The organism is Magnetospirillum aberrantis SpK, from assembly GCF_011022235.1.
Taxonomy (GTDB): domain Bacteria; phylum Pseudomonadota; class Alphaproteobacteria; order Rhodospirillales; family Magnetospirillaceae; genus Magnetospirillum; species Magnetospirillum aberrantis.
On the sequence record NZ_JAAIYP010000040.1, the window covers coordinates 1 to 55542 of the forward strand.

55 protein-coding genes and 3 tRNA genes (1 of these 58 only partly in view) are annotated in these 55542 nt (G+C 64.2%); 26 read left to right on the forward strand and 32 right to left on the reverse strand.

Annotated elements, in window-relative coordinates:
- On the forward strand, positions 1-218 hold a 218-nt coding region (locus G4223_RS19775), incomplete at its 5' end, for a hypothetical protein (RefSeq protein WP_205762534.1).
- Positions 219-231: 13 nt separating this feature from the next.
- On the opposite strand, the gene G4223_RS14930 is transcribed toward G4223_RS19775, so the two are convergent.
- A tRNA-Arg gene (locus tag G4223_RS14930) sits at positions 232-308 on the reverse strand.
- Positions 309-457: 149 nt separating this feature from the next.
- On the reverse strand, positions 458-1342 hold the full coding sequence (locus G4223_RS14935) for an Abi-alpha family protein (RefSeq protein WP_163681442.1): 885 nt from the start codon (positions 1340-1342) through the stop codon (positions 458-460).
- A gap of 604 nt (positions 1343-1946) precedes the next feature.
- Here G4223_RS14935 and G4223_RS14940 point away from each other — a divergent pair.
- From G4223_RS14940 to G4223_RS14950, 3 genes are all read left to right on the forward strand, one after another.
- Positions 1947-2414: a hypothetical protein gene (locus G4223_RS14940; RefSeq protein ID WP_163681444.1), complete on the forward strand. Its 468-nt coding sequence runs from the start codon at positions 1947-1949 to the stop codon at positions 2412-2414.
- A gap of 38 nt (positions 2415-2452) precedes the next feature.
- Entirely contained in the window at positions 2453-2953 is a 501-nt protein-coding gene (locus G4223_RS14945; RefSeq protein ID WP_163681445.1) for a hypothetical protein, read from the forward strand.
- Positions 2954-3208: 255 nt separating this feature from the next.
- Complete coding sequence (locus G4223_RS14950) at positions 3209-3967, forward strand: hypothetical protein (RefSeq protein WP_163681448.1); 759 nt, start codon at positions 3209-3211, stop codon at positions 3965-3967.
- 483 nt (positions 3968-4450) lie between these two features.
- Here G4223_RS14950 and G4223_RS14955 read toward each other — a convergent pair whose 3' ends face one another.
- Positions 4451-4765: a hypothetical protein gene (locus tag G4223_RS14955; RefSeq protein WP_163681449.1), complete on the reverse strand. Its 315-nt coding sequence runs from the start codon at positions 4763-4765 to the stop codon at positions 4451-4453.
- A 204-nt stretch (positions 4766-4969) separates the two neighbouring features.
- Between G4223_RS14955 and G4223_RS14960 the strand changes: the two genes are divergently transcribed.
- Positions 4970-5215, forward strand: coding sequence for a helix-turn-helix domain-containing protein (locus G4223_RS14960; RefSeq protein ID WP_163681451.1), 246 nt, complete (start codon positions 4970-4972; stop codon positions 5213-5215).
- Between the two features lie 14 nt (positions 5216-5229).
- On the opposite strand, the gene G4223_RS14965 is transcribed toward G4223_RS14960, so the two are convergent.
- The 4 genes from G4223_RS14965 to tcmP all read right to left on the reverse strand — a co-directional run bounded on the left by G4223_RS14965 (position 5230) and on the right by tcmP (position 9339).
- A complete protein-coding gene (locus G4223_RS14965; protein ID WP_163681453.1) occupies positions 5230-6222 on the reverse strand; it encodes a site-specific integrase in 993 nt (330 codons plus the stop codon).
- Positions 6223-6292: 70 nt separating this feature from the next.
- Positions 6293-7237, reverse strand: a complete 945-nt coding sequence (locus G4223_RS14970) for a 5'-nucleotidase (protein WP_163681455.1) — start codon at positions 7235-7237, stop codon at positions 6293-6295.
- Positions 7238-7635: 398 nt separating this feature from the next.
- Positions 7636-8397, reverse strand: coding sequence for a DUF5131 family protein (locus G4223_RS14975; RefSeq protein WP_163681456.1), 762 nt, complete (start codon positions 8395-8397; stop codon positions 7636-7638).
- Between the two features lie 12 nt (positions 8398-8409).
- Positions 8410-9339 (reverse strand): three-Cys-motif partner protein TcmP, encoded by a 930-nt coding sequence (tcmP, locus tag G4223_RS14980; protein ID WP_163681457.1) that lies wholly within the window; start codon positions 9337-9339, stop codon positions 8410-8412.
- A 584-nt stretch (positions 9340-9923) separates the two neighbouring features.
- On the opposite strand from tcmP, the gene G4223_RS14985 reads away from it, so the two are divergent.
- A complete protein-coding gene (locus G4223_RS14985; protein ID WP_163681458.1) occupies positions 9924-10217 on the forward strand; it encodes a DUF6626 family protein in 294 nt (97 codons plus the stop codon).
- Positions 10218-10539: 322 nt separating this feature from the next.
- Here G4223_RS14985 and G4223_RS14990 read toward each other — a convergent pair whose 3' ends face one another.
- The 4 genes from G4223_RS14990 to G4223_RS15005 all read right to left on the reverse strand — a co-directional run bounded on the left by G4223_RS14990 (position 10540) and on the right by G4223_RS15005 (position 16830).
- Positions 10540-11052, reverse strand: a complete 513-nt coding sequence (locus tag G4223_RS14990; RefSeq protein ID WP_205762535.1) for a cytochrome b/b6 domain-containing protein — start codon at positions 11050-11052, stop codon at positions 10540-10542.
- Positions 11053-11117: 65 nt separating this feature from the next.
- Positions 11118-12521, reverse strand: coding sequence for an efflux transporter outer membrane subunit (locus G4223_RS14995; protein ID WP_163681460.1), 1404 nt, complete (start codon positions 12519-12521; stop codon positions 11118-11120).
- 4 nt (positions 12522-12525) lie between these two features.
- A complete protein-coding gene (locus G4223_RS15000; RefSeq protein ID WP_163681461.1) occupies positions 12526-15660 on the reverse strand; it encodes a multidrug efflux RND transporter permease subunit in 3135 nt (1044 codons plus the stop codon).
- 21 nt (positions 15661-15681) lie between these two features.
- The gene (locus tag G4223_RS15005; protein WP_163681462.1) at positions 15682-16830 is read right to left on the reverse strand and encodes an efflux RND transporter periplasmic adaptor subunit; all 1149 of its coding nucleotides are present in this window, start codon (positions 16828-16830) and stop codon (positions 15682-15684) included.
- Between the two features lie 122 nt (positions 16831-16952).
- Between G4223_RS15005 and G4223_RS15010 the strand changes: the two genes are divergently transcribed.
- On the forward strand, positions 16953-17672 hold the full coding sequence (locus tag G4223_RS15010; RefSeq protein WP_163681463.1) for a response regulator: 720 nt from the start codon (positions 16953-16955) through the stop codon (positions 17670-17672).
- 38 nt (positions 17673-17710) lie between these two features.
- The gene (locus G4223_RS15015) at positions 17711-18727 is read left to right on the forward strand and encodes an ATP-binding protein (protein WP_163681464.1); all 1017 of its coding nucleotides are present in this window, start codon (positions 17711-17713) and stop codon (positions 18725-18727) included.
- A gap of 206 nt (positions 18728-18933) precedes the next feature.
- On the opposite strand, the gene G4223_RS15020 is transcribed toward G4223_RS15015, so the two are convergent.
- From G4223_RS15020 to G4223_RS15030, 3 genes are all read right to left on the reverse strand, one after another.
- On the reverse strand, positions 18934-19377 hold the full coding sequence (locus G4223_RS15020; protein WP_163681466.1) for a hypothetical protein: 444 nt from the start codon (positions 19375-19377) through the stop codon (positions 18934-18936).
- 192 nt (positions 19378-19569) lie between these two features.
- A complete protein-coding gene (locus G4223_RS15025) occupies positions 19570-20949 on the reverse strand; it encodes a tyrosine-type recombinase/integrase (RefSeq protein WP_163681467.1) in 1380 nt (459 codons plus the stop codon).
- 127 nt (positions 20950-21076) lie between these two features.
- Positions 21077-21152, reverse strand: a tRNA-Thr gene (locus G4223_RS15030).
- 225 nt (positions 21153-21377) lie between these two features.
- On the opposite strand from G4223_RS15030, the gene G4223_RS15035 reads away from it, so the two are divergent.
- The 4 genes from G4223_RS15035 to G4223_RS15050 all read left to right on the forward strand — a co-directional run bounded on the left by G4223_RS15035 (position 21378) and on the right by G4223_RS15050 (position 25217).
- Positions 21378-21743: a response regulator gene (locus G4223_RS15035; RefSeq protein WP_163681469.1), complete on the forward strand. Its 366-nt coding sequence runs from the start codon at positions 21378-21380 to the stop codon at positions 21741-21743.
- Positions 21740-22375: a chemotaxis protein CheX gene (locus tag G4223_RS15040; protein ID WP_163681471.1), complete on the forward strand. Its 636-nt coding sequence runs from the start codon at positions 21740-21742 to the stop codon at positions 22373-22375. Before G4223_RS15035 ends, G4223_RS15040 begins: the two co-directional genes overlap by 4 nt.
- A 4-nt stretch (positions 22376-22379) precedes the next feature.
- Positions 22380-24914: a sensor domain-containing protein gene (locus G4223_RS15045; protein WP_163681473.1), complete on the forward strand. Its 2535-nt coding sequence runs from the start codon at positions 22380-22382 to the stop codon at positions 24912-24914.
- Between the two features lie 108 nt (positions 24915-25022).
- A complete protein-coding gene (locus G4223_RS15050; protein ID WP_163681475.1) occupies positions 25023-25217 on the forward strand; it encodes a hypothetical protein in 195 nt (64 codons plus the stop codon).
- Positions 25218-25233: 16 nt separating this feature from the next.
- On the opposite strand, the gene G4223_RS15055 is transcribed toward G4223_RS15050, so the two are convergent.
- Positions 25234-28008, reverse strand: coding sequence for an ATP-dependent DNA helicase (locus tag G4223_RS15055; RefSeq protein ID WP_163681476.1), 2775 nt, complete (start codon positions 28006-28008; stop codon positions 25234-25236).
- A 124-nt stretch (positions 28009-28132) separates the two neighbouring features.
- On the opposite strand from G4223_RS15055, the gene G4223_RS15060 reads away from it, so the two are divergent.
- The gene (locus tag G4223_RS15060) at positions 28133-28432 is read left to right on the forward strand and encodes a hypothetical protein (protein ID WP_163681479.1); all 300 of its coding nucleotides are present in this window, start codon (positions 28133-28135) and stop codon (positions 28430-28432) included.
- Position 28433: 1 nt separating this feature from the next.
- Here G4223_RS15060 and G4223_RS15065 read toward each other — a convergent pair whose 3' ends face one another.
- Positions 28434-29006: a hypothetical protein gene (locus G4223_RS15065; protein WP_163681481.1), complete on the reverse strand. Its 573-nt coding sequence runs from the start codon at positions 29004-29006 to the stop codon at positions 28434-28436.
- Between the two features lie 13 nt (positions 29007-29019).
- Positions 29020-30078 carry an A/G-specific adenine glycosylase gene (mutY, locus tag G4223_RS15070; RefSeq protein WP_241004150.1) on the reverse strand — a complete coding sequence of 353 codons (1059 nt, stop codon included), beginning with the start codon at positions 30076-30078 and terminating at the stop codon, positions 29020-29022.
- A gap of 149 nt (positions 30079-30227) precedes the next feature.
- Between mutY and G4223_RS15075 the strand changes: the two genes are divergently transcribed.
- The 7 genes from G4223_RS15075 (at position 30228) to G4223_RS15105 (ending at position 37135) form a co-directional block, all read left to right on the forward strand.
- Complete coding sequence (locus G4223_RS15075; RefSeq protein WP_163681485.1) at positions 30228-30854, forward strand: thioredoxin domain-containing protein; 627 nt, start codon at positions 30228-30230, stop codon at positions 30852-30854.
- 37 nt (positions 30855-30891) lie between these two features.
- On the forward strand, positions 30892-34362 hold the full coding sequence (gene smc, locus G4223_RS15080; protein ID WP_163681487.1) for a chromosome segregation protein SMC: 3471 nt from the start codon (positions 30892-30894) through the stop codon (positions 34360-34362).
- A 219-nt stretch (positions 34363-34581) separates the two neighbouring features.
- Positions 34582-34935 (forward strand): AtpZ/AtpI family protein, encoded by a 354-nt coding sequence (locus tag G4223_RS15085; RefSeq protein ID WP_163681489.1) that lies wholly within the window; start codon positions 34582-34584, stop codon positions 34933-34935.
- 36 nt (positions 34936-34971) lie between these two features.
- Positions 34972-35700, forward strand: coding sequence for a F0F1 ATP synthase subunit A (locus G4223_RS15090; RefSeq protein WP_163681491.1), 729 nt, complete (start codon positions 34972-34974; stop codon positions 35698-35700).
- A gap of 60 nt (positions 35701-35760) precedes the next feature.
- Entirely contained in the window at positions 35761-35985 is a 225-nt protein-coding gene (locus tag G4223_RS15095; protein ID WP_163681493.1) for a F0F1 ATP synthase subunit C, read from the forward strand.
- A gap of 113 nt (positions 35986-36098) precedes the next feature.
- Complete coding sequence (locus tag G4223_RS15100; protein ID WP_163681495.1) at positions 36099-36593, forward strand: F0F1 ATP synthase subunit B family protein; 495 nt, start codon at positions 36099-36101, stop codon at positions 36591-36593.
- Entirely contained in the window at positions 36593-37135 is a 543-nt protein-coding gene (locus G4223_RS15105) for a F0F1 ATP synthase subunit B family protein (RefSeq protein ID WP_163681497.1), read from the forward strand. Before G4223_RS15100 ends, G4223_RS15105 begins: the two co-directional genes overlap by 1 nt.
- A 66-nt stretch (positions 37136-37201) precedes the next feature.
- On the opposite strand, the gene G4223_RS15110 is transcribed toward G4223_RS15105, so the two are convergent.
- Positions 37202-38350 (reverse strand): ParA family protein, encoded by a 1149-nt coding sequence (locus G4223_RS15110; protein WP_163681499.1) that lies wholly within the window; start codon positions 38348-38350, stop codon positions 37202-37204.
- 163 nt (positions 38351-38513) lie between these two features.
- Between G4223_RS15110 and G4223_RS15115 the strand changes: the two genes are divergently transcribed.
- From G4223_RS15115 to G4223_RS15125, 3 genes are all read left to right on the forward strand, one after another.
- Complete coding sequence (locus G4223_RS15115) at positions 38514-38978, forward strand: MarR family winged helix-turn-helix transcriptional regulator (RefSeq protein ID WP_163681592.1); 465 nt, start codon at positions 38514-38516, stop codon at positions 38976-38978.
- 131 nt (positions 38979-39109) lie between these two features.
- Entirely contained in the window at positions 39110-40447 is a 1338-nt protein-coding gene (purB, locus tag G4223_RS15120) for an adenylosuccinate lyase (protein ID WP_163681501.1), read from the forward strand.
- A gap of 59 nt (positions 40448-40506) precedes the next feature.
- The gene (locus tag G4223_RS15125) at positions 40507-40854 is read left to right on the forward strand and encodes a hypothetical protein (protein WP_163681503.1); all 348 of its coding nucleotides are present in this window, start codon (positions 40507-40509) and stop codon (positions 40852-40854) included.
- A gap of 57 nt (positions 40855-40911) precedes the next feature.
- Here the strand turns inward: G4223_RS15125 and G4223_RS15130 are convergent, their stop codons facing one another.
- From G4223_RS15130 to G4223_RS15160, 7 genes are all read right to left on the reverse strand, one after another.
- A complete protein-coding gene (locus G4223_RS15130; RefSeq protein ID WP_163681505.1) occupies positions 40912-41598 on the reverse strand; it encodes an N-acetylmuramoyl-L-alanine amidase in 687 nt (228 codons plus the stop codon).
- Complete coding sequence (locus tag G4223_RS15135) at positions 41595-42518, reverse strand: DMT family transporter (RefSeq protein WP_241004151.1); 924 nt, start codon at positions 42516-42518, stop codon at positions 41595-41597. The genes G4223_RS15130 and G4223_RS15135 overlap by 4 nt, the downstream gene beginning before the upstream one ends.
- On the reverse strand, positions 42476-44287 hold the full coding sequence (locus G4223_RS15140; RefSeq protein WP_163681507.1) for an ABC-F family ATP-binding cassette domain-containing protein: 1812 nt from the start codon (positions 44285-44287) through the stop codon (positions 42476-42478). The genes G4223_RS15135 and G4223_RS15140 overlap by 43 nt, the downstream gene beginning before the upstream one ends.
- Positions 44288-44323: 36 nt before the next feature.
- Positions 44324-44851 carry a hypothetical protein gene (locus G4223_RS15145; RefSeq protein ID WP_163681510.1) on the reverse strand — a complete coding sequence of 176 codons (528 nt, stop codon included), beginning with the start codon at positions 44849-44851 and terminating at the stop codon, positions 44324-44326.
- An 82-nt stretch (positions 44852-44933) separates the two neighbouring features.
- The gene (locus G4223_RS15150) at positions 44934-45143 is read right to left on the reverse strand and encodes a hypothetical protein (RefSeq protein ID WP_163681511.1); all 210 of its coding nucleotides are present in this window, start codon (positions 45141-45143) and stop codon (positions 44934-44936) included.
- A 159-nt stretch (positions 45144-45302) separates the two neighbouring features.
- On the reverse strand, positions 45303-46715 hold the full coding sequence (locus G4223_RS15155; RefSeq protein ID WP_163681513.1) for a transposase: 1413 nt from the start codon (positions 46713-46715) through the stop codon (positions 45303-45305).
- 280 nt (positions 46716-46995) lie between these two features.
- Positions 46996-47607 (reverse strand): hypothetical protein, encoded by a 612-nt coding sequence (locus G4223_RS15160; RefSeq protein WP_163681514.1) that lies wholly within the window; start codon positions 47605-47607, stop codon positions 46996-46998.
- Between the two features lie 109 nt (positions 47608-47716).
- Between G4223_RS15160 and G4223_RS15165 the strand changes: the two genes are divergently transcribed.
- Positions 47717-48028, forward strand: coding sequence for a hypothetical protein (locus G4223_RS15165; RefSeq protein WP_163681516.1), 312 nt, complete (start codon positions 47717-47719; stop codon positions 48026-48028).
- A gap of 260 nt (positions 48029-48288) precedes the next feature.
- Here G4223_RS15165 and G4223_RS15175 read toward each other — a convergent pair.
- A tRNA-Ser gene (locus G4223_RS15175) sits at positions 48289-48379 on the reverse strand.
- A 195-nt stretch (positions 48380-48574) separates the two neighbouring features.
- Here G4223_RS15175 and G4223_RS15180 point away from each other — a divergent pair.
- A complete protein-coding gene (locus G4223_RS15180; protein WP_163681518.1) occupies positions 48575-48865 on the forward strand; it encodes a hypothetical protein in 291 nt (96 codons plus the stop codon).
- A gap of 69 nt (positions 48866-48934) precedes the next feature.
- Here G4223_RS15180 and lepA read toward each other — a convergent pair whose 3' ends face one another.
- Together lepA and G4223_RS15190 are read right to left on the reverse strand one after the other, a co-directional pair.
- Positions 48935-50737 carry a translation elongation factor 4 gene (gene lepA, locus G4223_RS15185; protein WP_163681521.1) on the reverse strand — a complete coding sequence of 601 codons (1803 nt, stop codon included), beginning with the start codon at positions 50735-50737 and terminating at the stop codon, positions 48935-48937.
- 95 nt (positions 50738-50832) lie between these two features.
- Complete coding sequence (locus G4223_RS15190; RefSeq protein WP_163681522.1) at positions 50833-51843, reverse strand: zinc-binding alcohol dehydrogenase family protein; 1011 nt, start codon at positions 51841-51843, stop codon at positions 50833-50835.
- A 157-nt stretch (positions 51844-52000) separates the two neighbouring features.
- On the opposite strand from G4223_RS15190, the gene G4223_RS15195 reads away from it, so the two are divergent.
- A complete protein-coding gene (locus G4223_RS15195; protein ID WP_163681524.1) occupies positions 52001-52333 on the forward strand; it encodes an ATPase inhibitor subunit zeta in 333 nt (110 codons plus the stop codon).
- A 15-nt stretch (positions 52334-52348) separates the two neighbouring features.
- Here G4223_RS15195 and G4223_RS15200 read toward each other — a convergent pair whose 3' ends face one another.
- The 4 genes from G4223_RS15200 to trpS all read right to left on the reverse strand — a co-directional run.
- Positions 52349-53131: an ABC transporter permease gene (locus tag G4223_RS15200; protein WP_163681526.1), complete on the reverse strand. Its 783-nt coding sequence runs from the start codon at positions 53129-53131 to the stop codon at positions 52349-52351.
- Entirely contained in the window at positions 53128-54105 is a 978-nt protein-coding gene (locus G4223_RS15205; RefSeq protein WP_163681528.1) for an ABC transporter ATP-binding protein, read from the reverse strand. Before G4223_RS15205 ends, G4223_RS15200 begins: the two co-directional genes overlap by 4 nt.
- 99 nt (positions 54106-54204) lie before the next feature.
- Entirely contained in the window at positions 54205-55191 is a 987-nt protein-coding gene (locus tag G4223_RS15210; RefSeq protein WP_163681530.1) for a glycosyl transferase family protein, read from the reverse strand.
- A 56-nt stretch (positions 55192-55247) separates the two neighbouring features.
- A protein-coding gene (gene trpS / locus G4223_RS15215; protein WP_163681532.1) for a tryptophan--tRNA ligase crosses the window boundary here: on the reverse strand, positions 55248-55542 show its end. 716 nt of this gene lie beyond the right edge of the window; 295 of the gene's 1011 nt are visible here — the last part of the coding sequence; its start codon lies beyond the right edge, outside the window — the gene reads right to left on this strand; its stop codon occupies positions 55248-55250.

The window sequence follows — 55542 nt, forward strand, 5'->3', positions numbered from 1 at the left end:
CTGGCGAGGTGCTGCCCGCCATCCGCAAGACCGGCGGCTACGGTGTCTCCCACGATGGCATTACCCTTCCCCACCAACGCCGCCGCGCCCCGGTGCTGGGGCGGTCGGCAGCGACCAATGTCAATCTCGATCTGGCCGAAAGCTCCCTGGGACGACACGAACTGCGCGTCGGCTGTGGGCACCCTAAGGGGGATGCATCAGGGGATGTCAGGGCTTAAAATTCAGAGAAAATGGCGCAACCGGTAGGATTCGAACCTACGACCTCTGCCTTCGGAGGGCAGCGCTCTATCCAGCTGAGCTACGGCTGCGCATGTCGCAACAAGGTGCGGGACGAGGTTTATAGCGCGTCTCGGGGCAGTTGGCAAAGGGGGAAACGCGCGGGGTGTGGGGCGGCAGAGGTCGCAGGTTCGAACCCGACCGGCTGCGCGGGTGTGGCCGGGGTGTGCCGGGGGGCACCCTATATGTGAGTCGGTGCGTGGCCCTTGCAGGTGGCTACAAACTCATGGCCCAAAGGGGAAAGTTCTGCCCAACTTATCTCTAGCCACACAGGCCATCCTCCGGGTCCATCTGGAAGATCAAATTTTACGTTTTCAAGTGAAACCAATGCGGCTCTTTGTAGAAATGGGATTGATTCGGCGTTTGGGTTTGTTGACTTGTGTCCAAATTTCATATTGTGCACTCCCCACAAAAAACTGATCTCACCTGCCATGCGTCCGTTGATATTTATAAATCTAAATATTTCATCTATTATATTTGTGATTCTGCTGGGGTCTTTTTTGGTTAGGCGGATCAGTGTTTCATTGAGATCGTCCGCACCCTCAACGCTTGAAAAATACTCCTCAGCGGCTAGTGTCATATTGTGAACATACGATTCATATACTCCTCCTTGGATGAAGTCGTCTCGATAAAATGCGTGGGGTGTTTTCCCTGAGCGTCTTGACCAATAGGTGTCATACAGGTCGTCCAAAATTTTCACACTAGGTGCGTCTATTTCAGAAAGTATGTTTATAAAAACATGCTTATTTATACTGTATTTATCCGAAGTGGATGCCAGTAGGTGGGCCCATTTTTCTCGTAGGCCGTCGTCGGCATCGCCAAGTGAACATTTTTCAAGAAAGGGAACTAGGAACTTTAGAGGGATTTCCGTAGCAATAATTCCTCTCTCGCTCATGATATTTGATGCGACATTAAGAACTTCAATGGCGCTCTTCCACCTATAGAATCTTATTTTGTCTGATAAAAAATCAGATGCCTCTGCTAATGGTCCAATGAGCCTCTGGACGAATGAGAGGGCGTTGGCGGATGCTTCTTCTCCAACTTTTATATCTATTTTTGTTTCCATTGGGGGCCTCTATATCATGCAAATTTATCATTACAGGCGTCGAATTCAGTCTGCGCTGCGAATGGATTGGCCGAGGGCTGTCCCGGTTTCGGCATTGCTCAGCATGTATTCCTCATTCAGTCCTGCCGGGTTGGTGAGTGCTAAGTTCGTATAGAGTGTCAAGGGTGAACGCGGGTTGTGCTTGAACCGTCGATCCGGCTGCCGGAGCCGCTCAAATTGAGCTGCACCCTTGGAAAGAGCGTGAATGTGTGCCGAAATCGGAAGCTCATTCCCACCGCCAGATAGACCATCTCCGATGGGTGCGATGTTGTCACCGCAATCATCGGGCGAGCAAGCGTTAAGGCTTATACGTGAACCCTAAACATGGCTCTGTCTCTGCCTCCCACCCTATAAGCCTGATTCCCTCGTCCGGCGTTTTCGATGCTCCGTCGCGTTTTTATCGCGATCCGGTGCTTCCTGGTGGGGTTTGCTCGTTCTCCCCTCTTTCAGGGCAAGTCCATGATCCACATGACTGGAAAAATGGAGAAGGAAGCTCCCGAACCTCAGACGGCAAGCTGTGATAGCGGGACGCCGGTTCTCCAACAATGCGGGAGCCACTGATACCATGGACGGTGAACTTGCCCTGAATCTCATGTTTTGGCCCTTGGCGATTCTCGCCACCCATTCCTTGTATATCCGCAACCGTCACCACCCTGCCTGGACACCGTGGAAGGCGACGGCAACCTTCCTGTGGAATCTCGCTTGGCCCACGATCCTGGTGCTGGCGGGAGTGGTCGGGGTCGTATTCGCGATTGGCGGAACGAACCTACCGGGCCTCAGCACCGGACTTGCGCCTGTCATCACCCTGGGAGCGTTGATTCCTATTTTCCTGCGAGCCAAGCGCATCATCCTGGCCCCGCCAGGCCACCGAGGCCCCATACGTGACGGCGAGGCAACAGGATGGGATCGCGCCGCAGAACAGCGCCTAGAGAAGAACCGGACCATACAGCGCACCAAAAACACTCACCGGCTGGAGCGAATGGGGATGGCGTTGGGCCGGACGCTCAGGGGATTTCTGAGGCCGCGACGATGAGGCTGCGCGCTCTGCCGGGTTGATGTATCCATCCTCTCATGAGCAAGCCCAAGAAACGCGACAGCGCCTACTGGCTCGGAAGGCTGGAGCGCGAGCATCCGGCGATCTTCGACCGTCTGCGGTCGGGTGCCATCCCCAGCGTGCGTGCCGCGTGTGCCGAGGCTGGGTTGATACGTCTACCCTCGCGTCTGGATGCCCTGAAACGGGAATGGGCGCGGGCGTCATCGTCCGAGCGGGCTGCGTTCATGGCCTGGGTCAAGGGGGCGCTGCCGCCCCGGCCCATTGTGGTATCGATTCCCGTTGTGCTGACCGGTCCGGATGGCACCCTGCTGCCCGAGGTGATCGACCGGATCAAGGCGATCATGGCGAGGCCGGGACCGTTCGGGCCGGGGCGGGCGCCACACGGTCGCATCATGTCAGCGATGGGCTACGCGCGCTCCAGCACGCGCCTCGCCAACGCCCTGGACCGCCGGGGCAAGCCCGATGGGGACTTCCTTGATCGACTACGGGCATGGATGGTCGCCGCTGAGAGGGCTTGAGGCCCAAATACCAAAATTTCCGGGCGTTTCAGGTTGAACTGGCTTGGCATTTTCTGGGATTCCCAGGTCGGCCCTGTAAGGCTGGGCACGAAACCATGCGCCACACAGGCTGCATCCCCATCGAAGGGAACGATGGTTCCTAGGACTTCACCCGTGCGTAAAGTTGCCGCGCGCATCGAGCGGTCCCGCCGCTATGATTCCAGACATCGCCCGCTGACTGGCGGTGGGCGTCAGTCATAGGGGGGGCAAGGTGGCATGAGTGAATGGGATTCGCTGATCTGTGGGGACGAGCCGTCTTGCCTTGCCAGCCCCAAGGTCTACATGGTGATCGATTGCCCCAGTTGTCGGTCGTTCGCCGCCTGCTCTCGGGAGATTGAGCGGCGCTACCCCGGTATTCACGAACGCATCACCTACAAACAGGCATTCCGGGAGATGCTCGGCAAGGCGCGCGAGAGCGTCCAACGGTCATTGCGGCGTAACCGGGAGCAGGATGCGCTGGTTGCGGAGCAGCGGGCGGAACTGCGGCAGCAGGCGTTGAGAGGGCTTCCCCCGGCGCGGCCCTGTCTGACTGAGGCCGAACGCAAGCGTGCGTGGCGTGACGCCCGCCAGCGGGTCAAAGCGGATGCTTACCCTCGGCTCGATGATGGGGCGATGAACACGGCCACGACACAGAGACATCTGGCGCTGAGCGAGGCATTGCGTTGTCGTCCCCTGTCGCCGAAGTTGCGTCACCTTGTCGGGCGCGAGCGGGAATTGGCGCTGGCGTGGCGGGCGTGGGAAGAGGGCCAGGTGCCCGAGGGTGAGCGGAGGCCCGGGCGCCCCAATCCGGTATCGCGCGCCGCGTGGTGCTTCGATGTGCTCAGTGGACTGGAACCGGGGAGCACCACTCCCGCGGCCATGCGGCGGAAGATCAAGGTCGTGGAGGCGTTGGAGGAGACAGTGTGGCGCGACTGCATCCCGGGGATGTCATCCAACCCCGTCGAAAAAGTGTCCCAGGGCGCTACATTTATATAGTTACTATTTAAGAGATAAGTGTTGGTTGTGGAGAATAAGAAGGAATAGAAGGTGTAAACAGTTCCCACACCGGGGGACAGATTTTGTGCGGGGTAAGCATATCTCTCCGGGAGTCCTTCTTGCTGCCCTGTTTTTCTGGGCTGTGGAGAGCTTTCCTCCTCCTCCCTTCTCGGGGTGCGGAAAGCCCTCTCCGGGGCGTCAGCGGCCACCGGAACGGCTCTGGGGGCTATCCCAGTCGCCCCCACCAAGTCCTCGGCCAGCAGGTGGGTATAGCGCTTGAGCATGGTCAGCGTCTTGTGGCCGCTGATGGTGCTGACCTCCATGATGTCCAGGATCGCTCAAACGCTCGCAGGTGCCCCAATCTCGCGCCCGCCCCTCGGGGTGCGGAAAGTCCTCTCCGGGGTGCCACCGTCTACCGGAACGGTTTTGAGGGCTATCCTGGGTGCGTGCGGAGAGGGGGCTGAGAAGTTCTGTGGCGGCGCTTTATTTCCCGTTTCCGCATACGCTGATGTCGGACATGCTCACGCCCTCGTCCCAGACCTTGGGGTCGGCGTGGAAGGCGCCAGCGGTGTCCTTGACGTAGACCGCCGTGAACACCCGCTTGCCGACATAAGCGCCCATCTTGTTCTTGGCGTTGACCGTGCCGCAGACCACACCAACCCCGGCGCCGCGCTCGACTAAGCGGTCGTAGGTGAACTTGGCGCTGTAGGGGTCGTTCAGCACGTCTTCGAACGCTACGTCGATGGCTTTCTTCAGCTTGCCGTCGATAGGTGCGCTCAGCGCCGTTGCGCTGGTCATCAGTATGGTTCCGGCGGCGGCGGACAAAATCGTCAGCAGTTTCAAACAGGTGTTCCCACTCATAGTTTCCTCTTGGTTTGGTGATGCAAGGAGAGGGGCTTCAACACCCCTTGGAGTTGCACGAAGTTAGCTGGATATCGGAATTTTCGATATCCGATTTTCCGATTTACTCAACCTTCCGACCCTTCGGTCGGAGCGCAAGGCGTGTGGGTTCCCCCTGAGCAGCATAAGATCGTTGGCGGCGCCCTCGCTGGCTTGCGGAAGCGTGCCGGGCTCAAGCAGCAGGATGTGGCCGAGCGCCTGGGGAAACCACAGTCGTTTGTCTCTGCTTATGAAGCCGGGCAGCGGCGCATTGATGTTCTGGAGCTGGCGCGCATTGCTCAAGCGCTCGGCCTTGAGCCCGAGCATGTCTTCGGCGAAATCATGCGGATTGTGCCTCCAGGGGCGTAACGACGGCATTGCCGTCAGCCCAGCCGCCCCACCAAGTCTTCTGCCCGCAGGTGGGTGTAGCGCTTGAGCATGGTCAGGGTCTTGTGGCCGCTGATGGTGCTGACCTCCATGATGTCGAGGCCCTTCTCGAACAGCCGCGAGACGGCTTCGTGGCGCAGGTCGTGGATGTGCAGATCGCCCACCCCGGCACGCTGGCGCAGATGCTCCCAGGCGAGCCGGATGGCGTTGGCCGAAACGGGGAGGACGCGCTCGGCGTCGCGGTCGGGTTGCTGCATCAACCCGGTCAGCGTCTCGACGGCCCGTGACGATAGCGGCACGTCGCGGCACTCCCCGTTCTTGGTGATCAACAGATGGGCGATGCGGCGCTCCAGGTCCACGTCCTCCCACCGCAGCCCGAGAATTTCACCCCGGCGCATGCCCGTCTCGACCGCCAGGACGATCAGGGGCTTCATCCACGGGTTCCGGCCCTTGTCAGCGGCGGCCAGCAGCTTGGCCTCCTCGTCGCCCTCCAGACGCCGGGAGCGGCCCTTGGGCGCGCTGGGGCGCCGCACCAGCTTGGCGGGGTTGCGGGCAAGGTGGATGCCCCATTCGCGCTGGGCCACATCGAGGGCGTGGCTGATGGTGTTCAACTCGCGGATGATCGTCGCCGGGGCCACGGTCTGGAGGCGCTGGTCACGATAGGCGGCAAGGTCGGTGCTGGACAGCAGGGCCAGCGTCCGGTGGCAGACATCCCGGCGCAGCATGGCGTTGATGCGGATGGCTTCGGTCTTGGCCGAGCGCTTGGTGGGCGTGATCTCGTCGCGGTAACGGCGCAGGATGTCGCCCAGGGTGGTTTGCTCGGCGATCTTGGTGTCGGGGACGTAGCCGGATACGTCCACCTGGGCCTCCAGGTCGCGCGCCCACTTCTCGGCGTCGGACTTCTTGTCGAAGCTCTTGCTGCGCGGCGCGATACCCTTGCGCCGCACCATCGCCTGCCACTTGCCCCGGAGCTTCCTGATCGTCGCCATCGTCCTCGTCCCTGATGCTGTCGTGCTCGACAGAGGGATTGAAGGATGCCACCGACTCGGTGCCAAGGACTTAGCCAGCCGGGATGATCGGTTTGTCAGGCGAGTGAGGGCCGGGGACCAATCCAGCCGCAACTACTGTAGCGGCGCCAAGGACATGCTTCTCCTGATCGTCGAAGAAGATGTGCGCCCCGAATGCCTTCAGGAATGGGGCTTTCGCATGTCGGCCGACGAAGTGAGCCTCGTCAGCGGGCGTTCCCCAGGCCCGGAGAGTGTGGACCACTCGTTCGTGTGCCGGGGCGTTGCGGGCGGTTACGATGGCGATGCGCACGCGGCTCGTGCCATTCGGGCGCATGAACCTCTCCCGCAGCACCGCCAGCTTGTTGAGGAAATTGCCGAAGGGGCCACTCTTCATCGGAACCTGAGCGTTCTGGCGCTCGTGGGCCAGGAATGCCTGTAGCCCTTGCGTCGCGTAGATTTGGTCAGATTCGGGACTAAACACCACAGCATCGCCATCGAAGGCGATCCGGACTTCATCCGCAGGGTCTTCGCTATGGTGGGCTGGTGGCGCTCCCAGTTTCGCGGACGCAGTTCCCCCTTCGACGGCGGCGCGAACGTCGCTATCGTCATTGGACAGAAAGAGGTCGACACCCCAGGCGTTGACATAGGGGGCAACGCTTCGCCCGCTGGTAAAGCTGCCGTGTTCGACCTGAATGCCGAGCTTTTCTGCGGAGTGGAGCGCGCGTAGCGACAGATCAGGCGAGTTCTTAGAGAGGAGAATAACTTCGACGTTCTTCTCGTCTCCGGCAGCGTTCAACGAAAGCAGGCGATGCACGACGTCAAAAGCAGCGCCGGGGCGAAGAACCACCTTTTCTCGTTCCAACTGGAGGGCGGCATAAGCGACGACCCCTTCCCTCTCGAAGATGCGGTGTTCTTCCTCCAGGTCGAAAAGCGCCCGCGTAGACACTCCGACCAACAACGGAAGAGACGGACGCGCAATGCTTGTCTCTGAAGTCAATTCCGGCTCCCTCAACCTGACGGTGATCAAACATCGTCGAATGTTGCGCTGGGCCAGTCAACCATTAGACGGGATTGAGGTGCGTGCCGGGGGCGGATGTGGCTTTTTCGTGCCGCTGGCGAAGCTGCCACAGCAATCCGCACGAGCAGCGACGCGGCAACGTCGCAGGCGGCAAGGATTGGTGTCTTGGGAGGGGTGGCTTATCCGGCCACCTTCGGAGGGCAGCGCTCTATCCAGCTGAGCTACGGCTGCGCATGCGATCACGAATGATCGGAGAGGGGCGGAAGATACTGGAATTCTGCGGTGTTCGGCAAGCCCCTTTCTGGGGATAGCCAGCGTATGGCGAGGAGAACGAAACGTGGCGGGTGTTGCCAGTTGCCAGATATTGCCAGCTTGCCTTATTCCGCAGCGATGCCCATCCCGGTCGAAGGGTACTCGTCCCAAGTCTGCCCGAGGAACGTCCGCCCCGCCTTCTTCTTGTTCGCGCCGCCCCACTGCTTGAAGAAAAATGCCGTTCCGTCGCGGCGGCAGGCTGCAAGGATTTCCTCCACCCACTCCTGGCGCATTGGTCGGGCGGCAGGACCGCTTTCTCCCCCAACGATGGCCCAATGGATGTCCCGGAGATCGACATCCCCCACGCTGCCCAAAAGGGGCTCAAAGGAGATAAAGCGAACAGCCGCCGGGGTGTCTCTCAAGTCGCTCACACGATCCACGTAGTCGCGGCTTTCGACGCTCACTCCGAGCCAGACGTTCGGGAGCTTTGGAAGTCGCGCGGCGATGGCCCGCATGCGAGCCGCCCGCTTCGTCAAAACCTGATAGGTATGGCGAGGTGTCTGCGCCATCACCTTCCAAATGCGCTCGACCGTTTCCTCCGGAACAGCTTCTTGGAAAAGGTCGGACATGCTGTTGACGAATACGGTGGTTGGCCGCTGCCACCGCAAGGGAGCGGACAATGCTCCCTCGTCCAGGTTGACCTGCCCTGTCCAAACGTAACGGCTGCCGGACTTGCGGGTGGTGCCCTGGTATTTCTCCATTCCCATCAGGGTCAAGCGGGCGGCCATGCGCATTGCATAGCAGTTTGTGCAACCGGCCGAGATGAGCGAGCATCCCGCAAGGGGGTTCCAGGTTGCCTCTGTCCACTCAATGCTGCTTTCCGCCATGGCGGCGCACTCCTAACGTCTTCCCCCTGAACCCCTCTTTTTCGTCAATAAATGGTTAGCGATCCGTAAAGCAATAGGCCCGCCTTTGGGATTATTCGCGGCAAAGCACAGCGAAAACATTTTCGATCCGGACCCGTTGGAGAGGGTCAGGCAGCTAGGTGCCACGTGCGAAAACACAGTTTTCAGGCGGTCGAGGAAGAATTGCTCGATGTGGTCGATATTGGCGACTTTGTGAGTTTCAGTCGTAGCCTCACCGAATAGGTTAATGGTTGTGTGTTCTTGATAGAATGCGGTCCGCCATTCCCCTGTACCCAAGCAGGCGTCGAGGGTCGGCTCCCAGTTTTCAGGTATCCGTTCTCGGCGGTTCGCTGCCATCCGGTTGATCCCTAGGCCGGACGGGAAAAGGTACCAGAGGTCGATCGCCCGAGTAGCAGCAATGGCGCGGATGGTCTCCCATTTCACTTGGCACCCATATGGATCAAGGAACAGGACGGCACGGTGCTGCACTCCTGTCCGTCTACCGTGCCAGTCCACGGATTTGCAGATGCCGGCAATTTGGGTGTTGGCGTCACCGTGATAGATGTTGATGGCGCGGTCGGGAAACTCGGCTTTCAGCCTTGCCAATTGGGCACACTTTGCGGTGCTCGCCTCGATCAGGTGAAGTGCATCGAAGCTGGGGTCCGCGTTCAACGCGACCCTCACCGATCCTTCAAAGAATTCCGCCTGAGCCTGTGTCACTTCAAGCAGTGCGGGCTGAGCCTTTTCTGCGGTGCCGTCTCGGGAATACCGCTCGCCCGTGCCCGCAAAAGCGTCGATATAGAGTCTTTTGAATGGGGTGTTTTTGAGTGCTGTGTTGTAGCTGTTGAGGTAGTGGCGAAGGCAATCCAGCTTTTCCTCGGTCCACTGTCCGCCGAACACATGCTTTGGGTGATGATTGGACATTCTGTGCTCCCCCGATGCCTTCACATTAACCGGGGGAGCTTGCGCGCAAAAGGCGATTTATGCGCCGTTACGGCACTCGCTAGATCGCCTTGTTCGGCAACATCCGCACTACAGCTGTGCGCATGGTCTCCTCGTCGGCCTTGATGTAGTGCTTGTCGGTGACGACCGAGCCGGGGGCGTGGCCCATGAGCGCCTGGAGCACCCGAGGGTGAAGGCCGTTATTGGCCTGCTAAGAGGCGAAAGCCTTGCGCAGGGACTTCGGGGTGATGTCGAGCACCTGCTTGCCGCCACGCATGATGTGGACCCTATGGTGTGTGCCGTCTCCAGCACTATTGAATTTTAAGCGATCCGCTGTTGGATCGCCAAATTCGAAATCGTCTAAGGATGGCGGTTCTTTGCCGCAGCAATTGTGGCCGCAATCGCCGCCTCGATGACTTCCTGTAACGTTGCTGTCTTCCCGTAGAAGCCCAGCGTGATTGCTTCCGATCTGCTCATATTCCGCACTCCATTGGGTTGCTGCGTGTGCAGTTATTTATGACAGGCAGCATAAATAGCTGCATGAGCAACGCATTGGAGACGCACACATGATCCTCATCGAAGCCCGCGACACCCTCATGGACCTTGGCCTGACCGATTCCCAACTGGACTTCTCATCCCGATGGCTCGGCAAGCAGCCGTCCTACATGTCCTGCGTGGTGGCGCGGGGCCAGGAACCCAGCGCGGAAGCACTGTTGGCGCTGGCCGGGCGCATCACCCGCGAGGCCATGCAGATGCGCCGCGTATTCCGCCATGCCGAAGCTGCCGCCCTGGATGCGCTGAGCGCCAAGGTGTGGAGTGAATTGCTGGCCCGCTATGCAGGACAGCCCGAGGCTGCGTGACCCAAAAAGTTGGCACGAACTTACATGAAGTAAGTTCGCGGAATGCCACTGCGCAGCCCGGCAATGCCCGCACAGTGCTCGCGAACCCCGTCCCAGCTACCAGCGTGCTGACACACAGACGAGGTGCTGACCGGACGGGGGAGGTCAAGACCAATGTCAGGTTGGGGCCGAAAGCGGACTGGCGGGTTTGGGAAACGGGGACGGTGGAACCGCCTCTCACAGCGAGTGCCGTGCCACCGAAGTCCGGTGCGGTTCAGGTCATCTATCCCCAGGTGGCCCCCATACTGAATGAAACTTCCAATGCCTGTCACGACCTTGCCCATCACAGCATCCGGTCGAGAATCCGTCGGGCGGGGCCTTGGTCGAACAGCCAGTGCTTGACCACCCCGGCCACATGCAACGCCACCAGGGCCAGCAGGCCATAGGCCAGGATCGCATGTGCCGCCGTAAAGATGCCCGAGGCCACTTCGTCCTTGGGCAGAAGCTCAGGCAGGGACGTGAAGAAGAACGGCACGCCGTCGCTTTCTGGATAGGTGCTTGACAGGCAGTACCCCGCCACCGGAACAGCAACCATCAGCACATAGAACATTTTGTGGGTGATCGTGAAGATCGTCTGTTCCCAGGGCTTCAGCGCGGCTGGTTCCGGCACGCCGCCCCGTCCTCTCAGTCCCAGTTGCACCACGGCCAGGATCAGAACCAGGATGCCGAACTGTTTGTGGTTGGGGTACAGCATGCTGAACTTGCCGGGGAAATCGTCGGCGACGTTGGTCATCAGAATGCCCACCGCCAGCAGCGCGATGATGATGGCGGCACGGATCCAATGAACCACGCGCATGGCAAGGGGGTATTTCCGAGAAGAAGACGAACGGGGCATGGTGCTTCTTGACCTTGGTTTGGGTTTCATTCGATGGCTGACGGTGCACCGCCGCCCAATGCCTTGTATAGGCTGACAGCGTTGCCGATCTCGTCGCGCTTAAGGTCCAGTTGGGTCTGACGCGCGGCATAAAGCTGGCGTTGGGCGTCCAGCACTTCCAGGCGCCCTTCCAGACCGGCGCGGTAGCGCAGGGTGGACAACTCCACCCGCCGCTCGGCCGAGGCCACGGTGCGGTTCTGTGCCTCGATCTGGCGGCTGTAGGTGGCGCTGCCCGCCAGACCGTCGGCAACCTCGCGGAAGGCCGTCTGGATGGCGCGTTCATATTCGGCGACCGCTTCGGATTTGCGGATCTCCGCCAGCCGCAGCTCGGCCTGGAGTTGGCCGCCCATGAACAGCGGCTGGGTGATTTGCGGCGCGAAGCTCCACACCCGCTGATCGCGGTCGAACAGGTTGCCCAAGGCCGGGCTGGAATATCCCAGCGAGGTGGTCAACGACAGCCGTGGAAAGAAAGCGGCGCGCGCCGCGCCGATATTGGCGTTGGCGGCCACCAGATTGTGTTCCGCCTGGCGAATGTCGGGGCGGCGCGTCAGCAGGTCCGAGGGCAATCCGGCGGGCAGGCGGGTCCGCACCGCATTTCCGTCCAGCGGCCATGGAGACGGCAGATCGTCAGGTAAAGCCTTCCCCACCAACAGGGTCAGGGCGTTGGTGGCCCGTGCCAACGTCCGGGCGCGGCCTTCCAGATCGGCCTCGGCGGTGGCGACCTGACCTTCCGCCTGGGCGACGTCCAACGCGCTGTTCTGGTCGGCGGCCTTCAGGCGGCGCGCCAGGTCCAGGGATTGCCGCCAATCCGCCAGCGTGCGATGGGCCAGGTCCAGTTGTTCCTGGGCCAGACGTTCGGCGAAATAGCTGTCGGCCACCGTGCCGATCAGGGCGATCTGGGCCGACCGCTGCCCTTCCTCGCTGGCCAGATAGCGGGCGAAAGCCGCTTCCGACAGCGAGCGGACCCGGCCGAACAGGTCGATCTCGAAGGCGCTGATTCCCATGTCCAGGCTGTGCTGGGTCTGGAGGCGTCCGGGGGTGGCGGGGTCGACCCGGTTGTCGGCGGCGGTCCGCTGGCGGGTGACGCCGCCGGTGGCGCTGATCGCCGGAAGCCGGGCGGCCCGCTGGATGTTGTATTGCGCCTGTACCGCCTCGACGTTCAGGGCCGCCAGCCGCAGGTCGCGGTTGTTCAACAGGGCCAGCTCGATCAGCCGTTGCAGGCGGGGATCGCCGAACATGGTGCGCCAGTCCAAATCGGCGGCCGCTTCACCATCGGCGATGGGCGCCGGGGAAGGGTAGGCATCCGGCACCGGCAGACCCGGCTTGACCAGATCCGGCACCAGGGAACAGGCGGACAACGCCAATGACAGCGCAATGATGGTCAAACGCATGGCATCAATCCCGAGACGGCTGGGGAGCGCGACGGCCGGGGCGTAGCCAGTCGCGCAGCTTTTCCTGGCCGCCGATGACGAAGACGAAGAAGGCGGGGACGAAGAACACCGCCAGCACCGTGGCGCACAGCATGCCGCCGAACACGCCGGTGCCGATGGCGTTCTGGGTCTCGGCGCTGGCCCCTCGGGCGAGCATCAGCGGCACCACGCCCAGGCCGAAGGCCAGCGAGGTCATCAGGATGGGGCGCAGCCGCAGCCGTGCGGCGGTGACCGCGGAGTCCAGCAATCCCTTACCCTCGGCGTGCAGTTGCCGGGCGAATTCGACGATCAGGATGGCGTTCTTGGCCGACAGGCCGATGACCGTGATCATGCCGACCTTGAAGAAGACGTCGTTGGGCATGCCGCGCAGCATCACCGCCGCCACCGCGCCCAGCAGGCCCAGCGGCACCACCAGCATGACCGACAGCGGGATCGACCAGCTTTCGTAAAGCGCCGCCAGTACCAGGAAGACCACCAGCATGGACAGTGCCATCAACAACGGCGCCTGTGCCGCCGATTGGCGTTCCTGGAGCGATTGGCCGGTCCATTCCACGGCGAAACCGGGGGGCAATTGGGCGGCCAACCGCTCCATCTCGGCCATGGCTTGGCCGCTGGACACGCCGGGCGCCGGGCTGCCGGAAAGGCGCGCCGAGGGGAACCCCTGATAGCGTGCGAATTGCAGCGGCGTGTCCTCCCAAACCGGAAACACCACTTCGGACAACGGCACCATGCCGCCGGTGGCATTGCGCAGGTACAGCCTCAGCACGTCATCCACCTGCATGCGGGCGGCGGCGTCGGCCTGGATGATCACCTGCTGCATGCGTCCGGCATTGGGGAAGTCGTTGACATAGAGTGAGCCCAGGGCCGCCGTCAGGGTGTCGCTGATGGTGGCGAACGGCACCCCCAGTGCCTCGGCTTTCTGCCGGTCGATGTTCAGGCGGATGCCGACGCCATCGGGCAAGCCGTCGGAATAGACGCCTAAGACGACTTTGCTTTGCCCAGCCAGTTCCAGCAACTTCGACTCGGCGGCTCTGAGGGCCGCCTGACCATGACCGGCGCGGTCCTGAAGGCGCAGGGTGAAACCGGACGAGGTTCCCATTTCCTCAATGGCGGGCGGCAGCAGGCTCATGACCGTGCCTTCAGTGGTGTCGGCCATGGCCTGCTGGGCGCGCCGGGCCTCGTCGGCGGCGGTGGCGCCGTCGCGCCGGTCCCAATCCTTGAGCATGGTGAAGGCCAGGGCGGTATTGGCGCCCGAGCCGGAAAAGCCGAAGCCCAGGATCGACAGGTTCGAGTCCACCGCCGGCCGTGCGGCGGTATGCGCCTCGAACTTGCGCACCAGATCCAGCGTGCGTTCTTGGGTGGCGTCTGACGGCAATTGGAACGAGGTCATGAAATAGCCCTGGTCTTCCTCGGGCAAAAAGGCCGAAGGCAGGACCGAGAATGCCAGGCCCAGCAGCGCGACGAGGACGGCGAAGGCGGCCATCATGCGGCCGCTGCGGCGCACCAGGGCGGCGACCCGGGTTTCGTAGGACCGGGTGAGATGGTCGAAGCGGCGGTTGAACCAGCCGAAAAAGCCGCCCTTGGCGTGACGGCCGGGATCGACGGGTTTCAGCAGAGTGGCGCACAGCGCCGGGGTCAGGCTGAGGGCCAGGAAGGCCGAAAACAGGATGGATACCGCCATGGACAGGGTGAATTGCCGATAGATCACCCCGACCGAGCCCCCGGCCAGCGCCATGGGGATGAACACCGCCGTCAGCACCAGGGTGATGCCGATCACCGCGCCGGTGATTTCCTTCATCGCCTTGACCGTCGCATCCTTGGGCGACAATCCTTCGGTCGCCATCAGGCGTTCGACGTTCTCCACCACCACGATGGCGTCATCGACGATGATGCCGATGGCCAGGACCATGCCGAACATGGTCAGCACATTGATGGAGAAACCGGCCACCAGCATGATCGTGAACGTTCCCAACAGGGCGATCGGGGCGACGATGGCTGGGATCAGGGTGTAGCGGATGTTTTGCAGGAACAGCAGCATGACCAGGAACACCAGCACCATGGCCTCAACCAGGGTGTGAATGACCTTTTCGATGGAAATCTTGACGAAGGGCGCGCTGTCGAAAGGTGTCGCATAGGTCATGCCCGCAGGCATGACGCGGCTGAGTTCGGCCAGCCGCGCCTTGACGCTTTCGGCCGTGCGCACGGCGTTGGCGCCAGGGGCCAATTGCACGGCGGCGACGGTGGAGACGTGGCCGTTCTCGCGGTTGGCGAAGCTGTAGGTCTGCGCCCCCAGTTCCACCCGCGCCACGTTGCCCAGCGTCACCTTGGAACCGTCGGCATTGGCACGCAGTACGATGGCGGCGAATTCCTCGGGCGTCTGCAATTGGCCCTGGACCGTCAAAGGAATGCTTACCCGCTGTCCCGGAACGGTGGGCGCGTCGCCGACCCGGCCGGGGGCGATCTGGGCGTTCTGCTGTGCGATGGCCGCCGACAGATCGCCCATGGTCAGGCCGAAGGCGATCAGCCGCGACGGGTCCACCCAGACGCGCAAGGCCTGTTCGGCGCCGAAGAGTTGCACGCGGCCGACGCCGTCGATGCGGCGCAGTTCCTCGATGATGTTGCGGGCCAGATAATCGCTCAGTGCCGTTTCGTCGAAGCGACCATCCTCGGATTTCAGGCTGACCAGCATCAGAAAGCCCGAAGCGGCGGATTCCACGGTCAGCCCATTTTGCCGCACCGCTTGCGGCAATCGCGGTTCAATGGCTTTCAGGCGGTTCTGGACGTCCACCTGCGCCATCTCGGGATTGGTGCCCGGTTTGAAGGTGACGGTGACTTGGGCCGTGCCCGAGGTGTCGGCCGTGGATTCGAAATACAGCAGGTTCTTGACGCCGGACAATTCGCGTTCGATCAGCCCCAGTACCGAATCGTTCATGGTCTGGGGTGTGGAACCGGGATAGCTGGCATAGATGCTGACCGTCGGCGGCGCCACCGAGGGATAGCGGGCGATGGGCAGTTGCGGCAGGGCGATCAGGCCGAGCAGGATGATGAACAGGGCGACGACCCAGGCGAAAACCGGGCGGTGAATGAAAAAAAACGGCATTCTGGCGGTGTTCCCTGCGTCTCAGCGTGAGGTCATGTCGGCGGGCTTCCAGTCGTGCAGCGTGACGACGGCGCCCTCGCTCAACCTTTCCGCTCCCTCGACCACGATTCGTTGCCCGGCCTCCAGACCCGCGCGGATGCGGTAGCGGCGCTCGATCAGTTCGCCCAGCTCCACCGGTTGGGCGTGCACGCTGTCGCCCTCGCCGATCACCCACACCAGCGGCTTGCCGCCGACACGGGCGACGGCCTGCTGCGGCACCATCAGGGAATCGGCGTAACTGGCGCGCGGGACGCGGGCACGCACGAACATGCCAGGCAGCAGATCGCGCCGGGCGTTGTTCACCAGGATCCGCAATAGGACGTCGCCGGTACCGGCATCGACGTTGATGCCGGAAAACAGAATGCGGCCATCGGCGTCGTAGGGCGTGCCATCGCTGCGCAGCACCGTGACCGGCAGACCGGAATTGCGGTCCGCCTGCGGTGACGCCAGGGCTTGGCGGACGGCGTCAAGCGAGGTCGCGGGCTGACGCACGTCCACATAGACCTGATCCACCTGCTGGATACGGGCCATCGGGCTGGAATCGGTGGGCGACACCAAGGCGCCCTCGGTGACCAGGGCCTGGTCGATGCGTCCCGAGATCGGCGCGTCCACCGTGGCGAATTTCAGGTCCAACTGGCGCCGTGCCAAGGTCGCGCGGGCCTGGGCGACGTCCGCCGCCGCCTGATCGCGCTGTGACACCGCGTCGTCGTAGGTCTGGCGGCTGATAGCTTCGGCCTGCACCAACGGCTCCAGACGCCGGGTCTGAACCTGCGCGCGGGCCAAGGCCGCTTCGGCACGCTGCAACGCGGCGGCCGCCATCTCGGCATCGGCCTTGAACGGCGCGGGATTGATCTGGAACAGCGGATCGCCAGCCTGGATTTCCGCTCCCTGTTCGAACAGCCGCTGGCGGACGATGCCGCTGACCTGGGGGCGGATTTCCGCCACGCGCAATGCGGCGACACGCCCCGGCAGGTCTTCGGTCAGCTCCACCCGAGCCGGAACCAGCGTCATCACCGCCACCGGTGCGGGCGGCGGCGGCGGCGGTTCCGGGGCGCCATCGTCGCAGCCAGCCAGGGCAATCACCACCGTGGCAAGCAGCGCGCCGTCGCGGAAAAGACGTCCGGTCCTCATGTATCGGCCTTTCTAGGGGGAAGAGCGCAGAAACAGCGTGCACCCTAGACCGGCAGGATGGCGTTTCCGTCGAGCCTTTATGGAGATACAGTGGAGATGGAGTTTAATTACGCGGACCTGTCATGCCTCACCCGATCGCCGAGCCACAGCCCCTGGTGTTGATCGCGGAGGATGAACCGGAAATCGCCGATATCCTGTCCGCCTATTTGCAGCGGAACGGCCTGCGCAGCGTGCATGCCGCCGATGGCCGCCGCGCGTTGGACCTGCACCTGTCGCTCAAACCGGACCTGATCGTGCTGGATGTGCAGATGCCACAGGTGGATGGCTGGCAGGTGCTGGCGGCAGTGCGCCATCGCGGCGATACGCCGGTGATCATGCTGACCGCTCTGGATCAGGATATGGACAAGCTGATGGGCTTGCGGATTGGCGCCGACGATTACGTGGTCAAGCCGTTCAACCCGGCGGAAGTGGTCGCCCGTATTCAGGCGGTGCTGCGCCGGGCACGCCCCGGTGGCGGCCAACCGGTCCCGCGCTTCATTCGGCTGGGGCGGTTGCAGGCGGATTTGGAAAACCACGAGATCGCCGTGCAGGACGAGGACCGTTCTTTGCCGCTCTTGCTGACCCTGACCGAGTTCAAGCTGTTGGTCCACCTGATGCGGGCACCACGCCGGGTGTTCGGGCGTGAGGAATTGCTGGTCGCCTGCCTGCCCGAGGGTGAAGCGCTGGAACGCACGGTGGATAGCCACGTCAGCAAACTGCGCAAGAAACTCGAAGCCGTGGGCCTGGAGGGCGTTCCGGCCAGCGTGCGCGGCGTCGGCTATCGTCTGGGCGACGTGTCTTGAAGGCGGTTGGCGGTCTCAGCCGTCGGATCATCCGATCCATGGTTGCCCTGGCCCTGGTCACCACCTTGCTGGCGTTGCTCGGGTCCTATGCCTTCTACACCGTGTGGTTCCTGCTGTCCCCGAACAGTTTCCCCGGCCCCGACAATCCCGACAATTGGCTGCCGACACCGCTGGAATGGGGATGGATGGCCCTGACCGTGGTCGTGGCGCTGGGGGCCGCCATCTCATTTGCACTGAAACTGTCGAAACCGATTGTCGGGCCGCTCAACGCGGTCGCGGAAAGTCTGCGCCAAGTGGCACAGGGCAATCTATCGGTTCGCGCCGAGTTTGACTGGCAATCGCGGGGTGAGGCAGCGCAATTGGTGCATGATTTCAATGTCATGGCCGAACGGCTGGAGCGTATGGACCACGAACGCCGGTTCTGGAATGCCGCCATCGCACATGAATTGCGCACTCCGGTAACGGTGCTGCGCGGCCGTCTGCAAGGACTGACCGAAGGCGTGTTCGAACCGGCCCCGGCGCTGTTCCGTTCATTGCTGACGCAGGTCGAGGGATTGGGGCGGTTGATCGAGGATCTCCGTCTGCTCGGGCTGGCCGAGAACGGACGGCTGGAATTGCGCCAGGAACTGGCGGATTTGGAGACGGAGGTGACGGCGGTGGTGCGGGCCATCGGACCCAGCCTTCAGGAAGCGGGTTTCGCCGTGTCCTGCCATGTGGACGCGCAACAAGTGCTGTGCGATCCGGTCCGGATGCGTCAGGGATTGCTGGCGTTACTGGAGAATGCTTTGCGTCACGCCGTCCCCGGACCATTGCATATTCAGGTTCGTATCCTTGAGGGAAGCTGCCATCTGTTGGTGGAGGATTGCGGCCCCGGTGTGCCCGAACCGCTGGTGGCCCAGATTTTTGAGGCGTTTCAGCGGGGTGCCTCCCACGGTCATGGCAGCGGGCTTGGTTTGGCTGTGGTCCAGGCCATTGCCCGCGCCCATGGCGGCGACGTGATCTGCCGCCCGTCGACGCTCGGCGGCACCGCGTTCGACCTTCACTGGCCAATCTAGACTAGCGCACGTGTGCCCCGCGATCGAATCCATAATCGAAGCGACAATCCAGTACGACATCCATTTTTAGAACAGGAGCAGATTCTCGGAACGATCACCATGGGCGCATTGCGGACGTTGGGGAAGCCGGTTATCGAGTGTCGCCCAGAAATGGTGCCACTCATGGCTCTGCCGTGCATGTCGCCACGCACGGCAGGGAGAAAGCGTTACGCGGACTTGCCGTGCTTCTTGCGCGCGGCCAACGCGGCCTTCATCGCCGCGTCCAACTCGCCCGCCTTCACCGCGTCGATGACGGTCTGGATCGTCGGCACCAGCTTGTCCTTGGTCCCGATCTCGATGGCGTTCTGGTCCTTGCCCAGCGCCAGCACCGTGTTGGCGTAGCGGAGTTCGATGAACCACTTGCCGCTCAGGTCGTGCCAGTACCAGGGACGCAGACGCTTCTCGCGCTCGACGGTTACGGTCGTGCCGCCTTCGCCCTTTTCCCGCACGGTGCGGGTGGCCTTGTAGGCGCGGCCTTCGGCAAGGGCAGTCGCCATTTCCAACTGCTCGGTCAGGTGCGCGACCATGCGGTTGCGCATGCGTTCTTCCGGGGTCTCCTCGATTGGCTTGCGGGAGGCGTTGGCGAGCTTCAGCTTGGTCAGGGTGGACATCGGTCGTTCTCCGTGTGTTTCCGTTAACCACACGCTAGCGACCGATTTTCGGAAAATCTGCCGATTTATCTTTTTATATCAGGATTGTAGACGCTTATGCCCATGGTGCTGCACAGTGCATTCGCCAAACCCTGAGCAGGCTTGCAGGCGGCGAACTTACATCAAGTAAGCTCGCGGTTTCCCGCTGCCGCGTCACTCCTCATCGTCTTCGGTTAGCCATTCATTGGTGAATTCCGCCGCCCGGCTGCGGGTGTTGTCGTGGCCGTAATGGCGGTGGATCATCTCGGGGTTGGTGCCCATGTTGAGCGCCACCAGCCGCATGTCCATGCCCGCGTTCAGCTTCAGTGTCGCCCAGGTGTGACGCAGGCTGTAGGGCGTGAACGGATCGCCGTTGTCGTCCTTTTCCATCTTCAGATTGCGCAGCATGGTGTGGAACTGGCGGTCGAACTTCTGGATCGGCGCGCCGGTATCCTGGTCGCAGAAAACGAAATCGTCGGGTGACTTGAAGCGGGTGCCGTAAGTCGCTTTGCCGGTCTCGCTATCGGTGATGGTGAAGTCGTCCTCGCGGCTGGGGAACACCTTGTAGGGCGTCAGGTATTTGGCATAGACCTCGTCATCGACGTGGACGGTGCGCGCGCCGGTCTTGGTGTCCTTCTGGATGGTCAGGAACAGGTGGTCGCGGCCATCGCGGTCCTGGTGCTGCTCGAAATGCCGCCAGCGGATGGCTTGGTGTTCCTTGCCGGGACGCAGGCCGGTGCCCAGCATCAGCGCCAGCCACGCCTTGAACACCATACGGTCGTTCTCCAGCCGCTTCACCGCCTCGGGCGTCATCTTGTCGCTGATCGGGTAGAACTCGTTGGCGTCGTAGTTCAGCAGCTTGGTCGCCTGCTCGGCGGTGAAGGCGGGGCGGCGGTTGGAATGACGGCCATTGCCGTTGGTGCTGCCACCTTGTTTGCCGCCGACGGTCGGCATGCGCTCCACCGGCAGGTATTCCTCCTTGACCGCGAATTTGAAGATTTGTCGCAGCACCGTGTCCTCGGCATCCCGCTTGCCGCGCGCGATCCGTTTGGTCTTGCGGACGTATTCCTTGCCGTCCTTGCGGCGGATCGTCTCGGTCTCGGCCAGGGAGCCGGGGCCGGTGGTCCAATAGGTCGCGCGCCAATCCTCGTAGGCAGTCAATTTCCTGGGCGTGATCTCGGTGATCTTGGTCTTGCCGAAATAGGGGATGTGGAAGCGGCGGACGATGGCCTCGTAGGCATCCACCTTGATCTTGGTGGAAATGCCTTTCTCGACCTCGACCCGTTTGCGCTTCAGCCATTGCTCGGCGATGAAGGAGAAGGTCTTGCCGCCGGGCTCGATCCCGCGTTCGCGATCCACCTCGGCATAGAGCATGCGCTTCTTGGCGACCTTGACGGCTTCGTGCTCGTCCTCGGTGCCGGTACTGAACGGGTTCAGCGCGACGCCGTCGTCCAGTTTGCATCGCGCATACCACATGGCGCTGTTGGGGCGGCGATAAAGCGCGATCGTCCCGTCCTCGTGGTAGCGGTATTCCTGCTTTGCCTCTCGGGCCATTTTGCGCCTCACAGCTTGCAGTTGTGCTTGCGCGTGCAGGCCAACTGCGAAATCACTGCGAATTGCAAAACAGCGCCCTGCGCCTGTCAAGACGCTTGGCTAAGTGTTTGTTTTTGCTGCTGATTTATGGTGCCGGCGGAGGGACTCGAACCCCCGACCTTGGCTTTACGAAAGCCCTGCTCTACCAACTGAGCTACGCCGGCAACCGCGCGGGGTGAACGCCGCGGAGGCCGGGAAATTACCTTTGCCGTTGCGCAATTGCAAGACCGGAACGAAGGCCGTGCCGGAACGTGCTCTTCCCTGCGGGTTCGTGGACTTTAAGGCTTGCGGTGGTTGGCGGCGTCGAGCATAGATTTCGTTTGGGGTTGGGGCGGATAGAATTGAGTGGCCGAGGCGAAAGCGGGGGGCCTTGGCGGTGGGAGAGGCGGATGAGTGTCAAGACGGTGTTGCTGGTTGACGACAGCCGGGTGGCGCGCATGATGACGCGCAGGGTGGTCGAAACCAAACGGCCCGGTTGGGTCGTGCTTGAGGCCGGGTCCGGGGAAGAGGGGTTGGCCGTGTTGGTCGAGGCCCGCCCGGATTATGTGGTGCTGGATGTCAACATGCCCGGCATCGGCGGCATCGAGACCGCTCGGCGCATGCGGGCCGTGTCGCCGGATGTGCGTGTCACGCTGTTGACCGCCAACATTCAGGACCCGGTACGTCATCAGGCCGAGGACATGGGAGTCGGCTTTCTGACCAAGCCCTTGCACGAGGACGAATTGCTGGCCTTTCTGGGTGACGACGCCCCATGATCGATTTCATCGGCGAGACGGAGCGTGATGCGGTCACCGAACTGCTCAACATCGCCATTGGCCATGCCGCGGCGTCGTTGTCGCAACTGGTCGAGGACGAAGTCCACCTGTCCGTTCCCTTCGTCGATTTCCTGACGCCGGCGCAGGCCGCCACCCGGTTGGAACAAGAAACCCAAGGTGCCGATTCGGTGGCGGTTCGGCAACATTTCCGCGGCCATTTCCAAGGCGACATCTTGCTGATCTTCCCCGAGAAGCGCAGCCTGGATCTGGTGCGTCACATGCTGGGTGACGAGGTGCCGCTGGACCAGTTGACCGAATTGGAGCAAGAGGCGCTGCTCGAGGTCGGCAACATCATCCTCAACGCCTGTCTGGGCAGCTTGGCCAATCAGTTGCATACGCCGGTCGAGGGATCTCTGCCGACCTATGTGCGGGGACGTGGCGCCCGCATCCTTGATGCCTGCACCATCGGTGGCACCGGCGGGCAAGGCGAGATGGTGATGTTTCTGCATGTGGATTTTTCGTTGTTGAAAAAGGACGTGCACGGGTACTTGGCTTTCGTCATGGACATCTTGTCGGCCAAACATTTCGTCGAGGCGGTCCAGGCCTATGTGGCCGCCCAGTTGGCCGGCTGAGACCATGGACAGCCTGCACCCTGACGACCTGTTTCGGGCATTGTCCGACGCCAGCGAGATCGGGCTGGTGCTGGTCGATGGCGGCGGCGGCATCGTCTTGTGGAACGACTGGATGGCCAAGGCGTCGCGCATCGCAGCCGCCGATGCGTTGGGAGCTGGCTTGGCCCAGGTGTTTCCCGACCTTGCCGGATCGCGGGTGGTCGGTGCCGTGGACGACGCGCTGGTTCGCGGCATGTCGGCCATTTTGTCCTCTTCCCTGAACAAGCGCCTGTTCCCATTGGTTCATGACGGCCGTGTTCCGGGCCGGTCGGAGCCCATGCACCAGATCGTGGTGGTCAAACCGGTGGTGGCGGGAAAAGGGCGCGGCTGTCTGGTTCAGGTGTTCGACGTCACCAACATGGCGCATCGCGAGGCGCTGTTGCGCCAGCAGGCCCGCACCATGGAGGCGCTGGCGGAAAATTACCGGCTTTCGGAATTGCACAACCGAGCCATCGTCGACAACACCGCCGATGCCATCATCACCTTCGGCGAGAACGGCGCCATCGGAACCTATAATCCAGCGGCCGAACGCATGTTCGGTTACGACCCGTTCCAGATCGTCGGCAAGGCCATCGGCGTCCTGATCCCGGAATTGGTGGACGATGACGGACATTTGGCGCTCGACAGCGTGCTCGACCAGCGCCGCGAGGTCACGGGCGTGCGCAAGATCCGCGCGATCTTCCCTCTCGAATTGTCGGTCAGCGCCATGGAGTTGGGCGGCCAGCGGTTGTTCATCGCCATCGCCCACGACATCACCGAACGCAAGGCCGCCGAAGAGGAACTGCGCCAGCAGAAGGAGTGGCTGACCACCCTGATCAACGCCATGCCCGATCTGGTTTGCCTGAAGGACGGCAAGGGGCGGTGGCTGGTTGCCAACGAGTTTTATCTGGAGGTCACCGGGCTTCGCGACGTCGATTACCAGGGCCGCAGCGGTTACGAACTGGCGCGGCTGTCCCATGGGCAAGGCGAGGTTCTGCGTGTCGGTACCGAAACCGACGAACGGGCCTGGGGCGAAGGGCGCCCCATCAGCTACGAACGCGAGGTGGCCATTCCCGAACGCGGCACCAAGGTGTTCGACATGGTCAAGCTGCCGCTGTTCAACGACGACGGCACGCGGCGCGGATTGGTTCTGGTCGGGCGCGACATCACCGAACGCAAGCTGGCCGCCGCGCGCATCCACCATCTCGCCCATCACGACGCCTTGACCAACCTGCCGAACCGGGTGTTGTTCCAGGAACGGCTGCGCAGCGCCCTGCTTCAGGCCAAGCGGGTGGGGCACAAGGTGGCGCTGATGTTCCTGGATCTCGACAAGTTCAAGGACATCAACGACACGCTCGGCCATCATGTCGGCGACCTTCTGCTCAAGGCGGTGGCCAAACGGTTGCAGCGTTGTGTGCGCGAGACCGACACGGTGGCGCGGCTGGGCGGCGACGAATTCGCCATCATCCTGACCAACCTGGACGGAGCGGCCGGGGCGGTTCCGGTGGCGGAATCGGTGATCTCGTCCATCGCCGATCCGTTCGGGCTCGATGAACACGAGGTGATGACCTCGACCTCGATCGGCGTCACCCTTTATCCCGATGACGCCGGTGACGCCGACCAGTTGTTGAAGAACGCCGATCTGGCCATGTTCCGTTCAAAGTCCGAAGGGCGGAACAACTACCATTTCTATGTGGCCGAGATGGACGCCGAGGTTCAGGCGCGCAAGATCATCGAACGCGACTTGCGGCTGGCGCTGGGCACCGAGCAACTGGAACTGCATTACCAGCCGCTGGTCGAGGTGACCACCGGCGAGATCGTCGGGTGCGAGGCCTTGCTGCGCTGGCGCCATCCGACGCGCGGCTGGGTCGGTCCGGCCGAGTTCATTCCCATCGCCGAACGGACCGACCTGATCGCGCCCTTGGGACGGTGGATTTTGCACCGCGCCTGTCTTCAGGGGCGCGATTGGGCGCGTGACGGTCTGCCCCCCCTGAAGATTGCCGTCAACCTGTCGCCGGCTCAGTTCAAGCATCACCAGACGTTGTTGGCCATGGTGTCCGACATCCTGGACCAGACCGGTTTCCCGGCCGAGCAGTTGCAGCTCGAGATCACCGAAGGCATCGCCATGCAGAACATCGAGGCGACCATCGAGGTGTTGCAGCAATTGCGCGAAATGGGGGCGGTCATCTCGATCGACGACTTTGGCACCGGTTATTCCAGTCTGAACTACCTCAAGCGTTTTCCGGTGGACAAGCTCAAGATCGACCGCTCGTTCGTCGCCGATATCGGCCGCCATGCCGACAACGCCGCGGTGGTCAAGGCCATCGTCAATTTGGGCCATTCCATCGGTGCGCGGGTCAACGTCGAAGGCATCGAAACCCGCGAGCAATTGGATTTCATCATCGCCCACGGCGTGGACGAGGCCCAGGGCTATTACTTCTCGCGGCCCGTTCCGCCGGACGAATTCGCCCGGCTGGTGCGCGAGAAAAGCCCCTATTGCATGACGTGCGAGACTCCCTGATCCCAAGCAGCCTGAAAACGGTTGTTGTGTGTTCGTTTACAAGCCGCTTGAGACTCCGTGTTATATCTTTGGTATGATTTGCCGAACGACCAAGGAAAGGAGGCGGCCATGCCCTCCACAATCGTCGGCAAACAGAACCGCAGAACCAGCCACCGGGTTTCCCGCCGCTCGGCTCAACGCACCTCGACCCGGTCTTCCGGCGATGCCCCGGAGCGTGTGGAATTCGGTTTCGTCCCGGTTCAAGATCTCGAAGAAGCCGATTTGACCCGGCTGTGCGACGCCGACACGATCGAAATGTTTTAGTCCAGGCCGAAATGTTTTAGTCCTGGCGTTCGGCCAGGAATTCCCGCGTGACCGCGACGGCTTCGGCCAATCCCACCTTGCGCACGGCCACGCCCGCCGGAAAGGCGCTGTGCAGCCGGGTCGGCATCAGGGGATCAAGCAACACGAACACGCCGTGGTCGCCGGCCCGGCGTACCAGCCGGCCAAAAGCCTGTTTCAGCCGCAATCGGGTGATCATGTCGTCATAGGCCTTGCCGCCAAAGGTGCTTTTCCGCGCCTTGTGCAGGATGTCGGGGCGCGGCCATGGCACCCGGTCGAACACGATCAGCCGCAGCGACTGGCCGGGAACGTCGACGCCGTCCCGGACCGCGTCGGTGCCCAGCAGACAGGAATCGTGTTCGGCGCGGAAGATGTCCACCAGCGTACTGGTGTCCATGTTGTCCACATGCTGGGCCAAAAGCGACAGGCCGGCCTCGTCCAGCGGGCCGGCGACGCGCTTGTAGACGGCCTTGAGACGCGAGATGGCGGTGAACAATCCCAGCGCGCCGCCCTGTGCCGCCAGGAAAAGTTCGCGATAGGCCGCCGCCACCTGATCCATGTCGTCCTTGCGCACGTCCGATACCACCAGCACGCGGGTCTGGGCGGGATAGTCGAAGGGCGAGGGAACGGCGGCGCGCAAGGCCGGCGCGGTCAAATGCACGGCGCCGGTGCGTTTTTCCGCGGCGTCCCAATTGCCGTCGCCGCCCCAATCGGGGCCGCCGGCACCGTCGCGCAAGGTGGCGCTGGTCACCAGGACGCCGTGCGCCGGCTCCATCACCGCCTTGGCGAACGGCACTGTGGGGTCGATCCAATGGCGGTGCATGCCGACGTCCACGTCGCGGCCGTCGATGCGGTCGACGCCGAACCAGTCCACGTATTGGCCGCTGGTGGCGGTTCCCTCCACCAGTTCTTCCAGCATGGCCTTCCAGCCGGCCACGGGCACCAAGACCCGGCGTTCGATGGAGCGGGTCAACCCTTCGATACGGGCGCGGGTGTTGCTGTCCAACTCGGCGGCTTCGTCGTCCAGCTTCTTTTCCAAGGTGCGGGCCAGACGGGTCAGCGGCGCGCCGATACGGCCCAGTGCTTCGGCCAGTTCCAACGCCGCCTCGGCCAAGCCGTCGATCAAGGGCCGGCAATCGGTTTCCAGACTATAGGGCGAGGACTCGCCGCCTGCCGCGCGGGCATAGACCTGTTGACGCACCAGACTGAGGAAGCTCTCGGTGGGGGTCCCCGGGGTGTTGTCGAGAACGCGGTTCTGCCAGCCGGGGCCGGGCAGGGCCTGGGCGGCGGCCAGGGCGGCGTCAAGCGCCGCCGGCGCGTCCTCGGCCAATCCCACCAGTTCCTCGGCCCGGCGTTTCAGCCCACGCGCCCGCGACCGGGCACCGTCGCCTTCCGGTCCCAATAGCCAGCGCCGCACCTCTGTCGCCTCGAAACCGCTGAGATGGGCGGAAAAGGCGCTGTCGGCCGCCTCGAACACATGATGGCCCTCGTCGAACACCAGCCGGGTCGGCTGGTTGGCGTCGTCAAGTCCGCCCAAGGCCGCCTGGATCATCACCAGGGCATGGTTGGCGATGACGATGTCGGCCCGCCGCGCCCGGCGGACGGCCTTTTCGATGAAGCACTTGTTGAAGTGGGGGCAGCCGGAAAAGATGCATTCGCCCCGGCGGTCGGCCAGCCCCAAGGTGCGGGGGCGGCCCAACAGGTCGCTCAGCCAGCCGGGAAAGTCGCCGCCCACCATGTCGCCGTCGCGGGTCGCCAACAGCCACCGTGCCATCAGCCCCGTCGCCACCGCCTCGTTGGGACGGTTGCGCATCATCTGTTCTTCGTAGTTCAACAGACAGGCATAGTTCTCGCGACCCTTGCGCACCACCACCCGGCGGGCCTTTTCCAGCGGGTCGGGAAACAGCCGGTCCAGTTCGGAATCCAACTGGCGCTGAAGGTTGCGGGTGTGGGTGCTGATCCACACCGGGGCGCCGTTCTTTTCCGCCCACAGACTGGCGGGCGCGATATAGCCCAGCGTCTTGCCGGTGCCGGTGCCGGCCTCGGCCAGCACCACGCGCGGTTCGCCCATGCGGTCGCGCGGTACGAAGGCCGCCGCCGCCGCCGAGGCGTAATCGGCCTGGGCCGGGCGCTGTTCCGCCCCGCTTCCCAGGATGGCGGTCAGGCGGGCGCGGGCTTCGTCCGGTTCCACCGGGACGTTGCCGGGGGGCGGCTCGGGGGCGTGTTCCGACCATTCCGGCAGCCGTTCCCAAACCCGCAGACCGTTGTTGCGCTCCGCGTCTCCTTGGACACCCAGGGCGGCCAGGACGGCGGTGCCCCAGCTCCATCCCGCCCGCGCCATGGCCCAGGCGATGGAACGGGTGTCGGCGGCCCGCGCCGCGGTGTCGCCGGCGGTGCGTCCGGCCAGTTCCTCCAGCAGACGGCGGGCCGCGCGGAACAGTCCTTCGGCCTCGTCCTCGGGATCGGCCGGCGGGGCCAGGCCGGCTGCCTCGATCACCCCCTTGGCGGTGGGCAGGCAAAAGCGTGCCGGACGGACAAAGGCGAACAGTTCAAGGATGTCCAGGCATGGGAACGGCTCGATCCCCAAACGTCCGGCCACCGCCGGGCCGTGGCACAGCAACGGGGGCGTGGCTCGCGCCGCGCTTGCCGCCTCGGACAGGGACAGGTTGTGGAACTCGCCGTCGGTGTCGAGCAGCACGGCGCCCCTGACCCCGGCGACCAGGGCGGGAACATGCGGCAGGACGAAACGCGGCGGGGACGGGGGCGTGGACATGGCGCGGAGTATAGGGGGAATGGCCGGGGGAACAAAGCGTGTATTCTTGCCTGTCGCACGCCGCCGTGGCGGTGGTGGCCGGATGGTGCTTCAATGGTTTCGCAACCTTTGGAACGCCGCTGCCATGCTTCGCCCGCTTCTGTGTGCCCTGCTGCTGTGTCCCGCCGCCGCCCTGGCCGCCGACCCGCCCCGGTCCTCGGCCGACACGGTGATTCTGGCCGATCCCGAACAGGGACGCACGATCGGCAAGGTCGGCGGTGAGCCGGTCATCCTGCTCGACACCGGCAACGGGACGGTGGGCAAGATGGGCAAGGACAAGGTGATGTTGCACAAGGACGGGCGCGGCAACACCCTGGGCAAGGTCGGCGACCGCAAGCTGTTCTGTCATACCGACGCGGTTTCGGGCGTCACCTTGTGCAAGTAGCTCAGGGACAGGGGTGCTGTCTGTTGCGGGTGTCGCATAGCGACACCGTGCGGGCGAATTCGCCCCATTCCTTCAGCATGTCGGGGGGGAAAGCCGGGTTCTGGTCGCGGCCGAAGGCCGGGCCGCGCCATTGCCGCTGGACCGCGTAAAGACCTTCGCGCCCTCGAATGACCTGGATCAGGGCGAAACTGCCCATGCCGGAAGCGCGGCCCTTGGTGCAGGTGACGGTGACCGTGGCGCTGGGATAGCCGTTGTTCTGGGTCTCGGAGACCGGGCCGGGGCCGACGGCTTCGCAATTGTCGCGGCTGTAGGCGATGATGCTTTCGATGAAGGCGCGGGCCGATTGGTCCGAGTTGGGGTACATCTGGACGGTGATGGCCTGGGTCCACTGCGTCTCGCCCTCGCCCGGCGGGAACAGGCGGGTGATGACCATCTTTTCGCCGCGCTGGATGGGAACCGTGCTCCAGCCGGCGGGCGCCCCCATCAGCAGCCGTTCACCGTACTGGATCTGAGCCATTGTCGATGCGGGGGCCGACAGGCACAGGGCGGCGGCAAGGATGGCGGCGTGACGCATGTTCTTTCCCCCCTCAATAGGCCTTGGCCAAAGCGTGGCGGACCAACTTGCGCATGATGGTCGGCAAGGCCTGGTCGCCCAATTGGTCCAACGGACACCATATACCACGGGCCAGCGGGTTGTTGCCGGTGCGTGCCGTCGCCAGCCGCATTTCCAGGTGGAAGTGGGTGAAGGTGTGCCGGACCAGACCGGGCAACAGCCGCCATTCCGCGTTCAGCGGCGCCTCGGCCCGTGCCGGTTCCAGTTCCCACGCTCCGCCCTCGCGCCAAGGGGTCGAAGGAACTTCCATCATGCCGCCCAACAGGCCGCTGGGCGGGCGGCGGCGCAACAGGACGGCGCCATCCTTGCGCACGGTCCAGAACGCCAGACCGTGGCGGGTCGGCTTTTCCGCCTTTTCCACCTTGGCCGGCAGACTTTCCTCGATCCCCAGCTTGCGGCCTTCGCACGCATCCATCCATGGGCACAGGCCGCAGGCCGGGTTGCGCGGCGTGCAGATGGTGGCGCCAAGATCCATCACCGCCTGGGCATAGTCGCCCGGCCGCGTTTCGGGGGTCAGGCTGGCGGCGTGGCCCTTCAATGTCGGCTTGGCGGCGGGCAGCGGTTCGCGCACCGCGAACAGCCGGGCCATGACCCGTTCGACGTTGCCGTCCATCACCACCGCCCGGCGCCCGAAGGCGATGGCGGCGATGGCGGCGGCGGTGTAGTCGCCGATTCCCGGCAGCTTGCGCAATGCGTCCTCGTCGTCGGGGAAATGCCCTTCACGCCATTCGCTCACCACCTGGGCGCATTTGTGCAGGTTGCGGGCGCGGGCGTAATAGCCCAGTCCCGCCCAGGCGTGCATGACGTCCTCGACCGGGGCCTGGGCCAGGGCGTGGACGCTTGGCCACCGCTCCAGGAAACGCAGGAAGTAGGGGGCGACCGCCTGGACGGTGGTCTGTTGCAGCATCACCTCCGACAGCCAGACCCGATAGGGATCGGCCATCTCGCCGGGGCGGGCCCGCCATGGCAGCAGCCGGGCGTTGCGGTCGTACCAATCGAGCAGACGAAGGGGAAGGGAGGTGGGCGAGGGCATGGGCTTAACCATAGGCGAAATCACCCCTATGCCGCCACGGGCAAGAACAGGAAGCGGCGATTGCGGCGAAACTGCCCAGGCCATCCTTGTTTCGCGCCGCGCTCGCCCCTAATATCCCGACCTCTTGAACGCTCCGCAGGGAGGGAAAGGTGAAGAACGTCGTTCGTCTGTTCGCGGTTTTGGCGTCGTTGTGCGCCGCTGGTGCCGCTTTCGCCGCCGACAAGGCCGGAACCCCCGCTGCCGACAAGGCCGATACCTTCGCCATCGACCATGTGATGGGCAAGGCCGACGCCCCCATCACCATCATCGAATACGCCTCGACCACCTGCGGCCATTGCGCCAACCTGCATACCGAGACGTTGCCCAAGATCAAGGCCGAATGGATCGATACCGGCAAGGCTAAGCTGATCTATCGCGATTTTCCCACCGCGCCGGCGCACATGTCCATCGGCGCCTCGATGATCGCCCATTGCGCCGGACCCGAGCGTTATTACGGCGTTCTGGCTCTGATCATGGAACAGCAGCACAAGTGGATGGAATCGTCCAACCCGCTTGATTCCCTGAAGAAGCTGGTGCGCATCGCCGGCATTACCGGTCAGGACGTGGATGCCTGTCTGGGACGCCAGGACCTTGCCAACGCCATCCAGGATCGGGCACGTGCCGGCAACACCACCTTCGGCATCGAGGCGACGCCCACCATGATCATCAACGGCACCGTCGTCGAGGGGCACGACCCGGAAAAGATCTTCCAGGTGTTGAAGGACGCCGCCAAGTAGGGCGCGCCCGGATACTGGCGGGTAGGGGGCCCGTGCCGTGATCGCGTTCACCAGGCTGCGTCTGTCGGGGTTCAAATCCTTCGTCGATGCCACCGAGCTTTTGATCGAGCCGGGCATGACGGGGGTGGTCGGCCCCAACGGTTGCGGCAAGTCGAATTTGATCGAGGCGTTGCGTTGGGTGATGGGCGAGACGTCGGCGCGCCAGATGCGCGGCGGCGAGATGGACGACGTCATCTTCGGCGGCACGTCCAACCGCCCGGCCCGCAACCTGGCCGAGGTCAGCGTCGGTCTGGACAATTCCAAGCGCAGCGCGCCGCCGCAATACGACATCGACGAGCTTGAGGTCATCCGCCGTATCGAACGCGGCCAGGGGTCGGCCTATCGCGTCAATGGCAAGGATGTGCGCGCCCGCGACGTGCAGTTGCTGTTCGCCGACGCCTCGACCGGCGCGCGGTCCTCGGGACTGGTCAGCCAGGGTCGGGTCGGCGCCTTGATCAACGCCAAGCCGGCGGAGCGGCGCGGCCTGTTGGAAGAGGCGGCGGGAATTTCCGGCCTTTATTCCCGTCGGCACGAGGCCGAGTTGCGCCTCAAGAACGCCGAAGGCAACCTGGACCGCCTGGACGACGTGCTCGCCACCTTGGACGAGCAGCTTCGCGGCTTGCAGAAACAGGCCCGTCAGGCGGTGCGCTACCGTACCGTTTCCGAACAGATCAAGGCCATCGAGGCCCAGCTTCTGTACCTGCATTGGCTGGAGGCGCTGGCCGGGATCGACGCCGCCCGCGCCGCCATGAAGGAAGCCGAGTTGCGGGTCGAGGAGGCGACCGAACTGGCGGCGGTCGCCGCCGCCCGCCAGGCCGAGACAGCCGCCGGCTTGCCCGAACTGCGCCGCCGCGACGCCGAGGTCCAGGGGGCTTTCCAGCGCCTTCTGGTCGAGCGCGAACAGTTGGAGGGCGAGGAAGGGCGTCTGGCCGAAACCCGGCGGGATCTGGAAAGCCGGTTGGCCCAGTCCACCAGCGATCTTCAGAAGGAACACGCCCGCGCCGCCGACGCCGAAGGCGCGGTCGAGCGTCTGGCCGGCGAGGAAGCGGCGATCCGCGAGGCGGCCCAGGGCGAGGACGAAGCGCGGGAAGAGGCCGATGTCGCCGTCGAGGCCGCCGCCCAAGGGGTGGCGGCGGTGGAAAAGGACCTTTCCCGCGTCATGGAGGAGGTGGCTGCCGCCGACGCCGAACGCGCCGCCGCCCTGCGCCGCCTGGCCGAGGCCGAGAATCGCCGCGACCGCCTTAAGGAACGTGTGCTTCAGGTCGAGGCGCAGAAGGCCCAGGCGGAACAGGAAGGAGTGGACCGCGCCGAGCTGACGGCGGCCGAGATGGACCTGGAATCGGCGCTGGAATACCTGGAAGAAAGCCGCGCCGAGGCCGAGGAATGGGACAAGAAGCGGGTCCAGGCCATGGCCGCCCGAGAATCGGCGCGCGACGCCTTTCAGGCGGCGAACGCTTCCCGCTCCCGTCTGGCCGCCGAGGCCGAGGCGCTGAACGACGTTCTGGCGCAAGGCGCCAGCGGCGACCATGTGCCGGTGCTGGACGCGGTCAGCGCCGCCGCCGGCACCGAACCGGCCCTGGCCGCCGCCTTGGGCGACGACCTGTCGGCGTCGTTGGATGTCGCCGCGCCGTTGCATTGGCAGGCCTTGCCGCCGCTCGAACATGCCCCGGTCCTGCCGACGGGGGCCGAACCGCTGGCCCGTTTCGTCTCCGCGCCGCCGGCATTGGCGCGGCGCCTGTCACAGGTCGGAATGGTGGCCAACGTGGCCGAGGCCGAACGGCTGCGTTCCGAACTGGCGGTGGGGCAACGTCTGGTCACCCGCGACGGCGACCTGGTCCGCTGGGACGGTTTCGTCGCCCGTGCCGGCGCTCCCAGCCCCATGGCGCTGCGTCTGGCCCAGCGCAACCGGCTGCGCGAGTTGGAGGCGCGTCTTGAGGACGCCGAAATGGGGGTCGAGGAAGCGCGAGGCCGCGTCGAAGAGGCCACCCAGGCGGTCGAGGAGGCCACCGAGAACGAACGTGCCGCCAAGGACGCGGTCAAGCGGGCCGAGGTCGAGACCACCAAGGCCCGCGACGAACACGGCAAGCTGGCGCAACGCTTCGCCGCCCACGAATCGCGTCTGTCCAGTCTGAACGAACAGGCCCAGGCGGCACGGGCCGACCTGGAGGAGGCCGAGGGCGAGTTGATGATGGCGCGCGAGACCGTCGCCGCCTTTCCTCAAAGTGCCGACGAGGGGCGCGACAAGGTCAATGCGCTGCGCGCCGATCTGGCCGAACGTCGTTCGGCCCTGGTCGAGGCGCGTTCGGCCCTGGATCGCATCGTCCGCGAGGCGGGCGAGCGCAAGCGCCGTCTGGATTCCATCGCCGGCGACATCGAATCGTGGCGTCGCCGTGCCGACAGCGCCCGGACCCATGTGGAGGAGTTGCAGGAGCGGCGCGAGACGGTGATGTTGGAACTGGAACGTCTGTCCCAGGCCCCGGACACCTTCGCCCGCCGCCGGGCCGAATTGCTGGAACGCCTCGATGCCGCCGAGGGCGAGCGCAAACGCTCCGCCGATGCCCTGGCCGAGGCCGAGGGGATCCTGGCCGAAGCGGATCGGACCATGCGCGCGGCCGAGGCCGCCCTGGCCGCCGCGCGTGAGGACCGTATCCGCCGCGAGGCGGCGGTGTCGGCCGCCGACCAGCAATGCCGGGTGGTGGCGGGGCGCATTTCCGAACGCCTGGACATGACGCCCGAGCAATTGCGCGGGATCGCCGGTTTGGTGGAAAACGAACGCCCCGACCTCGAAGAGCTTCAACGCAAGCTGGATCGCCTGATGCGCGAACGTGACGCCATGGGGCCGGTCAACCTGCGGGCCGAACAGGAAGTGGCCGAACTCGAGGAACGCATGGCGGTCATGCGTGCCGAGAAGGACGACCTGGTCCAGGCCATCGCCAAGCTGCGCGGCGCCATCGCCGAATTGAACCGCGAAGGCCGCGAACGCCTGTTGGCCTCGTTCCAACAGGTGGACCAGCACTTCCGCGATCTGTTCGTGAGGCTGTTCGGCGGCGGTCGCGCCCATCTGGCGCTGACCGAATCCGCCGACCCGCTGGAGGCTGGGCTGGAGATCATGGCCTCGCCGCCGGGGAAACGGCTCCAGCAATTGTCGCTGCTGTCGGGTGGGGAACAGGCGTTGACCGCCTTGGCCCTGATCTTCGCGGTGTTCCTGATCAATCCGGCGCCGATCTGCGTGCTGGACGAGGTGGACGCGCCTTTGGACGACGCCAATGTCGACCGCTTCTGCACGCTTGTCGAACGCATCGCCGGCACTACCGGCACCCGCTTCCTGATCGTCACCCATCACCGCATGACCATGGCCCGCATGGACCGCCTTTATGGTGTCACCATGGCCGAGCGCGGCGTGTCGCAGCTGGTCTCGGTGGACCTCGCCCAGGCCGAGGCCATCCGCGAGACATCGGTGTCGTCCTGACCTACCCGAGGGCGACTACCCCTTCGGGGAGGGGATTCCTCGTGGCAATGCGGTAGGACCACCCCGCATACCGCCGATGGGGGTTAGGATTTTTCAATGACCTCAAGTACTTGTGTTTGGCGGTTTCCCTTCTTGACACGGGTGGGCTCTCCCCTTATGGTGCCCGCGCTTTTGGCACCGTTGTGATGGCGGTTGGGACTTTCAAGGGGCTCATCATCCATGGCTGAGCAAGAAAATCCCTCACCGCTGGAGGATATCGAGGCCCGCCTGCGTGTTGCGCGGGGGGCGGAGACGGCAGCGCGGAAGGTCGGTCCGACCCATTCCGTCGCCAGCTCCGGTCTGGGTCTCGGGTTCCGAATCAGCATCGAGTTCGTCGCCGGCGTTGCGGTCGGTGTCGGAATTGGGTATGCCCTCGATCGTTGGTTGGGAACGGCCCCGATCCTGATGGTGTTGTTTCTGCTCCTCGGCGGAGCGGCGGGCGTGATGAACGCCTATCGCGCGGCCAAGGGATTGGACGAGTCGGTCGGCCTCGGCGGTTCGCAGAGGCGTCGGTCGGAACGAACGGAAGAATAGGCGAGAGAGGCCAAGGTGGCAGAGAAGCATTCCCCGATGCAGCAGTTCGAGATCCACGCCCTGCCGGGTCTCGACTTCCATATTGGCGGCCTGAACGTTTCGTTCACCCAGTCCGCCCTGATGATGGTGATCGCCGTCGCCCTGATCACTGCCCTGCTGACCTTGTCGGTGCGCTCGCGCGCGCTGGTTCCCGGTCGCTGGCAGTCGCTGGCCGAGGTGCTCTACGAATTCGTCGCCGGCATGCTGCGCGACAACGTGGGTCAGGAGGGGCGTCCCTATTTCCCCTTCATCTTCACGCTGTTCATGTTCGTGCTGTTCGGCAACCTGCTGGGTCTGATCCCCTATGGTTTCGCCTTCACCAGCCATGTGGTGGTGACCTTCGCCATGGCGGCGGTGGTGTTCGTCGGCGTGACCATCATCGGCTTCGCCCGTCACGGTCTGCACTTCCTGCGCATGTTCTTCCCGCATGGTGCTCCGCTGCTGACGGCTTTCATCCTGATCCCGATCGAGCTGATCTCGTACTTCTCCCGTCCGTTCAGCCTGGCTATTCGTCTTTTCGCCAACATGACGGTGGGCCACATCATCCTGTTCGTGATGGGCGGCTTCGTGGTCAGCCTCGGCGGCTTCTACATCCTGCCCGGTATCGTGCCGTTCGCCTTCCTGAGCGCCATCACCGTGCTGGAAATCGGTATCGCCTTGTTGCAGGCCTATGTGTTCACCATCCTGTCCTGCATCTACCTGCACGACGCCATCCACATGCACTGATGCGCGTGGTGTAGGGCTAAGTTTTGTCTGGTTAGATCTTTTCCTCGAAGGAGCAAAAATATGGACGCGAGTGCTGCTAAGTTCATCGGTGCTGGTCTGGCTGCCATCGGCATGATCGGTTCCGGTATCGGCGTGGGCAACATCTGGTCGAACCTGATCGCCGCCGTGGGCCGCAACCCGGCCGCCAAGGCGAACGTCGAGCTGTACGGCTGGATCGGCTTCGCCGTGACCGAGGCCATCGCGCTGTTCGCGCTGGTCGTCGCTCTGATGGTTCTTTTCGCCTAAGTTCGCGAAAATCTCCTTCGGATGGTTCGAGGCCGCGCGGAATCTCCGCGCGGTCCGTTCCGCCCGACGGGAACCGTGAACCTTTTGCTTTACCCACGTCTTGGAGCACCGGGATGCCCCAGTTCCAACAAACGGCGTTCTTCCTGCCCCAGATTTTCTGGCTGGTCGTCACCTTCATCACGCTGTACTTCCTGATGGCGAAGGTGGCTCTGCCGAAGATCGGTGCCGTGCTCGACGAACGTCAGCGCAAGATCGATGACAATCTCGACAAGGCCGCGCAGCTGAAGGCCGAGGCTGAAGCCGCCGTCGCCGCGTACGAGAAGGCGCTGGCCGAGTCCCGTGCCCATGCCCACGCCGTCATCAAGGAGGCGAGCGAGCGTCTGGCCAAGCAGGCCGAGGATCGCACCCGCGAACTCAACGCCAAGCTGAACGACCAGATCAAGGCTGGTGAGACCCGCATCGCCGCCGCCAAGGAAAAGGCCATGGCGTCGGTTCGCGAAGTCGCCACCGAAATCGCCGGTGCCGCCGTTTCCCGTCTGATCGGCGCCAGCGCCGACCAGGGTCAGATCGACGTTGCGGTCGCCGCCGCTCTGAAGGAGCAGGGCTAATGATTTCGTCCGCTTTCGCAGCTGAGCACGCCGCCGAGGCCGGCCACGCCGCCGTGCCCTTCTATGCCGACCCCCACGTTTGGGTGTACATCGCCTTTCTGCTGGTTGTCGGTCTGGCTTTCAAGCCGGTGTTCAACGCCATCGGCGCCGCCCTCGACGGCCGCGCCGCCAAGATCAAGGCTCGTCTCGACGAGGCGCACAAGCTGCGTGAGGACGCCCAGGAAATGCTGGCGACCTATCAGCGCAAGCAGCATGACGCCATGAAGGAAGCCGAGGAGATCATCGCTCACGCCAAGTCCGAGGCCGAGCGCCTGTCCAAGCAGGCCGCCAAGGATCTGGAAGAGGCCCTGAAGCGCCGCGAGGCCCAGGCTCTCGAGCGGATCGCCCAGGCCGAGGCCGCCGCCCTCAAGGAAGTTCAGAACGTGGCTGTGGATGTCGCCATGAGCGCCGCCCAGAAGGTTCTGGCCCAGTCGGTTTCCGACGCGCAGAAGGCCGCTCTGGCCGATGCCGCCATCGCCGACCTGTCGCGCAAGTTCCACTGAGACTTCGCGATCCTCGGAAAAGTTACGGCCCGTTGCCATCGGCAGCGGGCCGTTTCCGTTTGAGGGTCATACCGGAAGCGGCCAGTCCGGTCCCTTGAGCACGGCCAGGGTGACGGCGGCCCCCAGGAGGGCGCCGATCCCCACCAGCAACAGCCACAGCGCCAGCCGTCGTCCCCAATCCACGTTAGGTGTGGTGGCAGGCCGCGGGCGGCGAACCGATGGGCGGTGGGATGTGAATGTCGGGGCGGGTTCGGCTTCCTCGGTTTCGTCCTTGCCCAACTGGTCCTCGGTTCCTTCGGTCCAGGTGGGGGGCGGCGGCGCGCCGGTGTCGCCATAGCGGTCGCGATGGGCTGGCAAGTTGCCCAATCTCTGTTGCCACTCCATCAGGCGCGCGCGCGCGGCTTCGCGCGTTTCCAGGTCGTTGGCGGCGGGATCGAGCAACAATTCCGCCACCCGCACATAAGCCCGGGCGGGGGCCGATCCGGCGGCCAGCACCGCCACCGGCAGGTCGCGCGACGCCGCCTCGATCACCGAGCCGTCGCGTGGCACCATGATCGGCAGAACGCGGGACCCGAATTCGGCCATGATGTCGGCCGACAGCCGCCGCGTCAGGTCGCTGTCTTCGGTCATGGTCAACAGGATGTGCAATCCTTCCATGCCGCGGTTGAAATGGCTGCGGACGCGGGTGACGTTCCACCACGCCTTGTGCAGGCCGTCCAGCGCATGCGGGCTGGGCATCACCGGCATCACCACCAGATCGGCCGCCACCAGGGCATTGACCGAGACGATACCCGGTGCCGGCGGGCAGTCGATGACGATGGCGTCCAAATTGTCCGGCAACACCGCCAGGGCCCGGCTCATGGCCGCTTCCGGTTGTTCGCCCATGGCCAGTTCGATGTCCGCCCAGGCCAGTTCGTCCGAGCCGCCGACCAGCCGCAGGTTCTCGAACGGCGTGGAACGCAGGCATTGCTCGAAACTGGCCTGACCGGTGATGAGGTGATAGGCGCCGGTCGCCACCGGCGGCGGCACACCGACATTGGCGGTGGCGTTGCTTTGGCTGTCCAGGTCCACCAGCGCGACACGTTTCCCGAACGCCGCCAGGCAGATGGCGGCGTTGACGGCGGTGGTGGTCTTACCGACGCCGCCTTTCTGGTTGAACACGGTAACGATCAGCGGTCGAGCAGAAGCTGCGGCGTCAGGAATTTCGCCGGTCATGCCACCTCCCGTGGCGACAAGAACAATAACGCCGCACCTTACAATTCCCCAAGGGGTGCGGCAATGGCCGCTCGTCGTTCGTGCGGCAATCTGGTTACATTTCGTTCAAATCCCATAAAAAGCCTGTTGTTGAGCAATGGTGTTGATCCTATACTCCTTGGCTATGAATCAGCCTTATCTCGACATTGTTCGCTTGGTCGAACGTCTGCACCGCCACTTCCTCGACGTGCTGCGTACCGAGTTGCGCCGCCTTGCCATCGAGGATATCAACGCCGTGCAGGCGCTTTTGCTCTACAACATCGGCGAGAACGAGGTGGTGATCCGCGACCTCAAGGATCGCGGCTATTACCAGGGTTCGAACGTCTCGTACAACATCAAGGCGCTGACCGAAGCCGCCTACCTGACCCAGGAACGTTCGCCGCACGACCGTCGTTCGGTTCGCCTGCGTCTGACGCAGAAAGGGTTGGACCTGTGCAACGCGGTTCGCAAGCTGCAAAGCGATTTGGCCGAGGCCTTGGGTGTCAACGAAGAGACGGTGCGGGCGCTCGACACCACCGTCGACACCATGCAGCGGGTCGAACGCACCTGGACCGACTTCATCCATTACGGCCGCACCCGGCCGCTCTGACCTCTGTCTTGGATCGAAAATGAACGCCGCCCGGTTCGCCCTGGGCGGCTTTTTGTTTCTAGACCCTGGCAAAACCGGTGGTTTTTTGCCATAACCGCCCTTTCCGAACGCCCGTACCCAGAGGCCTTTCGATGTCGATTCAGCGCTATTCCCGCCCCCAGATGACCGCCATCTGGGAAGCCGCCAACAAGTTCTCGATCTGGTTCAAGATCGAGGCGCATGCCTGCGACGCGCTGGCCGAGTTGGGGGTGATCCCCAAGGATTCCGCCAAGGCGGTGTGGGCCAACGGCGACCGGCCCTATACCCCCGAGCGCATTGCCCGCATCGATGCCATCGAGGCAGAGACCAAGCACGACGTCATCGCGTTCCTGACCGAACTGGCCGAACACATCGGCCCCGATTCGCGCTTCGTGCACCAGGGCATGACCTCGTCCGACGTGCTCGACACCTGTTTGAACGTGCAGTTGACCCAGGCCGCCGACATCCTGTTGGCCGACATCGACGCGCTGTTGGCGGCGCTTGAGCGCCGGGCCTTCGAATACAAGGATCTGGTGTGCATGGGCCGCAGCCACGGCATCCATGCCGAGCCGGTGACCATCGGTCTCAAGTTCGCCGGTTTCGCCGCCGAGTTTCAGCGCAACAAGGCCCGCCTGTTGGCGGCGCGCGAGGACATCGCCACCTGCGCCATCTCGGGTGCGGTCGGCACCTTCGCCAACATCGACCCCCGCGTCGAGGAACATGTGGCGGCCAAGCTGGGCCTTAGCCCCGAACCGCTGTCGACCCAGGTCATTCCGCGTGACCGCCATGCCCAGTTCTTCGCCACCCTGGGCACCATCGCCAGCTCGATCGAGCGGGTGGCCGTGGAAATCCGCCACCTCCAGCGCACCGAAGTACGCGAGGCCGAGGAATACTTCTCGCCCGGCCAGAAGGGCAGCTCGGCCATGCCACACAAGCGCAACCCGGTGCTGACCGAGAATCTGACCGGTCTGGCCCGCATGGTCCGCGGCTATGTGGTGCCGGCCATGGAAAACGTCGCCCTGTGGCACGAGCGCGACATCAGCCATTCCTCGGTCGAGCGTTACATCGGCCCCGACGCCACCATTACCCTGGATTTCGCCCTGGCGCGTCTGACCAACGTGGTCGACAAGCTGGTGGTCTACCCGGACGTGGTCGAGCGCAACCTGAACCAGTTGGGCGGCCTGATCTTTTCCCAGCGTGTTCTGCTGGCGCTGACCCAGGCCGGCGTCAGCCGCGAGGACGCCTATCGCCTGGTCCAGCGCAACGCCATGAAGGTGTGGGACGCCGCCGGAGAGGGCAAGGAAACCAAGGGCAAGTTCCTGGCCGGTCTCAAGTCCGACACCGACGTCGCCAAGGCGCTGAGTGCGGCCCAGATCGACGAGTTGTTCGATCTCGGCTATCACACCAAGCATGTGGACACCATTTTCCGCCGGGTGTTCGGCAAGGCGTGATGTCCAGGGCCCGGTGCGATGCGCCGGGCCTTTTCCTTTTGGGTTCGCGGGAGGTGGCGATGCCTTATGTCGTCCGTGACCAGGATGGCCAGGTGGTGGCGGTGGCCGAAGTGCCGTTGAGCGAGGATGCCGAGGAAGTGCCCATCGACCATCCCGAAGTGCTGGCCCTGTTAAGCCGGGCCTGCGCCGCGGACTTGGCCGATGGCGACGAAGCTTTCGTCAATTCCGACCTGTCTTTCATCCGCGTGCTGGAAGACCTGATCGAGGTGTTGATCCGTCGGGGGGTGATTGCCCTGTCCGACCTGCCGGGACCGGCCCAGGACAAGCTGATGCAGCGCCGCGCCTTGCGCGGCTGGCTGGCCGGTGTGGTGGGCGTGGTCGACGATGACAGCGGCAAGGTGATCTGAACGACGCAGGGGCCGCCGCGCCGGAATATGCGAAGGGGGCTTTTGCGGCCATAGGGTCTAGACCGCGGCTAAAAGCCGTTGCAGGCGGGCCAGGGTTTCACCATCGGCGACGCCGTCGATCCGTTCCGGGCGGAAATGTCGCTGAAAGGCGGCGATGGCCGCCGCCGGGTCGCTGACGTCATAGCCATAGGCGGCCAGTAACCCAGGCACCGCCTCGGGTTCGGGAACGGCGCGTTCATCGCCCGTGAATGGCCACAGGCCAAGGCCATAGCCCTTGAGCTGGGCCCAAGGAAACAACTCGCCGGGGTCTTGCTTGCGGGTGGGGGCGACGTCGGAATGGCCGACCACGTTGCGCGCGGTGATGGAGTGGCGCGAGACGATTCCCAGGCACAGGCGGATCACCGCTTGGATCTGGACTTCGGGGAACGGCCGATAGCCGAATTCGTGGCCGGGATTGACGATCTCGACGCCGATCGAGCGCGAATTGACGTCGGTTTCGCCGCGCCAGCACGACTTGCCGGCATGCCAGGCGCGGCGGCTTTCGGGCACCAGGTGGTGGATGGTGCCGTCCTCGTCCACCAGGTAATGGGCGCTGACTTGGGCGTCGGGGTCCAAAAGCCGATCCAGCGCCTCGGGACCGCTGCGCATGCCGGTGTAGTGCAGAACCAGCATGTCCACGCCCGCGATGCGTCGGATGTCGTGGTTGGGCGACAGATGGTGGACGTAGGCTTGTTTGGAAGTCATGTGCCGGGCTCCGGTTCGTCCTTGCACGGCACGACGCCGCCGATCAGTTGCACCACCGCCACGCCGGCGATGGTCAGCGCCCCGCCCGCCAGCTTGTGCCAGCCCAAGGGCTCCCCCAAAAGGGTGACGCCGCCGGCCACGCTGATGACCGGCCCCAACAAGGTGAAGGGCACGATCCGGTTCATGGGGTGACGCCCCAGCAATTGATACCACAGGCTATAGGCCACCAGCGACGACGCGATGACGGTATAGGCCATGCCGGCCAGGATGGGCGGCGACATGATGGCGTGGGCCAGGGCGTCGAGCTGGCCGCTTTCGCCGGCCAGCGACAGGCCCAGCAGCATGGGCGCGGCGAACAGCGCCATCCAGCCGTTGAGCGCCAGGGGGGCGATGGTGCCCAGCCGTTTGACCTGGACGTTGCTGATGGCCCAGCAGACCATGGAGGCCACACCGATGGCCAACGGCCCCCAATGGGGCAGGCTGGGCTCGCCGGCCAAAAGGGCGACGCCGGCGAAAGCCATCACCAGTCCGAAACTGCGGGCTGGTCCCAGCTTTTCGCCGAACACCGCCCAGGCCAGAAGCGCGCTGAAGGGAACGCCCAATTGGGTGACGATGGCGGCGCTGGCGGCATCCATGCCCGACAGGCTGACGAACAACAGGCCGAAATGGCCGCAGCCCAGCACCGCGCCGATGGCGGCGATCCCCTTGATCTGGTCGCGGCGGAGACGGAAGAACGGCACCAGCACGCACGCCACCAGGGCGAAACGCAACGCGGTCAGGAACAATGGCGGCAGCACGCCCAGCACGATCTTCACCGCGATGAAGTTGGTGCCCCACAGGCTGACCACCAGCAAGGCGAGGACGACGTCGCGCGGGTTCAGCGCGTCAACTCCTCGCGCAGGGCTTCCAGTTCCAGCCAACGTTCCTCGGCCGCCTCGAGTTCAACGCGGGCGGCGTCAAGGCGTCCGGTGGCGGTGTCAAAGCGTTTGCGGTCGCGGGTATAAAGGCCGGGGTCGTTGATCTCGGCCTCGAGCTTGGCGATCTCGGCCGACAGCTTGTCCATGCGGCCGGGCAGTTCGTCCAACTCGCGCGCGTCCTTATAGGACAGCTTGGTCGCGGTCTTGGCGCGCGGAATCTCGGCCTTGGGGGTGTCGGGCTTGGGTTTGGCCGCCGGCTCGTCCTTTTTCGGCCGCTGGTCCAGATAGTCGGAATAGCCGCCGGTATATTCGGCGATGTCGCCGTCACCTTCGACGGCGATGACGCTGGTGACCAGCCGGTCCAGGAAGTCGCGGTCGTGGCTGACCACCAAAAGGGTGCCTTCGTAATCGGCCAGCACCTCTTCCAACAGATCCAGCGTGTCCATGTCGAGGTCGTTGGTCGGCTCGTCCAGGATCAGCAGGTTGCTGGGCTTGGCCAACAGCTTGGCCAGCAGCAGACGGTTGCGCTCGCCGCCCGACAGTGCCTTGACCGGGGTGCGGGCCTGATTTTCCTGGAACAGGAAGTCCTTCATATAGCCGACCACATGCTGGGGGCGGCCGCGCACCCAGATGTTGTCGCCGCGGCCATCGGTCAGCGTGTCCCACACCGATCTTTCCGGGTCCAGACGGTCGCGGCGCTGGTCGAAATAGGCGGGTTCCAGGTTGGTGCCCAGACGCACCACGCCGCCATCGGGGGCCAGGTCGCCGGTCAGCATGCGCAACAGCGTGGTCTTGCCGGCACCGTTGGGGCCGATCAGCCCGACGCGGTCGCCGCGCAGGATGCGGGTGGAAAAGCCCTTGGCGATCACCTTGCCGTCATAGGACTTCTCCAGCTTTTCCGCCTCGATCACCAGCCGGCCCGAGATGTCGCCGGCATCGGCCGCCAGATTGGCGCGGCGGTCGTTGTCCTGTTTCGAGCTGAAACGCTGGGCGCGTTCGCCGCGCAGCACGTCAAGCGCCCGGCGGCGGCCCATGTTGCGTTTGCGCCGTGCGGTGACGCCGCGCGCCAGCCAGTGCAACTCGCGCCGCAACAGGTTGTCCATACGGGCCAACTCGGCCTCTTCCGCCGCATAGGTCTCTTCCTGCCATTGCGGAAAGCCGGAAAAGCCGAATTCGGCACGGCGTACCACGCCGCGTTCCAACCACAAGGTTTGTTTGGAAACCGTGTCGAGGAAACGGCGGTCGTGGCTGATCATCACCAACGCCCCCTGATAGCTTTTCAGCCATTCCTCGAGCCACAGGATGGTCGGCAGGTCCAGATGGTTGGTCGGTTCGTCCAGCAACAGCGCGTCGGGTTCGCCGACCAGGGCACGGGCCAGGGCGGCGCGGCGGCCTTCGCCGCCGGACAGGTTCTGGGGCGCGCGGCTGCCATCGATGCCAAGCGCGGCCAGCACCGTCTCGACGCGATAGGTCTGGTCGCGTTCGTCCTCGGGCAGGCCATGGGCCACGTATTCCGCCACGCTGGCGCCATCCAGCAGCGGGTCCTGCGGCAGAGTGGCGATGCGGGTACCGGGCTGGACGAAGCGCTCGCCGGAATCGGCCAGCACCTCGCCGGCCAGCACCTTCAACAGCGTGGACTTGCCGGAACCGTTGCGGCCGACCAGGCAGGTTTTGTCGCCCCGCCCGACCCAGGTGGTGACGCCCTCGAACAGCGGGGTGCCGCCGAAGGTGAGACGAACGTCGCGAAGCGCGAGAAGAGGAGGAGAAGCCATGGGTTTCACCTACACCGGCCAGGGCGGCCGATCAAGCTACTCCCTGTTGCGGGCTCCGCATTCGTCGATGCGCTTGCCCACCTGGGCGCAGATGGCCTTGCGTCCGGCCTCGTCGTCGGCCATGGCGTAAAGCCGGACCCAGGTGCCCTTGGGGCCAAGGTCGAAGCTGCGCAGGATAGGCTCTTGCCGGGCCAACAGGGGCGAGGACTTGGCCAGCGTCTTGAAGCCTTGTTTGGCCCGGTCCTCGGTCTTGTAGGACGCGAGGTAGACCAAGGTGCGTTTGTCCAGACCCGGCGCAGCCTTTGGGGCCGGTTCGGTCACGGGGGCGGCGGCCGGCGTTGCCGTGTCCATCATTTTAGCGGCAGGCATCTTAGCGTCGGGCGTCGTGGCCTCGGGCGCCAGCGGCATGGGGGCTTCGGCGATCAGTGCCGCCGCGGGTTCAGTCGGCTTTTGCTCTTCGGCCATGGGGGCCGGGTCCGGCTGCGGTTCCGGCTGGGCGGGCGGCGGCTCCGAGGCGCAGGCCGCAAGCGATGCGGCCAGAAAAACAAGAACAAGACGCTTCATGAAAGTCCCCTGAACATCGGCTGCATCCCCGCGCCCACTCTATGCCGGAACGCGGGGGATGCCAACCGCTTGGGGAAAGGCGTCAGTCGCGCGTGCGCTGGATGAAGCGGTCCATCCAGGTGGAGAGCAAGCCAAAAGCCAACAGCATGAAGCCGCCGAGGCTGAGCACGACGTAAAGATCGTTGCCGCCGAAAGAGGTGGAGGTGCCCTTGATCACCAAGGTGTTGATCAACAGCCAGACGACGACCGGGGCGGCCATGGCGGCCACCAGCACATAGGGAAGAAAGCGCACGGGGAAATCCTCCGATAAATAATAACGCTTCTAATTCAAATTCGAAGCGGTCGGAAGATGCGCCGCGGATATGGGAAAATCAACCATAGGAAATCTGCGGTATTATACCGCCCGGCGGGGCCTGTTGAAGAAAGAGACCGCCGATTAGGTTTGTCGCGTTTAGGCGAATTGAATATCTCTGGGGCGTGGAAAGACTGTTGGTCTTTCCGGCCGGCCGGAGCGTTTCAGCAGCAATGGGAAGACGGCAGCGGCGATGGCTGCCGCCAGGCGCTTAAGGTTCACCGCGGCGGCGGCGAGGTAGGCTTGAATTTGCATGTTGGCGAGGCCGCGACGGACGGCTCGGGCAAGCCCGTGCCAGGTCTTGGCCTCCCCATGATAGCCTTCGACGCGGATGCGGTGGCTGCGGTAGAGCGCCGCCTCGTGGTCGCCCCATCGCGCATATTTTCGGCGTGCCCGCAGCAAGGCGTCATGGTCCTTGTGGAGCAGGATGGCGCGCCGCTTCATATTTTCGCTGAAGCACTGCTGTCGCAGGCGGCACGCCCGGCAATCGGGGGCCTGCGCCCGATAATGCTGAAAGCCGTCGCAGTCCGGCTTGCCATGGGGCCGTAGCAGTTTCCCGCCTGGGCAGCGGACGATACGGTTCTTGGCGTCGTACTTGAAACGGCGGACGGGAATGACCCCCGTCTTGGGCGGCCGCTCGGCCTTGGCGGGGATGACCGCCTCAATGCTTCGTGCTTCCAGATCGGCAAAGATGCGGGTGATGGCATAGCTGGCATCCATCGTGACCGCCTGGATGTCAGCGCCCGTCGTTGCCGTGATGGCGTCGAGTTGGGCTTCGACAGCTTTCGTGTCGTGGACAGCACCGGTGGTCACCGCCACATCAAGGACCACGCCACGCTCGGCGTCCACGGCCGTATGGTGCTTGTAGCTGGGCTCGCTGCGGTGCGCCTTATTGTTCTTGGACAAGGTCGCATCGGGATCACTGATGCAGGTGGCGATCTTCTTGCGTTTCGCCCTCGGCGACGTCGGGCCATCACCCCCATCCTCGCCGCTCTCCTGCGTATTGGCGACCTCGACTGCATCGACATGGCGCCGGGCGATAGCATCCCAACTGACGTTGGCGCGGATCAGCGAGCTGTCGATGTGGACGATCTCCCCCTTGGCGACCTTGGCGGCGATGCAGGCCTGAACGGTACGGACGAAGATCCGGCGGAACCTGTCGGCGCCCCAGCGCTGGCGAATACGAGTCAGGCTCGAATGGTCCGGCAGGCTTTCGTGCAGGCCGTAGCCGATGAACCAGCGGATAGCCAAGTTGACCCGCGCCTCCCGCATCAGGCGGCGGTCATGCACGATCCCCAGCAACATCCCCGCCAGCATCAGCCGAACCGCCACCTCCGGCGCAATGCCGGGGCGCCCCTTGTCCGCGCTGTAGAGACCGGCAACTTCCGCCTCAAGCCAGCTCAGGTCGAGAACCTTGTCCACCCGAACCAGAACGTGGTCTTCGGGTAGAAGATCCTTCAGTGACCCCACTACGAACAACTCAGGCTGACGGCGGTCCTTTTGACCCAACATGGCGATGCCCCCCGTGACATCGCCATGGAATCAGGATGTGCTGTCTTTTTCAACAGGCCCCGGCGAATGAATTGACCCATTGGATCAATCCACGCTGAGACGGTGACGCTCAACGCCGCGCGGGCTTTCCGGTCGGCCGGAGCGCTTCAGCAGCAATGGGAAGACGGCAGCGGCGATGGCTGCCGCCAGGCGCTTATCCGCCCCAACATGGCCCCCCGCCTTCGCGGGGGTGACGGATAATCAGGTTGTGCGGGCCTTTTGAGGGTGGAATGGAAAATGTTCAGAGGCGGAAGCCCAAACTTTCCATGAAGCTGCGGTAAGCCGCCGGGTGGGGAGTGGCGAAACCGGATTTGGCGGCACGTTGCAGGGCCGGCGAGGCCAGCATCTGGTCGGCGGCCGATTTCAGGCACAGCTTGTAGGCCGGTTCCAGCGCGTCCTTGTAATCGACCCCGTCCTTGCTGTCGAAGCGGCCAAGAAAGCTGCCGAGGAAGGCGCCGTCGGGAAGGTAAGTGTCGATGCTACACCCGATCTTCATGACGTTGTCGAGGCGCGAGAACTTGGGAACGCCCACCACCTTCAGCACCAGTTGTGGCTGCATGGCGGGGTTGTTGGTTTCGACCCGGGTGAAAGCCTGTCCCAGGATGGCGTGGGCGGCCCGTTCCAGCGTGCGGCCGTCCTTGGTGGTGGTTTCCTCGTTGCGGAAGCGCGTTGCTTCGATGACCAGCGGCCGGTCAAGGTCACGCTGCGCCATGTAAACCATGGCGCCGCCCTTGATCGGCAACGTGACGCCGGATGGCGCGCTCAGCGTCATGTTCTCGCGGTTCAGGTCCGGGCCAAGGCAGCCCCCCAACGCCAGCGCCGCCATCACGGCGACCATCAGCCCCAAACGCATACGGCTCCCCTTCGCTCAATAATGTTGCGCGATCATAGCCCAGACGGAGGCTTTGACGAAGACGCTTCCGCGCGGCACCATGCTCTTCCCGTCGTAAGGAGATATCCCGATGAAGATGCCGATTCTGGTTGCTGCTTTGGCGCTGACGTTGTCGGCGCCGGCCTGGGCGCAGACCGCTACCGAAACCATGACCAAGGCTGCCACCGACGCCGCCACGTCCGCCGCGACCCAGGCTGTCGACGAAGGGGTGAGCAAGGTCACCGGCGACACCTCTAGCAGTTCCGCACAGGAAAAGGGTCGTAAGAAGGTCAAGAAAGAGCGGGAAAAGAATGGCCCGAACTGGGGGCGGTCCGAAGACAATCGTCAAGACGCCGATCATGGGCACAAGGGCAAAGGCCAGGGGAAGAAAAACAAGAATTGACGAAAAAAGGCCCGGCCGAATGATCGGGGGCTTCAAAGCCCGTGTGAGAATATCAGAGGTGGCTGATTTTGCGGACGAGCAGGTTTCCCATGGCGAGGAAGATCATGGCTTCGGAGACGTCGAGGCGGCGTTCGTAGTCACGCACGAGGCGACGGTAACGGGTTCTCCATTCTCCCACTGTAACAGTCCAGTGGAGCAGCGAGAAGATTTTGGTGAGGTTTCCCAACGCCTTGCAGAAAGATCAAGGGCTTGGGCGAAAGTGGCGGAGGGGGCGGGATTCGAACCCGCGATAGGCTTTTGACCTATACACACTTTCCAGGCGTGCGCCTTCGACCGCTCGGCCACCCCTCCGCATCCATATCCCCGTGGGGACGATGGAGCGCGGAAAATACACAAGAAGGGGGCAGGGCGCAACCCCGCTGTTGTGGGGGCGTGCGGATGATCCGCTTAACCGGGACGAGTCGGAAAAACATTGAATTTTATCCGCCTCGGGTGCAATCCTTATGCCTCGCAAATATCGGCTGATCATTGAGACCGGAGGGGGGGATGCTGTTCGGTCGTATGGTAGGGTGGGTGCTGATCGGCTTGACCGTGATTCTGGCATCCGCCGATGCTGTGATGGCGTTGGGACCGGCGGAATATGCCGGCATCATCACCGCCGACGTCTTTACTTTGCTGACTGGCGGCGAGCCGGAATTCGGCGAGGGTTTGTCGATGCTGTCGTCGTTCGAGGCGGCGGTGCTGGACACCCCGGCCTGGGTGGTCACCGGATTGGTGGGCACCCTGTTCCTGGTCTCTTGCCGCAAGCGGGCCAAGCGCTACCGTTTCCGCCACTAAGGCGGCGACGCAAACGAAAAAGGCCGCAGGGTTTCCCTGCGGCCTTTTTCGTGGAACGGCGACAGCCTATCAGCTGTCGCCCATCTTGAGCGCGGCCAGGAAGGCGGATTGCGGGATTTCCACCTTGCCGAACTGGCGCATGCGCTTCTTGCCTTCCTTCTGCTTCTCCAGCAGCTTGCGCTTGCGGCTGACGTCGCCGCCATAGCACTTGGCCAGAACGTCCTTCCTGAGGGCGCTGATGCTTTCGCGGGCCACGATGCGGCCGCCGATGGCCGCCTGGATGGCGATCTGGAACATTTGGCGCGGAATCAATTCCTTGAGACGCTGGCAGATGGAGCGGCCGCGGCTTTCGGAATTGGCGCGGTGCGAGATGAAGGCCAGGGCGTCCACCGGTTCCTGGTTGACCAGGATCGACACCTTGACCAGATCGCTTTCGGCGTAGCTGTCGATTTCGTAGTCGAAGCTGGCATAGCCGCGCGAGATGGATTTCAGGCGGTCGTAGAAATCGAACACCACTTCGTTCAGCGGCAACTTGTAGACAGCCATGGCGCGGTTGCCGGCATAGGTCAGATCGACCTGTTGCCCGCGCCGTTCGGTGCACAATTGCAGGATCGGCCCCAGATATTCGTCGGGCACCATGATGGTGGCCTTGATCCACGGCTCGTCGATGTGGTCGATGCGCGCCTGGTCCGGCATGTCGGCCGGGTTGTGCAGCACCATTTCCTCGCCGTTGGTCATGTGGATCTTGTAGACGACGCTGGGGGCGGTGGTGATCAGGTCCAGGTTGAACTCGCGTTCAAGCCGTTCCTGAATGATCTCCAGGTGCAGCAGTCCCAGGAAACCGCAACGGAAGCCGAAGCCCAGGGCCAGCGACGTCTCGGGCTCGTACTGGAAGCTGGCGTCGTTGAGGCGCAGCTTGGCCAGGCTGTCGCGCAAATCCTCGTAATCGGCGGCGTCGATGGGGAACAGGCCGCACCACACCACTGGCACGCTGGGCTTGAAGCCAGCCAACGCCTGGGGTGCCGGTTTCTTGTCGTCGGTGATGGTGTCGCCGACATTGGTGTCGGCCACCGCCTTGATGCCGGCGGTGATGAAGCCCATCTCGCCGGGATAGAGCGCGTCGCACTTGATCATCTTGGGGGTGAAGTAACCCACCGAATCCACTTCGTAGGCGGCGCCCGAGGCCATCATGCGAATCTTCTGCCCGCGCTTGAGCACGCCGTTCTTCACGCGGACCAGGATGATGACGCCCAGATAGGCGTCGTACCAGGAATCCACCAGCAACGCCTGAAGCTCGGTCTTGTCGTCGCCCACCGGCGCCGGCAGGCGGGTGACCAGCGCTTCCAGCACATCCTCGATGCCGATGCCTGACTTGGCCGAGATCATCACCGCGTCCGAGGCATCAAGGCCGATCACGTCCTCGATCTGCTGCTTGACGCGCTCGGGTTCGGCCGCCGGCAGGTCGATCTTGTTGAGCACCGGCACGATCTCGTGCCCGGCGTCCAACGCCTGATAGACGTTGGCGAGCGTCTGGGCCTCGACGCCCTGGGACGCGTCGACCACCAGGATCGAGCCTTCGCAGGCCGCCAGCGACCGGCTGACCTCGTAGGCGAAGTCGACGTGGCCGGGGGTGTCCATCAGGTTCAGCTGATAGGTCTTGCCGTCCTTGGCATTGTAGGCAAGGCGCACGGTCTGCGCCTTGATGGTGATGCCGCGTTCGCGCTCGATGTCCATCGAGTCGAGGATCTGTTCCTTCATCTCGCGCGCCTCGATGGCGCCGCATTGCTGGATCAGGCGGTCGGCCAGCGTCGACTTGCCGTGGTCGATATGGGCGATGATGGCGAAGTTACGGATATGCTCGAGCTTGGTCATGTCGCTTTTTCAAAGGCCTGTAAGATCCTGCGGGAACATAGGGCCTCGCGCGACGTTTGGAAAGGGCGGAGCGAGGCCCTATGTCCCGGTGGCGCTCAGAACCCCTCAAGCACCACCTTGCCCTTGGCCTTGCCGCTTTCGATCAGGGCATGCGCCTTGATCAGGTTGGCGGCGTTGATGGCGCCCATGGTCTCGCTCAGGGTGGTGCGCAGCACGCCCTGATCCACCAGCCGCGACACCTCGGCCAGCAAGTGGTGTTGGGCGATGACGTCGGGGGTGGCGAACAGTGAACGGGTGAACATGAACTCCCAATGCACCGACACCGACTTGCGTTTGAACAGGCCCAGGTTGAAGGCGGCCGGATCGTCGATCAGGCCGAACCGGCCCTGCGGCGCGATCAGGTCGGCGATGTCGGCCTGATGCTGGTCGGTGGCGGTCAGGCTGACCACCAGTTGCGGCGCGCCCAGGCCCAGCGCCGCCACCTGCGGCGCCAGCGGCCGCGAATGGTCGAGGACGTGATGGGCGCCAAGGTCGGCGCACCATTGCTTGGTCTCGGGGCGCGAGGCGGTGGCGATCACCGTCAGGCCGGTCAGATGTCGGGCCAGTTGGATGGCGATGGAACCGACGCCGCCGGCGCCGCCGACGATCAGCAGAATGCGGGAATCGGCCCCCGCGCCCCGCTTGATCTCCAGCCGGTCGAACAAGAGTTCCCAGGCGGTGATGGCGGTCAACGGCAAGGCGGCGGCGGCGGCGAAGTCCAGGCTGGCCGGCTTGGGGCCGACGATGCGTTCGTCCACCAGATGGAACTGGGCGTTGGTGCCCGGCCGGCTCAGGTCGCCGGCATGGAACACCGCGTCGCCCGGCTTGAACAGCGTGGCGTCGGGGCCGGTGGCGACCACCACGCCGGCGGCGTCCCAGCCCAGCACCTTGGGCTCGCCCGCCGGATCGACGCGATGTCGGATCTTGGTGTCCACCGGATTGACCGACACCGCGCGGATTTCCACCAACAGGTCGCGGCCGCTGGGAACGGGGCGCGGCAGATCCACGTCTTCCAGGGCCTTGGAATCGGTGATGGGCAGGGAACGGCGATAGGCGACGGCGCGCATGGCGTGACCTCGTGCAGGACGAATGTCCCTAAGATGTGACCCGCCGTCCCTTCCCGCAAGAACGCAACAGTGTCATGCCGCCGCCGCTTGTCCTTCCGGTCGGCTGGCGACGGGAGTACACTAATCTTAAGCGCACAGGCAGAAGGGGAGAAATCCCATGCTGTTCGACCGTACGCACAAAGCGGCGCCGCCCGCCGCTCCGCCGGATTTGGAAGTTCAGGCCCGCCGTCATCGCGACCGCATGGCCGGATTGTGGGCGGCCGAATTGCTGGGGCTGATCGGGCACGCCGCCCATGATTACGCCCATGGCCTGACCCATGCCCACGAAACGGCACCGGCCGACGACGCGGCCCCCGGCGACGATCCCGTGTTGGGGCGGCTGGTTCGCGATCTGCGCGGCAAGGTTTCGGCCCACGAAATCCGCGAGAAGCTGGCCCATCTGCTGGCCGAGGCGCGGCGGCAACTGCGCATCGACGGCAAGCGCCCTTAGCGTGGGGCGTGCGTATCAGGCTGCGGCCAAGCTGCGCTCGCGCTTGGCCACACGCTTGATGGACAGGGTCATGCTGAGAACGACCCACACCACCGTCACGCCCAGCGACGTCAGATAGCCGCCATTGCCCAACAGGTCGGCCGGGGCGCCGTAAAACGGCGCGCGGATGATGTTGAGCGCGTGGAACACCGGATTGGCGTGCATGACCACGTCCAGCCACATGGGCGCGCCGATGACCGGGAACAAAGCCCCCGACAACATCCACAACGGGAACAGCAACACCATCATGATGGCGTGGAACCCGGACGTGGTGCGCGAGCCCCAGGCCAGCAGGAACCCCAGCGAGGCGAAGCCCATGCCGGTCAGCACGAAGCCCAACAGCAACAGGACCACCGAGCCCAACGACAGGTGCAGCCCCAGGAAGGGGGCGGCGACGGAAAACAGCACCACCTGAACCAGGGCGATCATCACCGCGCCGGCCACCTTGCCCAACACGATGCCCAGGCGGTGCACCGGAGCGACCAGCACCCCCTGAAGGAAACCGGCGTCGCGGTCCTCGATGATGGTGATGCAGGCGAAAATGCTGGAAAACAGCATCATCATCACCATGACGCCGGGATAGAAGTACTCGAAGTACGACATTTGAGCCAGGCCCGGCGGCTTGAAGTTGTTGCCCATGCCGGCACCCAGGAACAGCCAGAACATCAGCGGCTGGGCGATGGCGCCGACCACCCGCTGGGGCTGGCGCAGGAAGCGGGTGAACTCGCGCTTGGCAAGGGCTGTGGCGACGCGGATCATCGGCCGGCCTCCTTGCCGGTTTCGGGCGCCTGGGCGTGGTCGGGCACGGCGCGGCTGGTGACGTGGACGAATACGTCCTCGAGGTCGGGTTGCTTGATGGAGATGGAGCGGATGCGGGGGCGGTAACGCTCCAGGATGCGTTCCAGCATGGGCAATCCCTCGCCGTTCTCGGTCTCTTCCAGCCGCAATTCGTCGCCATGGCGGCGCACAGCCAAACCCAGTTCGACGCGCAAGGTCTCGGCGAAGGCTTCGGCGTCGTCGGGTTGCACCACCACCATTTCGGTGCCGATGCGGGCCTTCAGCGCCTGCGGGCTGTCATAGGCCAGCAAACGGCCGTCCTTCATCACCGCGACGCGGTCCACGTCCTCGGCCTCGGAAAAGACGTGGCTGGTCATCAGGATGGTCATGCCCCGTTCGCGTTGGACGCGGTGCAGGGCGTCCAGGAAATTGCGGCGCGACGACGGGTCCAGCCCGGTGGTCGGTTCGTCCAGCAACAGCACGCGCGGCCGGGTCATCAACACCTTGGCCAATTCGACCTGACGGGCCAGTCCGCCCGACAGGGTCTCGACCTTTTGGTCCAGCCGGTCGGACAGGTCGGTCCAAGCCAAGGCCTCGTCGCGGCGGGCGGTGAACTCGGGGCCGGAGATGCCGTACAGATCGGCATGCAGGCGGATGTTCTCGGCGACGCTGAGTTGCTTGTCCACCGCGGGGTTCTGGAACACCACGCCAAGGACGCGGCGCACGCGGGCCGGTTCGGCGAACAGGTCGATTCCGTCGATCCGCACGCTGCCCGAACCGGGCAGGGCCAGCCCGCACAGGATGCGGAACAGCGTGGACTTTCCCGAGCCGTTGGGGCCCGACAGGATGGCGAACTCGCCCTCGCGCACCGACAGGGTCAGGCTGTCCAGGGCTTTGCGCGGGCCGACCTTGCGGCCACCGGGATAGACGTGAGTCAGGTCTTGGATGTCGATCATGGAGCCTTCGCAGCAAACGGACGCCGGCGGGGGCGCAGCCTAACCCATCCATCGGGAGGGGGCACCTTAAGTTTGGTCAATACTAGAATGCAAACAAATCTAAACAAGGCGGGCGCGATCGCGTCCGTCCCATAGCGCGCGGCCCTTGCTCTCTGCCTCGGCGACCGAGGCTGCGCGGCCCGAATAGCGCAGAACCATGGCGATGGTGCCGGCGATGGTGGCGTCGGCGGCGGGATCGGTTTCGGTTCCACTCCATAGCGCCTTGAGGCGGGAAAGGTCCATTTCCTCGCGTTCGCGCACGCCTTCCACCAGGGCCGGCCAATCCTCGCGCATCGGCTTGCCGTCCATCACCGCCCACACTTCGCAGGATTTTTCGGGTCGCCGCTCGACCTCGCCGCCGTCGCCCTTGAACGCCGCCGAGTAGCGGTCGCCCAACAGCACCGCCGCGCCCTGGTGCACCGGCAGATAGGGCGGATGGGTGACGCCATTGATGGAGAAGGCGGCGCCCAGCGGGTTGACCATGCGGGCCACGGTGTGGATGGGCGAGCGCAGGCCCAGCAGCGGCTTGAGCGCCATGATGGCTGCCAACGGCGGCGACAGGTGGTCGAGCGTCATGTAGGCGAAGCGCCGGTCCCGCAATTGCGTCGCCGCCTGGTCCAGGCTGGTGGCCGGGGTGAGGCCCAGCGCCGCCAGGGCTTCCGAGGTGTAGACGCGGCCAGCCGTGTGTCCCTCGGCGCCGTGCATGAACACCGAGATGCCCGATCGCGCCAGGGCCAGCGCCGCCAACAGGTAATAGGGCAGCCGCCGCGACTTGCCGGCATAGGACGCCCAATCCACGTCCACCTTGAGGCCGGGCGGCGGGGTGATGGTGGCGCGGATGGCGGCGGCAAGGCCCGAGGCTTCCTCGGGCGTTTCGGTCTTGACCCGCAACAGGCATAGGAAGGCGCCCAACTGCACCGGTTCGACCGCGCCCCGCAGCACCATGGCCATGGCGTCGCGGGCTTCGCCATGGCTGAGCGGCCGCGACAGATTCGGCCCCTTGCCCAAGGCCCGAACGTATTGCGCGAAGGGATGTTCCTGGGTCATGGCGGGGCCTTTCGCTAAAGTCCCCTCCTTCCGCCCTGGCGGAAGGAGGGGGGAAGTTACGGACGCACGAAGCCCATCCCGTCGCGGACACGGGTCACGGTGGTGCCGGCGATGGCGCGCGCGCGGTCGGCGCCGGTCTTCAGCACGTCGTGCAGGTGGTCCTGGTTGTTCATCAAGTCGGCATAACGTTCGCGCACCGGGCGCAGGTGCTCGACCGTCAGTTCCACCAAAGCCTTTTTCAGCTTGCCGTAACCTTGACCATGGAATTCGGCCTCGATCTGCTCGCGCGGCTGTTTGGACATCACTTCGTAAAGGGTCAGCAGGTTCTTGACGCCGGGGCCGCAATGGTCG

Coding starts and splice junctions, on each gene's coding strand:
- G4223_RS14935 (WP_163681442.1), bottom strand. CDS start 1,342: ATGGAAACAAAAATAGATATAAAAGTTGGAGAAGAAGCATCCGCCAAC.
- G4223_RS14940 (WP_163681444.1), top strand. CDS start 1,947: ATGGACGGTGAACTTGCCCTGAATCTCATGTTTTGGCCCTTGGCGATT.
- G4223_RS14945 (WP_163681445.1), top strand. CDS start 2,453: ATGAGCAAGCCCAAGAAACGCGACAGCGCCTACTGGCTCGGAAGGCTG.
- G4223_RS14950 (WP_163681448.1), top strand. CDS start 3,209: ATGAGTGAATGGGATTCGCTGATCTGTGGGGACGAGCCGTCTTGCCTT.
- G4223_RS14955 (WP_163681449.1), bottom strand. CDS start 4,765: ATGACCAGCGCAACGGCGCTGAGCGCACCTATCGACGGCAAGCTGAAG.
- G4223_RS14965 (WP_163681453.1), bottom strand. CDS start 6,222: ATGGCGACGATCAGGAAGCTCCGGGGCAAGTGGCAGGCGATGGTGCGG.
- G4223_RS14975 (WP_163681456.1), bottom strand. CDS start 8,397: ATGGCGGAAAGCAGCATTGAGTGGACAGAGGCAACCTGGAACCCCCTT.
- tcmP (WP_163681457.1), bottom strand. CDS start 9,339: ATGTCCAATCATCACCCAAAGCATGTGTTCGGCGGACAGTGGACCGAG.
- G4223_RS14985 (WP_163681458.1), top strand. CDS start 9,924: ATGATCCTCATCGAAGCCCGCGACACCCTCATGGACCTTGGCCTGACC.
- G4223_RS14990 (WP_205762535.1), bottom strand. CDS start 11,052: ATGCGCGTGGTTCATTGGATCCGTGCCGCCATCATCATCGCGCTGCTG.
- G4223_RS14995 (WP_163681460.1), bottom strand. CDS start 12,521: ATGCGTTTGACCATCATTGCGCTGTCATTGGCGTTGTCCGCCTGTTCC.
- G4223_RS15000 (WP_163681461.1), bottom strand. CDS start 15,660: ATGCCGTTTTTTTTCATTCACCGCCCGGTTTTCGCCTGGGTCGTCGCC.
- G4223_RS15005 (WP_163681462.1), bottom strand. CDS start 16,830: ATGAGGACCGGACGTCTTTTCCGCGACGGCGCGCTGCTTGCCACGGTG.
- G4223_RS15010 (WP_163681463.1), top strand. CDS start 16,953: ATGCCTCACCCGATCGCCGAGCCACAGCCCCTGGTGTTGATCGCGGAG.
- G4223_RS15015 (WP_163681464.1), top strand. CDS start 17,711: ATGGTTGCCCTGGCCCTGGTCACCACCTTGCTGGCGTTGCTCGGGTCC.
- G4223_RS15020 (WP_163681466.1), bottom strand. CDS start 19,377: ATGTCCACCCTGACCAAGCTGAAGCTCGCCAACGCCTCCCGCAAGCCA.
- G4223_RS15025 (WP_163681467.1), bottom strand. CDS start 20,949: ATGGCCCGAGAGGCAAAGCAGGAATACCGCTACCACGAGGACGGGACG.
- G4223_RS15035 (WP_163681469.1), top strand. CDS start 21,378: ATGAGTGTCAAGACGGTGTTGCTGGTTGACGACAGCCGGGTGGCGCGC.
- G4223_RS15040 (WP_163681471.1), top strand. CDS start 21,740: ATGATCGATTTCATCGGCGAGACGGAGCGTGATGCGGTCACCGAACTG.
- G4223_RS15045 (WP_163681473.1), top strand. CDS start 22,380: ATGGACAGCCTGCACCCTGACGACCTGTTTCGGGCATTGTCCGACGCC.
- G4223_RS15050 (WP_163681475.1), top strand. CDS start 25,023: ATGCCCTCCACAATCGTCGGCAAACAGAACCGCAGAACCAGCCACCGG.
- G4223_RS15055 (WP_163681476.1), bottom strand. CDS start 28,008: ATGTCCACGCCCCCGTCCCCGCCGCGTTTCGTCCTGCCGCATGTTCCC.
- G4223_RS15060 (WP_163681479.1), top strand. CDS start 28,133: ATGCTTCGCCCGCTTCTGTGTGCCCTGCTGCTGTGTCCCGCCGCCGCC.
- G4223_RS15065 (WP_163681481.1), bottom strand. CDS start 29,006: ATGCGTCACGCCGCCATCCTTGCCGCCGCCCTGTGCCTGTCGGCCCCC.
- mutY (WP_241004150.1), bottom strand. CDS start 30,078: ATGCCCTCGCCCACCTCCCTTCCCCTTCGTCTGCTCGATTGGTACGAC.
- G4223_RS15085 (WP_163681489.1), top strand. CDS start 34,582: ATGGCTGAGCAAGAAAATCCCTCACCGCTGGAGGATATCGAGGCCCGC.
- G4223_RS15090 (WP_163681491.1), top strand. CDS start 34,972: ATGCAGCAGTTCGAGATCCACGCCCTGCCGGGTCTCGACTTCCATATT.
- G4223_RS15095 (WP_163681493.1), top strand. CDS start 35,761: ATGGACGCGAGTGCTGCTAAGTTCATCGGTGCTGGTCTGGCTGCCATC.
- G4223_RS15100 (WP_163681495.1), top strand. CDS start 36,099: ATGCCCCAGTTCCAACAAACGGCGTTCTTCCTGCCCCAGATTTTCTGG.
- G4223_RS15105 (WP_163681497.1), top strand. CDS start 36,593: ATGATTTCGTCCGCTTTCGCAGCTGAGCACGCCGCCGAGGCCGGCCAC.
- G4223_RS15110 (WP_163681499.1), bottom strand. CDS start 38,350: ATGACCGGCGAAATTCCTGACGCCGCAGCTTCTGCTCGACCGCTGATC.
- G4223_RS15115 (WP_163681592.1), top strand. CDS start 38,514: ATGAATCAGCCTTATCTCGACATTGTTCGCTTGGTCGAACGTCTGCAC.
- purB (WP_163681501.1), top strand. CDS start 39,110: ATGTCGATTCAGCGCTATTCCCGCCCCCAGATGACCGCCATCTGGGAA.
- G4223_RS15125 (WP_163681503.1), top strand. CDS start 40,507: ATGCCTTATGTCGTCCGTGACCAGGATGGCCAGGTGGTGGCGGTGGCC.
- G4223_RS15130 (WP_163681505.1), bottom strand. CDS start 41,598: ATGACTTCCAAACAAGCCTACGTCCACCATCTGTCGCCCAACCACGAC.
- G4223_RS15140 (WP_163681507.1), bottom strand. CDS start 44,287: ATGGCTTCTCCTCCTCTTCTCGCGCTTCGCGACGTTCGTCTCACCTTC.
- G4223_RS15145 (WP_163681510.1), bottom strand. CDS start 44,851: ATGAAGCGTCTTGTTCTTGTTTTTCTGGCCGCATCGCTTGCGGCCTGC.
- G4223_RS15155 (WP_163681513.1), bottom strand. CDS start 46,715: ATGTTGGGTCAAAAGGACCGCCGTCAGCCTGAGTTGTTCGTAGTGGGG.
- G4223_RS15160 (WP_163681514.1), bottom strand. CDS start 47,607: ATGCGTTTGGGGCTGATGGTCGCCGTGATGGCGGCGCTGGCGTTGGGG.
- G4223_RS15165 (WP_163681516.1), top strand. CDS start 47,717: ATGAAGATGCCGATTCTGGTTGCTGCTTTGGCGCTGACGTTGTCGGCG.
- G4223_RS15180 (WP_163681518.1), top strand. CDS start 48,575: ATGCTGTTCGGTCGTATGGTAGGGTGGGTGCTGATCGGCTTGACCGTG.
- lepA (WP_163681521.1), bottom strand. CDS start 50,737: ATGACCAAGCTCGAGCATATCCGTAACTTCGCCATCATCGCCCATATC.
- G4223_RS15190 (WP_163681522.1), bottom strand. CDS start 51,843: ATGCGCGCCGTCGCCTATCGCCGTTCCCTGCCCATCACCGATTCCAAG.
- G4223_RS15195 (WP_163681524.1), top strand. CDS start 52,001: ATGCTGTTCGACCGTACGCACAAAGCGGCGCCGCCCGCCGCTCCGCCG.
- G4223_RS15200 (WP_163681526.1), bottom strand. CDS start 53,131: ATGATCCGCGTCGCCACAGCCCTTGCCAAGCGCGAGTTCACCCGCTTC.
- G4223_RS15205 (WP_163681528.1), bottom strand. CDS start 54,105: ATGATCGACATCCAAGACCTGACTCACGTCTATCCCGGTGGCCGCAAG.
- G4223_RS15210 (WP_163681530.1), bottom strand. CDS start 55,191: ATGACCCAGGAACATCCCTTCGCGCAATACGTTCGGGCCTTGGGCAAG.